This window comes from Candidatus Competibacter denitrificans Run_A_D11 (genome assembly GCF_001051235.1).
In the GTDB taxonomy this organism is placed as follows: Bacteria; Pseudomonadota; Gammaproteobacteria; order Competibacterales; family Competibacteraceae; genus Competibacter_A; species Competibacter_A denitrificans.
In genome coordinates this window covers 57,672-102,143 of sequence record NZ_CBTJ020000002.1, presented here as the reverse complement: position 1 = coordinate 102,143, position 44,472 = coordinate 57,672, and the positions used below count along the sequence as shown (strand labels likewise).

44 protein-coding genes and 1 pseudogene (1 of these 45 cut by a window edge) are annotated in these 44,472 nt (G+C 57.5%); 20 read left to right on the top strand and 25 right to left on the bottom strand.

All coding sequences use genetic code 11. The annotated features are described in order from the left end of the window. Positions 1 to 97: 97 nt before the first annotated feature. Entirely contained in the window at positions 98 to 1,270 is a 1,173-nt protein-coding gene (locus BN873_RS01525; protein WP_048670202.1) for a trans-sulfuration enzyme family protein, read from the top strand. Positions 1,271 to 1,303: 33 nt separating this feature from the next. On the opposite strand, the gene BN873_RS01520 is transcribed toward BN873_RS01525, so the two are convergent. Further along, positions 1,304 to 1,540 (bottom strand): sulfurtransferase TusA family protein, encoded by a 237-nt coding sequence (locus BN873_RS01520; RefSeq protein WP_048670201.1) that lies wholly within the window; start codon positions 1,538 to 1,540, stop codon positions 1,304 to 1,306. A 126-nt stretch (positions 1,541 to 1,666) separates the two neighbouring features. Here BN873_RS01520 and BN873_RS01515 point away from each other — a divergent pair, with 126 nt between their 5' ends. From BN873_RS01515 to BN873_RS01505, 3 genes are all read left to right on the top strand, one after another. Then, a complete protein-coding gene (locus BN873_RS01515; RefSeq protein WP_048670200.1) occupies positions 1,667 to 3,142 on the top strand; it encodes a beta-barrel assembly-enhancing protease in 1,476 nt (491 codons plus the stop codon). 99 nt (positions 3,143 to 3,241) lie between these two features. After that, entirely contained in the window at positions 3,242 to 3,835 is a 594-nt protein-coding gene (locus BN873_RS01510) for a poly(R)-hydroxyalkanoic acid synthase subunit PhaE (protein WP_048670199.1), read from the top strand. Continuing rightward, on the top strand, positions 3,832 to 4,887 hold the full coding sequence (locus BN873_RS01505; RefSeq protein ID WP_048670198.1) for a class III poly(R)-hydroxyalkanoic acid synthase subunit PhaC: 1,056 nt from the start codon (positions 3,832 to 3,834) through the stop codon (positions 4,885 to 4,887). Before BN873_RS01510 ends, BN873_RS01505 begins: the two co-directional genes overlap by 4 nt. A 48-nt stretch (positions 4,888 to 4,935) precedes the next feature. Here the strand turns inward: BN873_RS01505 and phaR are convergent, their stop codons facing one another. The 5 genes from phaR to BN873_RS01480 all read right to left on the bottom strand — a co-directional run bounded on the left by phaR (position 4,936) and on the right by BN873_RS01480 (position 9,886). Beyond that, complete coding sequence (phaR, locus tag BN873_RS01500; RefSeq protein WP_048670197.1) at positions 4,936 to 5,499, bottom strand: polyhydroxyalkanoate synthesis repressor PhaR; 564 nt, start codon at positions 5,497 to 5,499, stop codon at positions 4,936 to 4,938. A gap of 67 nt (positions 5,500 to 5,566) precedes the next feature. Next, the gene (phbB, locus tag BN873_RS01495; RefSeq protein WP_048670196.1) at positions 5,567 to 6,313 is read right to left on the bottom strand and encodes an acetoacetyl-CoA reductase; all 747 of its coding nucleotides are present in this window, start codon (positions 6,311 to 6,313) and stop codon (positions 5,567 to 5,569) included. Positions 6,314 to 6,347: 34 nt separating this feature from the next. Then, positions 6,348 to 7,529: an acetyl-CoA C-acetyltransferase gene (locus BN873_RS01490; RefSeq protein WP_048670217.1), complete on the bottom strand. Its 1,182-nt coding sequence runs from the start codon at positions 7,527 to 7,529 to the stop codon at positions 6,348 to 6,350. Between the two features lie 254 nt (positions 7,530 to 7,783). Next, a complete protein-coding gene (locus BN873_RS01485; protein ID WP_139031621.1) occupies positions 7,784 to 8,788 on the bottom strand; it encodes an esterase-like activity of phytase family protein in 1,005 nt (334 codons plus the stop codon). A 42-nt stretch (positions 8,789 to 8,830) separates the two neighbouring features. Beyond that, on the bottom strand, positions 8,831 to 9,886 hold the full coding sequence (locus BN873_RS01480; RefSeq protein ID WP_048670194.1) for an AI-2E family transporter: 1,056 nt from the start codon (positions 9,884 to 9,886) through the stop codon (positions 8,831 to 8,833). Between the two features lie 249 nt (positions 9,887 to 10,135). Here BN873_RS01480 and BN873_RS01475 point away from each other — a divergent pair, with 249 nt between their 5' ends. Next, a complete protein-coding gene (locus BN873_RS01475; RefSeq protein WP_048670193.1) occupies positions 10,136 to 11,347 on the top strand; it encodes an EAL and HDOD domain-containing protein in 1,212 nt (403 codons plus the stop codon). 14 nt (positions 11,348 to 11,361) lie between these two features. Here BN873_RS01475 and BN873_RS01470 read toward each other — a convergent pair whose 3' ends face one another. Further along, the gene (locus BN873_RS01470) at positions 11,362 to 11,946 is read right to left on the bottom strand and encodes a CDP-alcohol phosphatidyltransferase family protein (protein WP_048670192.1); all 585 of its coding nucleotides are present in this window, start codon (positions 11,944 to 11,946) and stop codon (positions 11,362 to 11,364) included. Between the two features lie 152 nt (positions 11,947 to 12,098). On the opposite strand from BN873_RS01470, the gene BN873_RS01465 reads away from it, so the two are divergent. Continuing rightward, complete coding sequence (locus BN873_RS01465) at positions 12,099 to 12,635, top strand: zinc ribbon-containing protein (RefSeq protein ID WP_048670191.1); 537 nt, start codon at positions 12,099 to 12,101, stop codon at positions 12,633 to 12,635. Between the two features lie 229 nt (positions 12,636 to 12,864). Here the strand turns inward: BN873_RS01465 and BN873_RS01460 are convergent, their stop codons facing one another. From BN873_RS01460 to miaB, 6 genes are all read right to left on the bottom strand, one after another. Beyond that, a complete protein-coding gene (locus tag BN873_RS01460) occupies positions 12,865 to 13,554 on the bottom strand; it encodes a transglycosylase SLT domain-containing protein (RefSeq protein WP_242434343.1) in 690 nt (229 codons plus the stop codon). Beyond that, a complete protein-coding gene (gene lnt, locus BN873_RS01455) occupies positions 13,551 to 15,092 on the bottom strand; it encodes an apolipoprotein N-acyltransferase (protein ID WP_139031620.1) in 1,542 nt (513 codons plus the stop codon). Before lnt ends, BN873_RS01460 begins: the two co-directional genes overlap by 4 nt. Before the next feature lie 103 nt (positions 15,093 to 15,195). Further along, entirely contained in the window at positions 15,196 to 16,074 is an 879-nt protein-coding gene (locus BN873_RS01450) for an HlyC/CorC family transporter (RefSeq protein ID WP_048670189.1), read from the bottom strand. Beyond that, positions 16,071 to 16,538, bottom strand: coding sequence for an rRNA maturation RNase YbeY (gene ybeY / locus BN873_RS01445; RefSeq protein ID WP_048670188.1), 468 nt, complete (start codon positions 16,536 to 16,538; stop codon positions 16,071 to 16,073). The genes BN873_RS01450 and ybeY overlap by 4 nt, the downstream gene beginning before the upstream one ends. Further along, complete coding sequence (locus BN873_RS01440) at positions 16,535 to 17,542, bottom strand: PhoH family protein (protein ID WP_048670187.1); 1,008 nt, start codon at positions 17,540 to 17,542, stop codon at positions 16,535 to 16,537. The genes ybeY and BN873_RS01440 overlap by 4 nt, the downstream gene beginning before the upstream one ends. Beyond that, entirely contained in the window at positions 17,542 to 18,888 is a 1,347-nt protein-coding gene (gene miaB, locus BN873_RS01435; protein WP_048670186.1) for a tRNA (N6-isopentenyl adenosine(37)-C2)-methylthiotransferase MiaB, read from the bottom strand. The genes BN873_RS01440 and miaB overlap by 1 nt, the downstream gene beginning before the upstream one ends. A 261-nt stretch (positions 18,889 to 19,149) precedes the next feature. On the opposite strand from miaB, the gene BN873_RS01430 reads away from it, so the two are divergent. The 3 genes from BN873_RS01430 to sohB all read left to right on the top strand — a co-directional run bounded on the left by BN873_RS01430 (position 19,150) and on the right by sohB (position 20,941). After that, positions 19,150 to 19,365, top strand: a complete 216-nt coding sequence (locus BN873_RS01430; protein WP_048670185.1) for an AbrB/MazE/SpoVT family DNA-binding domain-containing protein — start codon at positions 19,150 to 19,152, stop codon at positions 19,363 to 19,365. Beyond that, on the top strand, positions 19,362 to 19,787 hold the full coding sequence (locus BN873_RS01425; RefSeq protein WP_048670184.1) for a type II toxin-antitoxin system VapC family toxin: 426 nt from the start codon (positions 19,362 to 19,364) through the stop codon (positions 19,785 to 19,787). The genes BN873_RS01430 and BN873_RS01425 overlap by 4 nt, the downstream gene beginning before the upstream one ends. A gap of 170 nt (positions 19,788 to 19,957) precedes the next feature. Next, a complete protein-coding gene (sohB, locus tag BN873_RS01420) occupies positions 19,958 to 20,941 on the top strand; it encodes a protease SohB (RefSeq protein ID WP_048670183.1) in 984 nt (327 codons plus the stop codon). A gap of 38 nt (positions 20,942 to 20,979) precedes the next feature. On the opposite strand, the gene ssb is transcribed toward sohB, so the two are convergent. Next, on the bottom strand, positions 20,980 to 21,480 hold the full coding sequence (gene ssb / locus BN873_RS01415) for a single-stranded DNA-binding protein (RefSeq protein ID WP_048670182.1): 501 nt from the start codon (positions 21,478 to 21,480) through the stop codon (positions 20,980 to 20,982). Between the two features lie 101 nt (positions 21,481 to 21,581). After that, the gene (locus tag BN873_RS01410; protein ID WP_082161026.1) at positions 21,582 to 22,964 is read right to left on the bottom strand and encodes an MFS transporter; all 1,383 of its coding nucleotides are present in this window, start codon (positions 22,962 to 22,964) and stop codon (positions 21,582 to 21,584) included. 115 nt (positions 22,965 to 23,079) lie between these two features. Here BN873_RS01410 and BN873_RS01405 point away from each other — a divergent pair, with 115 nt between their 5' ends. The 6 genes from BN873_RS01405 (at position 23,080) to BN873_RS01380 (ending at position 30,962) form a co-directional block, all read left to right on the top strand. Further along, a complete protein-coding gene (locus tag BN873_RS01405) occupies positions 23,080 to 24,186 on the top strand; it encodes a microcin C ABC transporter permease YejB (protein ID WP_048670181.1) in 1,107 nt (368 codons plus the stop codon). 3 nt (positions 24,187 to 24,189) lie between these two features. Continuing rightward, positions 24,190 to 25,233, top strand: coding sequence for an ABC transporter permease (locus BN873_RS01400; RefSeq protein WP_048670180.1), 1,044 nt, complete (start codon positions 24,190 to 24,192; stop codon positions 25,231 to 25,233). A 157-nt stretch (positions 25,234 to 25,390) separates the two neighbouring features. Then, positions 25,391 to 26,425 carry a Fe(3+) ABC transporter substrate-binding protein gene (locus tag BN873_RS01395; RefSeq protein WP_053085199.1) on the top strand — a complete coding sequence of 345 codons (1,035 nt, stop codon included), beginning with the start codon at positions 25,391 to 25,393 and terminating at the stop codon, positions 26,423 to 26,425. 101 nt (positions 26,426 to 26,526) lie between these two features. After that, positions 26,527 to 28,182, top strand: coding sequence for an ABC transporter permease (locus BN873_RS01390; protein ID WP_048670213.1), 1,656 nt, complete (start codon positions 26,527 to 26,529; stop codon positions 28,180 to 28,182). Then, on the top strand, positions 28,166 to 29,233 hold the full coding sequence (locus BN873_RS01385) for an ABC transporter ATP-binding protein (RefSeq protein ID WP_048670179.1): 1,068 nt from the start codon (positions 28,166 to 28,168) through the stop codon (positions 29,231 to 29,233). Before BN873_RS01390 ends, BN873_RS01385 begins: the two co-directional genes overlap by 17 nt. Positions 29,234 to 29,306: 73 nt before the next feature. Beyond that, complete coding sequence (locus BN873_RS01380) at positions 29,307 to 30,962, top strand: AMP-binding protein (protein WP_048670178.1); 1,656 nt, start codon at positions 29,307 to 29,309, stop codon at positions 30,960 to 30,962. Between the two features lie 14 nt (positions 30,963 to 30,976). On the opposite strand, the gene BN873_RS01375 is transcribed toward BN873_RS01380, so the two are convergent. Then, positions 30,977 to 31,333 (bottom strand): polyhydroxyalkanoic acid system family protein, encoded by a 357-nt coding sequence (locus tag BN873_RS01375; RefSeq protein ID WP_071243952.1) that lies wholly within the window; start codon positions 31,331 to 31,333, stop codon positions 30,977 to 30,979. A 171-nt stretch (positions 31,334 to 31,504) separates the two neighbouring features. Between BN873_RS01375 and BN873_RS20270 the strand changes: the two genes are divergently transcribed. Continuing rightward, positions 31,505 to 31,645, top strand: a complete 141-nt coding sequence (locus tag BN873_RS20270) for a hypothetical protein (protein ID WP_171820394.1) — start codon at positions 31,505 to 31,507, stop codon at positions 31,643 to 31,645. Between the two features lie 2 nt (positions 31,646 to 31,647). Further along, complete coding sequence (locus BN873_RS01370) at positions 31,648 to 33,735, top strand: ATP-binding protein (protein WP_048670177.1); 2,088 nt, start codon at positions 31,648 to 31,650, stop codon at positions 33,733 to 33,735. Positions 33,736 to 33,741: 6 nt separating this feature from the next. Here the strand turns inward: BN873_RS01370 and BN873_RS19825 are convergent, their stop codons facing one another. The 6 genes and pseudogenes from BN873_RS19825 to BN873_RS01345 form a co-directional block, all read right to left on the bottom strand. Continuing rightward, a complete protein-coding gene (locus tag BN873_RS19825; RefSeq protein WP_197613641.1) occupies positions 33,742 to 33,915 on the bottom strand; it encodes a hypothetical protein in 174 nt (57 codons plus the stop codon). Next, the gene (locus tag BN873_RS01365) at positions 33,912 to 34,967 is read right to left on the bottom strand and encodes a PDDEXK nuclease domain-containing protein (protein ID WP_048670176.1); all 1,056 of its coding nucleotides are present in this window, start codon (positions 34,965 to 34,967) and stop codon (positions 33,912 to 33,914) included. Before BN873_RS01365 ends, BN873_RS19825 begins: the two co-directional genes overlap by 4 nt. Continuing rightward, positions 34,964 to 35,374, bottom strand: a complete 411-nt coding sequence (locus BN873_RS01360; protein WP_048670175.1) for a type II toxin-antitoxin system VapC family toxin — start codon at positions 35,372 to 35,374, stop codon at positions 34,964 to 34,966. The genes BN873_RS01365 and BN873_RS01360 overlap by 4 nt, the downstream gene beginning before the upstream one ends. Further along, complete coding sequence (locus BN873_RS01355; RefSeq protein WP_048670174.1) at positions 35,374 to 35,634, bottom strand: type II toxin-antitoxin system VapB family antitoxin; 261 nt, start codon at positions 35,632 to 35,634, stop codon at positions 35,374 to 35,376. The genes BN873_RS01360 and BN873_RS01355 overlap by 1 nt, the downstream gene beginning before the upstream one ends. 111 nt (positions 35,635 to 35,745) lie before the next feature. After that, positions 35,746 to 36,054 (bottom strand): annotated as a pseudogene (locus BN873_RS01350) (type IIL restriction-modification enzyme MmeI); the annotation flags it as partial. A gap of 77 nt (positions 36,055 to 36,131) precedes the next feature. Continuing rightward, on the bottom strand, positions 36,132 to 36,746 hold the full coding sequence (locus BN873_RS01345; protein WP_048670171.1) for a hypothetical protein: 615 nt from the start codon (positions 36,744 to 36,746) through the stop codon (positions 36,132 to 36,134). Between the two features lie 250 nt (positions 36,747 to 36,996). Between BN873_RS01345 and BN873_RS19980 the strand changes: the two genes are divergently transcribed. Then, positions 36,997 to 37,152, top strand: coding sequence for a hypothetical protein (locus BN873_RS19980; protein ID WP_171820393.1), 156 nt, complete (start codon positions 36,997 to 36,999; stop codon positions 37,150 to 37,152). Positions 37,153 to 37,218: 66 nt separating this feature from the next. Here BN873_RS19980 and acnB read toward each other — a convergent pair whose 3' ends face one another. Further along, on the bottom strand, positions 37,219 to 39,804 hold the full coding sequence (acnB, locus tag BN873_RS01340; protein ID WP_048670211.1) for a bifunctional aconitate hydratase 2/2-methylisocitrate dehydratase: 2,586 nt from the start codon (positions 39,802 to 39,804) through the stop codon (positions 37,219 to 37,221). Positions 39,805 to 40,052: 248 nt separating this feature from the next. Between acnB and BN873_RS01335 the strand changes: the two genes are divergently transcribed. Then, complete coding sequence (locus tag BN873_RS01335; RefSeq protein WP_048670169.1) at positions 40,053 to 41,684, top strand: 4-hydroxyphenylacetate 3-hydroxylase family protein; 1,632 nt, start codon at positions 40,053 to 40,055, stop codon at positions 41,682 to 41,684. Between the two features lie 76 nt (positions 41,685 to 41,760). On the opposite strand, the gene BN873_RS01330 is transcribed toward BN873_RS01335, so the two are convergent. Beyond that, the gene (locus BN873_RS01330) at positions 41,761 to 43,158 is read right to left on the bottom strand and encodes a DegQ family serine endoprotease (protein ID WP_048670167.1); all 1,398 of its coding nucleotides are present in this window, start codon (positions 43,156 to 43,158) and stop codon (positions 41,761 to 41,763) included. 192 nt (positions 43,159 to 43,350) lie between these two features. Here BN873_RS01330 and BN873_RS01325 point away from each other — a divergent pair, with 192 nt between their 5' ends. Continuing rightward, a complete protein-coding gene (locus tag BN873_RS01325; RefSeq protein ID WP_048670165.1) occupies positions 43,351 to 43,932 on the top strand; it encodes a thioredoxin family protein in 582 nt (193 codons plus the stop codon). Positions 43,933 to 44,063: 131 nt separating this feature from the next. On the opposite strand, the gene BN873_RS01320 is transcribed toward BN873_RS01325, so the two are convergent. Beyond that, positions 44,064 to 44,472 carry the end of a translocation/assembly module TamB domain-containing protein gene (locus BN873_RS01320; protein ID WP_139031618.1) on the bottom strand. Its footprint extends 3,743 nt past the window's final position, so 409 of the gene's 4,152 nt are visible here — the last part of the coding sequence; the start codon falls outside the window, past its right edge — the gene reads right to left on this strand; the stop codon is at positions 44,064 to 44,066.

Genomic DNA, 44,472 nt, shown 5'->3' with positions numbered 1-44,472 from the left:
TGCGAGGACGCCGGCGTACTCACGTCGCGTTAACGATCCGCTGTGCCGCATACGCTCTATACTCCCATGACAACAATAGATGCTTTCGGAGTAGACGATGATCACAGATCCACGCCACGCGCTTGATACCCGTGCTATTCACGGCACGACGCTGCAAGATCCGCACGGTAGCCCTCATCTGCCGATCTATAACACCACGACCTTTGCCTTTCCCTCGACTGCTGCCCTGCTTGATGTGGTGGATGGCCGTAAACCGGGGAGCCTTTATACCCGCTATGGCCTGAATCCCAGTCTGTTCGCATTGGAAGAGACGCTGGCTGGCTTGGAAAGCGCGGAATTGGCCTGGGCGTTCGGTTCGGGGATGGCAGCCGAGGCCGCTCTGTTTTTGGCTCACGGCCGCGAAGGGATCGTTTGTATTGGTGATGCCTACGGCGGCACGCTGGAATTGTTGTCGAGCCAGTTACCTTTGCTGGGTATTCCAACCTACTTTTTGCTCGGCGCTGAATTGGAGCGCCTGGATGCTTTGTTGGCTGGTGGCGCCAAGTTGGTGTTTTTTGAAACACCGACTAACCCGCTTTTGGAAGTGTTCGATATTCGGGCCATTGCCCAATTGGTCCATGCCCGTGGTGCTTGGCTAGCGGTCGATAACACCTTCGCCTCACCCGTTAACCAGCGACCGCTGGAATTAGGCGCCGACTTTGTGATTCATAGCGCAACCAAGTATTTAGGTGGCCACAGCGATCTGACCGCCGGTGTGTTGGCGGGCGCCAAGGACTTAGTGCTGCCGGTCTGGAACTGGCGCAAGAACCTGGGTTCGACCATCGCTCCCGAAACTGCCGCGCTACTTTCCCGGAGCCTGCGGACCTTAGCGGTGCGGGTTCGCCAGCAGAATGCGAGCGCGCAAGTCATCGCAGAGGCCATGGCTCGCCACCCGAAGATCGCTCGCGTCTATTATCCTGGACTGCTCGATTTTCCCGGTCACGCCTTGGCGCAAGCGCAGATGGATGGATTTGGCGGGATGCTCACTATTGAGATCGCCGGTACCGGTGAGGATGCCACCCAGGTCGCGGATCGGCTCCGGCTGTTTGCACTGGCGCCGAGCCTTGGTGGCGCAGAAAGCTTGGTGACGCAACCCTGTACCACCACCCATCACGGGCTGACCGCCGAGGAACGAGCGAGGCGGGGTATCGCTGATTCGCTGCTGCGCTTATCGATTGGCCTGGAAGATCCGGCCGACCTGATCGCCGATCTGGAACAAGCGCTGGTTTGAGCGCAGCGCGCCTTCAGAACGAGTGATCGACGCTCAAGATGCGCGCTTGCGCAGGAGAAAATAAAAACGCCCGTTTTCTTCGCGCGACTCCAGTAGCGCATGGCCCATTTGCTGGCTGAAAACCGTGAAATCGCGGACCGATTCGGGATCGGTGGCGATGACCCGCAACAACTGACCACCGACAAGCCCAGCGAGGGCTTTCTTGGCTTTAAGGATCGGCAGGGGGCAATTGAGTCCTGACGTGTCGAGTTCGGTCGTGACGGCGATCATAGCGGGGATAGGGGAAGCCGGTCAGTCATTGCATTGAAGCACGCTTGACTGGGCGGCGCAAATTTCGGAACCTCGCCCGCTTGGCAGGTTCCAAGCCCATGTCATCCATCAGGTTACGGTTATCCTATGTTCCAGCGTTTCCTTGCTCTCGCCTTGAGTTTTGCCCTCGCGGTAACCCCGCTCAGCGCGCCTGTCGCTCAATCCATCCTGCTGCCGGATATCGGCGATCCTTCCCAGGTCTATGTGGGCAATAACGAGGAGCAGCGCCTGGGTTTGGAGACCATGCGCAAGTTGCGGGAACGCGATCTGGTGATCGACGATGTGCAACTGAATGCCTATCTGGCTTCCATCGGTCAAAGCATCGTGACCTACGCCGATCAAAACGGCACACCCTATACCTTTTTTCTGGTTCGCAGCGGCAGTATCAACGCCTTTGCGCTGCCCCATAATTTTATCGGCATCAACGCCGGGCTTTTGCTGGCCACGGAGCGAGAAGACGAGTTAGCCGGTGTGCTGGCTCATGAAATTGCCCATGTGTCGCAGCGGCATATTGTGCGCGCTATCGCCGATATGCGGCGCATGGCGCTCCCCTTGGCGGCGGCGATGCTGGCTTCGGCCGCACTGGCGGCTGCCAGCAAGCAAGGCGGTCAGGCGGCGCTGGTCAGCACCATGGCGGCCAGCGCCCAGCATCAGATCAGTTTTACCCGCACGAACGAACAAGAAGCCGACCGGGTGGGTATGCGCTTGTTGGCCAAGGCCGGTTTTGATCCGCGTGGGATGAGCGATTTTTTCGCCAAGCTGGAGCGCCTATCCGGGAGTTCGGAAAACCGGCTACCGGAGATGCTGTTAACTCATCCACGGCCGGAAAGCCGGATCGCTGATACGCGGGACCGACTCGAAATACCGTCCGGCAAGAAGCCTGCGGTGCGTAGCCGGAAAGCTTACGAACTCGCCAAGGCGCGGGCGCGTGTGCTGGCCACCGATGACGCGCAAACCTTGATCCGGGAATTTGAAACGACCCTGGCCAAAGGTAATCCGGCGGATGAAACCGCCACGCGCTATGGCTATGCCTTAGCCTTGCGGCAAGCAGGCCGTTATGACGAGGCCCAGCAGCAAATCGAACGCCTGCGTAAAAGTGATCCCGACCGGCTAGCCTTTCGCCTGGAAACAGCCGAGATTGCCTTGGCCAAGGGTGAGCCAGAGCGGGGCTGGCGACAGTTTGAGGAGGCTCGCGCGCTTTATCCCGATGATTTCGTTTTGGCGATGCATTACGGCCGTGCCCTGGCGGCTCAAGGCGATCCCAGACAAGGATTGCGCCTGTTACGGCCGCATCTCAGCCGCCATCCCAACGAGCCTCAACTGTACGCTACTTACGCACAAGCGGCGCAACGGGCCGGCGACCTAACTGCGACCCACGCCACCATGGCGGAGTATCATTATCTGAACGGCGAGTTGTTACCGGCCATCGAACAGTTAGAACTTGGGTTGCGAGGGAGTGGCCTCGCTCCGAATGAAGAGGCTGGGCTACGGGCTAAGCTCAAGCAGTTCCGCGCCGAAGCACTCGCCCAGGATTTGCCGGTGCCCAAACCGGTGACGCCTTAATGGCCTAATCGTCGGCTGCGGGCAGCGAGCAAGTGCTACCTGAGCCGTCTATACTGGTTTTAACGCTCATATCCACTATCGACCGGAATCCTTGTTGCCATGGCCGATCAAACCCAGACCGTTGACTCCCCGAAGCCACTTGATACTCAATTTATCATTGATCAGGCGCGCGGCTACTTGGCCTTTGGCGAGCAAATCGCTGCTATGGGCCAACAACTCCAGGGCAGTGCCGCAACGGGCGCTGATTGGGGCACTATGCTGCGGGAGAATTTCGCGCAATTTAAAACGGCTATCCTTCAATCTGCCGATGACCCTAACGTCAATCCTGAACTGGCCCGGCTGTGGAATCAGACCCTTGATTTGTGGCAACAGACGGCGACTTCCTTGGGCTTCGTTGCGCCCGCCGATGGGGGAGGCGACGCTTGGCAGGCCTATCGGGGTGTGCAGAATCAGTATTTCGACATGCTGCGCAATGCCGCCAAGGGCGCATTAGATTTGATGGAAAAACAGCTCAGCGAACGCGCGGCGACGGGCCAGATGATCGGGAGCTTGCGAGAACTTTACAACCTGTGGGTCGATTGTAACGAAAAAACCTATGGGCAAATGCTGCGCGGCTCCGCCTATGCCGAACTCAGCGGTCGCCTGTTTAACTCCCTGTTGGCTTGTTCCCCGAAAAGAGAGAATACCCCATGATCGGCCTAACCCCGGAACAGATCAGCGAAGAGCTGAAAGGCTATAGCGCTCGCTTGACGGAGGGAATGCAAACCCTGCGGCGCGTCGGGGAGATTGAAGCCGGCGTCTCGCCGCGTGATCCGGTGTATCGAGAAGATAAGCTCGTCTTATACCGCTACCAGCCGCAGGTTGCTAAACCGCACCCCATTCCGCTGTTGATCGTTTACGCCCTGGTCAATCGGCCCTATATGATGGATATTCAGGAAGATCGGTCGATGATCCGGGGCCTGTTGGCGGCCGGTATTGATGTCTATTTGATCGACTGGGGTTATCCAGATGCCGGGGATCGCAATTTGACGCTGGCAGATTACATACACCGGTATATCAGTCACTGCGTCGATTTTCTGCGGGAGCGCAACCAGCAAGACACGATCAATTTGCTGGGCGTATGCCAGGGCGGGGCATTGAGTCTGTGTTTTACTTCGCTTTATCCAGAAAAAATCCGCAACCTGGTGACGATGGTTACGCCGATTGATTTTCACACGCCGGATAATCTGCTGACGCATCTGATCCGGTATGTCAATGTCGATTTGCTGGTTGATAGTTTTGGTAATGTGCCGGGCAGCTTCTTGAATTTCGCATTCTTATCCCTGAGTCCTTTCCGCTTGGCTGGCCAAAAATACGTCGATCTGGTTGATATCCTTGATGACGCGACAGCCTTGAAAAATTTTCTCAGAATGGAAAAATGGATTTTCGACAGTCCCGATCAAGCGGGTGCGGCGTTCCGCCAATTTGCTAAGGATTTTTTCCAGCAGAATAAGTTGATCAGAGGCGAAGTGGTCATCGGTGAACGCCGCGTGGATTTAGCGGCTATCGTCATGCCGGTGTTGAATGTTTATGCCACCCAAGATCATTTGGTGCCACCTGCGGCTTCTAAAGTCTTGAAAGATCTCTGTCGGAGTCGAGATTATTCGGAGCTTTCCTTTCGGGGTGGCCATATCGGGATTTACGTCAGCGCACGCGCCCAACGTGAAATTCCCCCAGCCATTGCTGCTTGGCTGATATCACGTTAACCGGTTTTTTCCATGCGGTTGGAACCGAAGAGGGCTAGAGGCAGTGCCTCATGAACCTTTGGTTTTTTTGCCGGATCGCTCTTTACCGGGTTTTGTTGGCTCGGTGCCAGGCTCAGCGTTCTGGGATGAGGTGGCTGAAGGGGAGAGTATTGGGATTTCACCGGTCCCTGGTGGAACATACTGTTGCAGCCGGTCGTTGACGCTTTTCCACAACGAGAGGTTGTGCTCCACCAACTCGGTCATCATCGATAGTGGGTTTTTACCGATGAGGGTCCGCATCTGTTCCCGGAACAGATGTTGTTGATCGACAAAGGCTTGCAAGCTTTTTTCCAGATAATTACCCATCATTCCTTGCAGCGTATCACCGTAGAAACGGATGATGTGCGCAAGAACCTCCGTAGTAAAAATCGGGTTGCCTTGCTCTTCTTGTTCGCTGATGATTTGCAGCAAAATCCCCCGGGTAATATCAGTGTTGGTTCTGGCGTCGATCACATTAAAAACGGCACGATCCAACACCAGTTGCTTGACGTTTTCAAGCGTGATGTAGCTGCTCACCGCTGTATCGTACAGGCGGCGATTGGGATATTTCTTGATAATGCGGGGTTCGCTCATGACAGACCGAGTGCAAAAAAACGGCGACGCCGCCGGTTAGGCGACGTCGCGGCGCAAAGTTTAGTAATTAACTGTGGTAGTAAAGACCGCCGTTGACTGTGATGTCTTCACCGGTGATGTAACCGGCATCATCAGCGCTTAGAAACACAACGGTACGGGCAATTTCGGAAGGCTCACCCAGACGCCCGGCCGGGATACCGGCAATGACTTTCTCCAACACGTCCGGCTTGATGGCCCGCACCATTTCGGTACCCATGTAACCCGGGGAAATGGAGTTGACCGTCACACCCTTCTTGACGCATTCCTGCGCCAGCGCTTTGTTGAATCCATAGATACCGGATTTGGTGGCGGAGTAGTTCGTCTGGCCAGCCTGACCACGCAAGCCATTGACTGACGAGATATTGACGATACGACCCCAACCCCGCGACGTCATCCCTTCATAAACTTGCTTACACATGTTAAAGACGCTGTACAGGTTGGTCTTGATGACCTGATCCCATTGCTCTGGGGTCATCCGATGGAACATAGCGTCACGGGTAATACCGGCATTGTTGACCAAGATCTCGATGGCACCGACTTCTGCTTCGATTTTCTTACAGACTTCGGCGCAAGATTCAAAGTTGGAGACATCGGCTAAGTAGACCGGTACGTCAATACCTTCCGCTTTGCGGTCGGCTTTCCACTTGTCAACGGCTTCTGGTTTCAGGCCCGTGTAATCGATTGCAACGGGGCGCCGACCGGCGGCAGCCAAAGCCTGGATCATCGCTGTGCCCAACCCACCAATAGCGCCGGTAACGACTGCAATTCGAGACATTAAAATTCCTCCTCAATGATCGTTTAGATATCAACTAACTGCGTTCGACAGCCAAGGCGACGCCCTGGCCGCCGCCGATGCACAGGGTCGCAAGACCCTTTTTGGCGTCACGGCGCACCATTTCGTGCAGCAAGGAAACCAGGATGCGGCAGCCAGAAGCGCCGATCGGATGGCCCAGTGCTATGGCGCCGCCGTTGACATTCACTTTGCTGGCGTCCCAGCCCATTTCGCGGTTAACGGAGATCGCCTGTGCGGCGAACGCTTCGTTGGATTCCACGAGATCCAGTTGGTCGGCGCTCCAGCCGGCTTTTCGTAAACAGGCGCGGGAAGCGGGGATCGGACCGGTACCCATGATCTTCGGATCGACGCCGGCCTTGGCATAGGCGACGATGCGTGCCAGTGGCTCCAGGCCATAATCCCGCGCCGCGCTGGCCGTCATGACCAACACGGCGGCAGCGCCGTCATTGATGCCGGACGCATTGCCAGCGGTGATCGTACCATCCTGCTTGAACGCCGGTCGCAACTTGCCCAACGCAGCGGCCGTCGTGCCAGCGCGGGGAAATTCGTCGGTGTCGAACACCAGCGGATCGCCTTTGCGCTGCGGAATCTTGATCGGGACGATTTCGTTCTTGAACCGGCCGGCGTTAATGGCGGCCACGGCTTTTTCCTGGGAAGCTGCTGCGAAAGCATCCTGCTCTTCACGAGAAATAGTCCATTGGGCGGCAATGTTCTCGGCGGTGATGCCCATGTGGTAGTGATTGATGGCGCAATGCAGCCCTTCACTGAGCATGGAGTCTACCAACCGGGCATCACCCATGGTGGTGCCGCGCCGCGAATGAATCAGCAGGTGCGGCGACAGGCTCATGTTTTCCTGACCACCGGCAATGACGATTCGGTTATCACCGTCACGGATGGACTGATAGGCGAGATGAACCGCTTTAAGCCCGCTGCCACAGACTTTGTTGATGTTTAGGCAGGGAACCTCAATGGGCAAACCGGCATTCAGTGCAGCCGTGCGCGCGGGATTCTGGCCCGTACCGGCGGTGAGCACTTGGCCCAGGATCACTTCATCAATGTGTTCCGGCTTAACCCCGGTTTGGCCTAGTAACGCTTCAATGACCTTGGCGCCTAGAGTATTTGCTGGGATGGTTGACAGAGAACCCATGAAATTGCCGATGGCGGTTCGGGCGGCGGCGGCAATGACGACTTCTTCCATCGGGTAACCTCCGGATAGCTTATTATTTTGATACCGCAGTGTTTCGCGGACAAACGGCTTAATGGCAATTGTTGGGTAGCGATTGCGATGGGCAAAAAGCAACCGCGCAAAAATCCTTACGATGCTGTCAAGCTCTAACCCGGAAAACGGCGGCAAGACTGGGTTTTTTAAGTGCAGCATATTGAATGCTGCCTGTATCCTTGTCAACCGCTTTGGGTTTTGCAGCAGTTTATAGTGCTTGATCGGGTGCTCAGTCAGGGTGTCTGATTCAGCAATTCGAAATAGACCAGCAGGGTTGTTTGCACAAGGCTGCAATTATCATCGCTGACCATAAAGAAGCGAGCACCTCGATAGCGGGTCAGCCCTTCAAAATTATCCAAGTGCCATCCTTGATCGCTTTTGAAAATGGCCACGTCGCTGACCGACAGGGGTACGGTTTTTTGTGGGTTCGGCAACACAGTGCGCCGCAGGCTAATGGAGAAGGGTTGCAGAGGCGATACAAACGCGCGCTCCAGCGTCAGCAATTCCCCATTTGGTAATGCGTCCATGGCGACCAGGGCACTGCCGGGTGCCTGGCCCAGCGGATACAGCCAAAAGCGGCCATCGGTGGCGAAGATGCGGATCAATTTCTTCGGTGGATCATTGCGCAAAGGTACTTCGGAACCCGTTATGATTCCCCAGCGCTGATCGATGGTTACCGCTTCCAAAGACTCGTTACCGTTACGGTAGTTGTAAGGGTTTCGCAACGTGTCCGGCAGCGGTATTTCGCCCCGCCATTGGCCAGTAGGGCTGTAACGGACGATGCGCGGTTTCATCTCGAAGGAGATGAGCAACTCGGTATCATCCATGATGTGATTGGCACCGTTACGGATCGCCAAACCTTCAGAGTCGCTGAACAGATAGCGCACCGGCTTGCCTGCGGTATCACGCAGGGCATATCCCGCTATCGAGCGTGCGCCGACCAGATACCCTTGCTCATCGAACGTTGGCTGCAAATGAAATAACGTGCCTTGATCGGAAAGGGCGTACAACAAGCCCGCATCTTCATCCCAAGCCAGTCCGGATAAGCCACAAAGTGGCAAGTCATCGATATCAGCGCGGTTGAACCGCAAGGCGCCCAGTAGCCGAACGCCCTGATGGCGATCACCGGGGCCAATCGAGGAATGCAAAGTGAACGGGGTCGCCTCAAAGGCTCGTGAACCGCACGCACTGAGCGGTAATCCGCAAAGCAGTAAGAGACACCAGATCAAACGGAGCATGTAGATTCGATGGCGGTTACCGTCACGAAAGGTCACGCGGTTTTAGCGCTGGTAGAAAGTACTTTGCAGGTACTCATCATGAGCGTGACGCAAGATGACCGCAATCACTGCCGCTGCTGGCAAGGCGAGCAGGATGCCGAAGAAGCCGAATAAATGCCCACCCGCTAGCACCGCAAACAGAACGACCACCGGATGCAGGCCGATGCGGTCGCCGACCAATTTGGGTGTCAGAAAGAAATCGCTGATCAATTGGCCAACACCAAAGACGATCAAAACGGGAATGATATTGAGAAAACTCTGCGATTGTAAAACCGCTGCGGTGCTCGCTACAGCGATGCCGACGATCAAACCCAAGTAGGGCACGAAGCTAACCAGCCCAGCCAACAGACCGATCAGCAACGAGAATTCCAAGCCGATGGCAGCCAACCCCATCGAATAAATAACCCCGAGCGCGCTCATCACGATGAGCTGTCCGCGCAGAAAGGCGCCGATCACCTCATCGGATTCCCGTGCCAATGCCGCGACCGTCGGCTCGATTTGTCGCGGTAGCAACCCGTGGATTTTGGCGACCAGAATGTCCCAATCGCGCAGCAAATAAAATGTCACAACCGGCACCAGGACCAGGTTGGCCAGCCAACTGAACAGGGCGGCGGATGATGCCCGGAACGATTGCAGCAGTCCACCCGCCAAGTCCCCCAGTTCCTGCGCGTAGGCCATGATTTGGGTACGCAAGCGGCTCAAGTCGAACATCGCCGGGTCAATGCCCAGCGTGTGTTGCAACCAAGGCAGGGTGTGCAATTGAAACCAGTCGATGTAACCGGGCAGGCGCTGCATCAGCCCCTTGAACTGGTGCGCTGATAGCGGAATCAGCAACAATAACAGCAGCAGTAAACCCAACAGCAAGGCGCCGAATACCAATGCCACCGCCCAGGATCGGGACATGCCACGCGCTGTCAGCCGGTCGATCAGCGGATCTCCCAAATAGGCTAACAGTGCCGCAAATAGAAACGGTGTCAGTACAGGCGCCAGCAGGTAAAGCGTACCCAGAAAGAGCGCACCGACAATGAGCCAGAAGCGCGTTCGGGACTTGCGAAGCATGAGCTGTCCTCAAGGTTGGACGTGGGCAGTTTTCGGGTGAAACTTGGTAAGCGCTGCGTAAATTGGGTGAGCGCATAGTACACTATTCAAGCTAACTGAACGGTGCGGACCTTGCCATTATGAGGCGCTCGCAAGCCTGATCGCGCTCGCTGCGCAGGCTTCAGCCGGGTGATTCCGCTGGCGATCTTGGTCGTGAGCGACTTTCCGTTACAATTCACACAATCAGCGCCGTTCCGATGAGGTACGTTCATGACGGAAATCTATTTTGCCCGCCAGCCGATCTACAATCGTGACTTAGAAATAGCGGGCTACGAGCTGTTTTATCGACAGGCGGCCGATGCCGACTCCGCCGATTTTCTCGACGCCGAAATTGCGACTTCGCAAGTTGTTCTTAACACCGTCGGTGAATTGGGTCTCGAACAGGTCGTTGGGTCGCATAAAGCGTTCATCAATGTCGCACGCGATTTTGTGGTCAGCGGTTATCTGGAAATGTTTGCCTCGCCACAACTGGTTTTCGAAGTGGCCGGTAGCTTGGTGGTGGATCAGCAACTACTGGAAGTGTTGCAACAGTTGCACGAGCGGGGCTACCGTTTCGTGCTTGATGATTATCGTGACGATGAGGCGAATCAGGCGCTGTTGACCATCGTCGATTACGTCAAAATCGATATGCTGGTCACTCCGCAAGACGAGGTACAACGCATGGTGGAGCTGTTGCGCCAACGCTCAATTGTTTTGATGGCAGAGCGCATTGAGACGCAGGAAGTTCAGGAGTTTTGCCAAGCGCTGGGGTTTGATTATTTCCAGGGCTATCACTTCTCTCAGCCCAAGGTGCTCAAGTTTCATGGCGTGCGCGCCAATCAGCTCTCGGTCTTGCAATTGGTCAGCAAGCTCTATCAGCCCGATATCGATCTGGAAGCTATTGAGGCGTTGATCCGGCAGGATGTGTCGTTGAGCTACAAATTGCTCCGTTACATCAATTCGGCCTATTTCAATTTGCCCCACCGCATCGACTCAATCCAGCGGGCCATCGTGCTGTTGGGTACCCGCAATGTCCGGGCTTGGGCGACCTTGGTCTCACTGGCCAACATCGATAATCACCGCAGCGATTTAATCACCATTGCGTTGGAACGGGCCAAGATGTGCGAGTTGCTGGCAGCCGCCATGGGTATCAAGCAAAAGGAAAGCGGGTATACGGTCGGATTGCTCTCGGTACTGGATGCCATGACCCAGGCGCCGATGGCCAATGTTTTGGCGACACTGCCTCTGGATGAAGACATCAATGAGGCGTTATTGCGCCACGAGGGGCCGCTGGGGCGCATTTTGGCCTGCACTCTGGCTTATGAGCGTTGCGATTGGGAAGGGCTGGATACGCTGGGATTGGAGATGAATCAAATCAACGATGCGTATATGACCGCTTTGGCGGAAGCTTACCGGATCTCCTGCGAACTCTTGAAAAGCTGAAGGCGGACTCAAGATCACTCAGTGGGTGGGGAAAGACCTTGCGCGGTGTGCCACGCCGACCGGCCCCAGCGCCATACATAGGCCAGCCCGCTCCAGATGGTGGTTATTGCCGTCAGGTAGAGCAACCCTGTTGGTAGCCAGTCGGGCAGAGGCATCAGCCCGCGATGGGCGATGACGACAAAGACAAGGACCAGTTGCAGCAGCGTGTTTAATTTGCTGATCAATAAGGGATGGGGCCGGATTCGTTCAATCATCAGGTGATAGCTGACCGCGCCGGCGACGATCATCGCATCGCGCAAGATCACCAGCACCACCAGCCAAAGCGGCAGAACCTCAAGCCAGCCCAGCACGAGGATCGCACCGACCAGTAATAGCTTGTCGGCGATGGGGTCGAGGATACCCCCTAAATCACTGGTCCAGCCGTAACGCTTGGCCAGAAAGCCATCAAGTGCGTCGGAAAAGCCCGCTATCGTAAAGAGCAACAGCGCTGCCCCGTAGCGGCCTTGTAGCAGCAGCCACAGAAAAGGCGGCACGAGCAGAATCCGCAGGCTCGTGATCAGGTTAGGTATATCCCGGATTTGAAAGGGCCACGGTACCACGGAGCGCTGCTCTTGTCGGGTTGTGGGGAGCGCCGAGCATCTCGGCGAATTGTCCAATACCGCTTAAGAATACCTAATTTTTGCGTGAGCGGGGCAACCGTCTCCCACCATCGCCGTTAGAATAGCCACTGTAAACCCGAGGAGCACACGATATGACCGAACCCACGTATGGCAATCGGTTCGCCCGGCAGTACGGCAAGATGATGGAGCGGGTCAAGCTTCATCTGGACGAATTGGAAAAGGCTGAGAAGGCCGCTTTTCCGCGCTTGAGCGCCAGTATCGAGCACGCGGCGGAAAAAGCGGTGATCTTAGGAGATCTGACCCGTGAGGAAGCCCGGCTGATCGGCGGTTATCTCAAGCGCGATATGGAGGATGCCAGCCAGTATGTGGTGGCTACGGGTCGTGATTTGCGCGCGTGGATGCGCTTCGACCTGGAGTTGATTGAAGATCGGTTGTTGGAGTTTTTCGAACACGGTGTCGATCAATCCCGCTTGGAACTATCGGCTTTCGAGCAACCTCTGACGGAGGCTGTCCTAGAGGCGGCCTATCGTAGCGGTGAAGTAACTGGGCCAGGTACTTTGCGGTGTGAGAATTGCGGTGAGCAGGTGGTTTTTTACGCGCCCACGCTGATCAGTCCATGCCCGATCTGCCAGGGGACTTCGTTTATGCGCCTGGCCGAAGACCTCTGATGTGTGGCTAGGTAAAAACCCTGATTAGGTTGGAAATCGTCCCGATTTACCCCGCCGCCGGATTGGCGTTTACTAAGTCCCGCTTGAGCTGGTTTCTACAGCGAAGCGTGTTTTAAGCTCAATATCCTGTACTTTACCGCCAGCCGGATTCGCTGGCGGTTTTTTTATGCCTGCTCGCTTTGGACTTCTGAGATATGAACCAGGTAAAATTGGTTTTATATCCAGCAGGTTATAGGATGGTAACGGCTTGCGGGTAACAGCGGGTTAACTGGCTGCGATAGCGTTCGGCCTGCTGGCGCACTCGGTGCGCGCGCTCCATCAGCCATGTTTTACTGCGATAGCTGCCTTTGGCAAAGCCATCTTGGCCTTCGTGATAGGCGAGATACTGGTTATAAGCGTCGTGGCGTGCAATCCGGTTCTGGCGCGCGGTTTGATCGATATACCAGCCCATAAAATCGACCGCATCAGCGAATTCGTCGCGGTCGGCGCCCCGATTGCCGGTCGCTATCCGATAGCGTTCCCAAGTCCCGTCCAAGGCCTGGCTGTAGCCACTGGCGGAAGACGGGCGCGGGCCGGGGATAAACCCTAAATACCACCGCCGTGAAGGTTTGGCATCGGCCCGGAACGCTGATTCCTGGTGCATGATGGCCAACAGGACCGGTAGGGGCACGTTCCAGCGACGGCTGGCGGCGTTGCTGTGGGTGAACCAGTCGCGGTATTCGGCAAAGATCGCGCAGGCGTTGTTCACGTTACGCGGTGGCTCGGTCACACAGGACACTGTAGCCAGCAAGACGCCTGCTATGAAGGTTACCCGAAACCAGTTAAAGGGCGAGGCGCTGCGTGAGCGTAACCGCCAGGTCGCAGGGTTGTTGCGCCACGCTCGCCAGAGTGGCGTCAGAGGTACGGAGTTTTCAGTCATGGCCCAATTTTGGCTGGGCGCCTTGCCAGCAGCAACCCCATCACCAGAGCCAGGGTGATTAAGATCAACACCGGCGCATCACCGAATTGTGCATAAGGCGTTTGACCGCTGTGTGGGCGTATCTCCCCCCGCACGACAACGGCCTCAAATTGGGGGCCACGCGCCTTGATCCGGCCACGGTCGTCGATCAGCGCTGAAACGCCGGTATTGGTAGCGCGAGCCATCTCACGGCCTACTTCCAAGGCACGCATCTGGGCAATCTGCAAATGCTGATGGGGGGCGGTGGAATCCTTGAACCAGGCATCGTTGCTGACGTTAATCAGCCAAGTGGCTTCAGGGAGCGCCAGACGGATTTCGCTGCCGAATACCGCCTCAAAACAGATCGAAACGCCCACGGGTTGGCCTCCGGCGCGCAACAAGGGTTGTACGCGGTCGCCGGGGAGAAAATCGGCCATCGGAATGGTCACCCAGTCACGGAAGAACTGAAAAAACCAGCGCAATGGCAAGTATTCGCCAAACGGCAACAGGCGACGTTTGTGGTAGAAATGAGTGGTCTGCCCGACGCTGACCACGCTGTTGTGAAAGATCAGCTTTTCCCATGACCCGGTTGGAATTCCTGTCACGTAATCGACGTGATCCTGGCGGGCTTTTTCGCCCAGCGCGTCTAAAAAGGGAACGACGTCATCGTAAAACGTAGGGATAGCGGTTTCCGGCCAAACGATCACATCGGCACGGCCATGTTCCGAAAGGCTCAGGCTGACATAACGCTCCAGCGTGTCATCCAGTTGGCCAGGCTGCCACTTAATCTCTTGCCCAATATTGCCCTGGACGATGGCAACCCGCAGGGCAGGGCCGGTGGGTTCGGTCCAGCGGATAATCCCCAGCCCCCAGGCAGCCACCCAAAAGGCTACCAGTAACCCCGCCCAACCCAGGCGCGCTCGCCAGTTAGCACTGTTCAGTACCGTCCATAGCAGACCAGTGCTGAGAAGAACCGCCCAGTTGATACCGAACACGCCGACATAAGGTGCAAGCTGCCCCAGAGGCGAATCGATCTGGCTGTAACCCAGCGCTAACCACGGAAAGCCGGTGAATAACCAGCTTCTAACCCATTCCAGCAGGCTCCACAGGGCGGGGAGTACCAGGAGCCAGCGCGCTGGGCCTGGTGGCGGCCCCCAGCGATTGAGCAGCCAGCCGGCGACGGTTGGATACAATGCCATCGTGATGATGACCAGTGAGGTGGCTAGCGCCGCAAACGGGGCCGGTGCGTTACCGTAATCGTGCAGGCTGATGTAGATCCAATAGATCCCGAATCCGAACATCCCCATGCCGAATAGCCCACCCCGCAGCGCGGCGCGGCCAGGGGTTGCGCCATCCCAGACCCACAAAAGGATGATAGGTAGCAAAATCGCCAGGGGCCAGTAGCCGAATGGCGCGAACGCCAGCGGCATGGCCACGCCGGCGAGCAACGCCGACAGATTGCCGATCAGTGGGGAAGGGTGGGGTATCGTGGGCATGGTGGCCAGGGGGATGATAGGCAAATCCGGCGGGCGCGGGATAGGTTGGCGTCGGATCGCTTCGGCTCTGGTTTCGTCCGCAGATCACGCCCTCTCCACGGATAGGAGAGCGCAGACAGCACCAAAATCAGCTTGCCAAAGTCGAGATGGAGACTGGCGTTTCCTTGCCGTCTCGTGGGGTCATTTCCAGTGTATGAACCCGCCGGTTATCGGCGCGTAATATGCGGAAATGGAACGGTCCTAAATCGACTATTTCGCCGCTTTTGGGCAATCGACCCAACTCCATGACCAGCAATCCACCAATGGTGTCGGCTTTATCGTCACTGAGTTCAGCTTGAAAATAGTGGTTGAAATCCTCGACCGGGGTTAACGCCTTGACGATAAATACATCGCCTTGCCGGCGAATGAAGGTGTTTTCCCCATCGGTGGTATCGTGCTCATCGTCGATCTCCCCAACGATTTCCTCCAGCACATCTTCGATGGTGATGACCCCGGCCACCCCACCGTATTCATCGACCACGATGGCCATGTGAAAGCGACTGCTGCGAAACTCGTTGAGCAAAATGTTGAGTCGCTTGCTTTCGGGAATGAATTTGACCGGGCGTAGCAGAGTGCGCAGGTCGAAATCTTCGCGGCGGTCGAAGGCGTGAATCAACAGATCCTTGACGATCAGAATCCCGATAACGTTGTCCTTACTCTCATCGATCACCGGAAACCGGGAGTGGCCGGATTCAACGATTTCAGCAATCAGGCGCTCGAAGCTCCAATCACTTTCCAACACCACCATCTGCGCCCTGGGGATCATCACGTCACGCACCTGGGTTTCCGAAACCCGCATGACGCCTTCCATCATCTTCAGGGCTTCCGGGTCCAGCAAGGCCCGCTGTTGGGCATCCCGCAGCAAGTCGATCAGATCAGCGCGATCCTTGGGTTCGCCCGTCAGGGTGAGGCCCAGGCGCTCCAGCCATGACGGTTTATGGCTTGATTCGGATCGTTCTTCGCTCATGGGTTTTGTAATTCTCCATAGGGATCGGGATAGCCCAATCCCTCCAGAATGCGGACTTCAAGGGATTCCATTGCCTCGGCCTGCTCTTCGTCATGATCATAGCCCAGCAGGTGCAAAACGCCATGTGCGACCAGATGCGCCCAGTGAGCGGCGACGGCTTTCCCTTGATTAATTGCCTCGTGGAGCACTACCGGCGCACAAATCACGATATCGCCCAGCAGCGGGGTTACGATCTCCGGGGGTGGCTCAAAGGGAAAGGAGAGGACATTGGTCGGGCCTTGCTTGTGGCGATAGCTTTCATTGAGCGCGGTAATTTCCGCTTCATTTACGATGCGGATGGTCAGCTCAGCGTCTTTTTGGTAATCGGCGCCGACCAGCGCCGCTTCGGCCCAGCGGTGCAAATCCGCCTCAGCAGGCAGACCGGGCATGTCCAGAGCGATTTGCAGATCCAAATCCAGAGTCATGTGGGGTGATCCTGTTCGTAGCGGGCATAGGCGGTGACGATGCGTTGCACCAGCGGATGGCGCACCACATCGCGGGCATTAAAGAGCGTGATGCTGATACCTTCCACATCCTTGAGGATTTGCAGTACTTGACGCAAACCGGATGGGACGTTGCGCGGCAGATCGACTTGCGTGATGTCGCCCGTCACGACCGCCGTGGAGCCGAAGCCGATCCGGGTCAGGAACATTTTCATCTGTTCGACGGTGGTGTTTTGCGCTTCATCCAAGATGATGAAGGAATCATTGAGCGTTCTACCGCGCATAAACGCCAGCGGGGCGACTTCAATGATGTTGCGCTCAATCAGCTTGGCGACGCGCTCGAAGCCCAGCATTTCGTATAAGGCATCGTAGAGCGGGCGCAGGTAGGGGTCGATTTTCTGGGCCATGTCGCCGGGCAGAAACCCCAGTCGCTCACCGGCTTCCACCGCCGGGCGTACCAGCACCAGCCGCCGGGCCGCATTGGCTTCCAGCGCATCAACCGCACACGCCACCGCCAGATAAGTCTTGCCGGTGCCTGCGGGGCCGACCCCGAAATTCAGGTCATGGTGTTGGATGTTCCATAAATAATGCTGCTGATTGGGGCCACGCCCGCGAATCAGGCCACGCCGGGTGCGGATGACGATTTCATCGGTGGTTGTGTCGATCTCATCGGCCAGTGCATCGGCTCCGGCTTCCTGTAAATACAGGTGAACCTGAGCCGGGGTCAGGAGTTCTTCTGTGGTAGCACGATAGAGCGCTTCCAGCACCGCCACGGCGACCGTAACCGCCTGGGTTTCGCCGACCACCCGAAACTGATGGCCGCGATTGTTGATTTCCACCCCCAGCCGCCGTTCGATCTGGCGCAAATGTTCATCAAGCTGACCACACAGCCGGGCCAGCCGTTCGTTATCGGCAGGTTCAAGCAGCAGGTCCTGAAAGGAGGGGGGCGTATTTGAAACAGCAGGGACTTCTGGGGATCGGCTCATCAACAGGCTTGTTTCAGCGTGACGACCGCAAGCCGCCCGCGCAGAGAGTTGGGTAAGGCTTCGGTGATGGTCACATCGGCGAACTGACCGATGAGGCTTTTCGGGCCGTCGAAATTGACTACACGGTTATTTTCGGTACGGCCGGCGAGCTGGCGGCTGTCCTTGCGCGAGAGCTTGTCCACCAGCACCCGTTGCACGGTGCCGACCATCTGCTGGCTGATGGCGTGGCCATTCTGCTCGATCCGCGCCTGCAACCGGGCCAACCGCTCCTTTTTGACCGCCAGCGGGGTGGGATCGGGCAGATTAGCGGCGGGCGTGCCGGGTCGGGCGCTGTAGATGAAGCTGAAACTGTGATCGAAACCGATCTCGTCGATCAGGCGCATCGTGGCCTCGAAATCCGGCTCGGTCTCGCCGGGAAAGCCGACGATGAAATCTGAGGACAGGCTGAGATCGGGGCGAATGCTGCGCAGTTTGCGAATCTTCGCCTTGTATTCCAGCGCCGTATGGCCGCGCTTCATCAGTGTCAGAATCCGGTCGGAGCCGCTTTGTACCGGCAAATGCAGATAACTGACCAGTTGCGGCACGCGGGCGTAAACCTCAACCAACCGGTCGGAAAATTCCACCGGATGCGAGGTGGTGTAGCGGATGCGCTCAATGCCGGGCACGGCGGCGACGTGTTCAATCAGCAGCGCCAGATCGGCGATATCGCCATCCTCAGTCGGGCCGCGATAGGCGTTGACGTTCTGGCCAAGCAGGTTGATTTCGCGCACGCCCTGTTTGGCCAGTGCGCCGACTTCGGCCAGCACATCTGCAAACGGGCGGCTGACTTCCTCGCCACGGGTATAGGGCACTACGCAGAAGGTGCAGTATTTGCTGCACCCTTCCATGATCGAGACAAAGGCGGTAGGGCCTTCGGCGCGGGGTTCCGGCAGCCGGTCGAATTTTTCGATTTCCGGGAAGGAGACATCCACCACCGGCCGCCGCTCGGCCCAGACCGCCGTCAGCATCTCCGGCAGGCGGTGCAGGGTTTGCGGGCCAAAGATCAGATCAACCTGGGGGGCGCGTTCACGCAGCGCCTCGCCTTCCTGACTGGCCACACAGCCGCCGACGCCGATGACCAGATCGGGCCGCTGCGCTTTCAGCAGCTTCCAGACGCCCAGTTGGGAAAATACCTTCTCCTGGGCTTTTTCCCGGATCGAGCAGGTGTTGAGCAGCAGCACGTCGGCCTGTGCCGGATCGTCGGTGCGTTCCACCCCGTGGGCCGCCTGCAACACGTCCGCCATTTTCGCGGAGTCGTATTCGTTCATCTGGCAGCCGTGGGTCTTGATATACAGTTTGCGGATCATAAAGCATTATTAAACAATAACAGGGCGAAAACTATAGCATTGCTGGCAGGGGGGCGCTAGGCGGTGGTTATACCGATGGTTTGGGTAGCCGAAGGAAACTGATTTTTCTGACTCCCATGCTCTAGCGTGGGAGCAAGTTCAGACGCTCCAGCGTCGTCAGTTCCCTGAGTTGAGGCGGGCCGCTGGAGCGGCTCAACGGCATTCCCACGCGGTGAACTCTACATTTACTATTTTACGGCGTCATAACGATGGAACTTCAACATGAGAATCAATGAATGCGGACAAATCACAATCCCCCAGGAATTCCGCGAGCGGTACGGGCTGATACCCAACGCCGAAGTGCAGTTCGTACCAGACGAAAACGGCCTCCGATTGGTTGTCAGCCCTGCATCCAGAGCAGCAGCCATTCATGCCCTGTATGGACGCAAGCATTTTGATCGCAGCACCGACGAACTTCTGGCTCTCCTGCGGGAATGAAAACCTATCTGGTCGATACCAATGTGCTGCTGGACGTTATCGGCGCGGATGCCCATTTCGGTTGCCTTTCCAGAGATTGCCTGATCCGCTGTGGAAATGAGGGAATTCTGGTCATCAACCCTGTGATTTATGCCGAGGTCAGTGCGGTTGTGGAAAGCCTTGAGGAATTAGATACGTTGCTGTCGGGAACTTTGTTTCGGCACGATCCGTTGCCGTGGCCAGCGGCTTTCCTGGCGGGGCGGGCTTTTCGTCAATATCGCGCACGCGGTGGCAGCCGAACGCGGGTGCTAGCCGGTTTTCTCATCGGTGCTCATGCAGCTACTGAAAACATGATCCTGATTACGCGCGACCGAGGGTATGCAACTTACTTTCAAGTAGCCATTGAAGACCCAACAGAAAACAAGAACGGATCTGAAGTCTGACGTAATTCGATTGGGCCACCACGAAACCTCTACAGTTTTTATCTGGCTCCCACGCTGGAACGTGGGAGCCAGATGATGTGGAGCATGGAAGCCAGTTGCAGCCGTGCATCGGCCTGGAACGGCTGGTATGGTAAAAAGCAGCTTTCTGATCTTCTAAAGAGCGGGGCGTGATGGAATTCTTAAGCGAATACGGGCTGTTTTTGGCCAAGACAGCGACGTTAGTGATTGCGATACTGGTCGTTGTCGGTGGTATCGTTATGCTGCTGCGGCGCGGTGATGGTCCCGCAGAAAGCCGGGGGCGGCTGGAAGTCCGCCATCTCAATGAAACCTACGACACTATGGCGTTGACCCTCAAGGGCGCCACCTTGTCGAAGAAAGCCTTCAAGCAGTATCAGAAAGCCGAGAAAACCCGCGAGAAGCAGCGCGAAAAGACCGAGCGCCGCCGCGTATTCGTGTTGAATTTCCACGGTGATATCCGGGCTGCGGCGGTGACCTCGCTGCGTGAAGAAGTCACTGCACTATTGACTACTGCCCAGCCAGAGGATGAAGTGGTGCTGCGCTTGGAAAGCGCCGGGGGTCTGGTTCACGGTTACGGATTGGCAGCGGCCCAGTTACTGCGGATTCGGGATCGGCAGATCAAACTCACCGTTGCGGTGGACAAAGTAGCGGCTAGCGGTGGTTACATGATGGCGTGTGTGGCGGATCACATTCTGGCCGCGCCCTTCGCCATCGTCGGTTCTATCGGCGTGGTCGCGCAGTTGCCCAACTTCAACCGGCTGCTCAAAAAGCACGATATCGATTTCGAGCAGTTCACCGCCGGGGAATTCAAGCGCACGGTCACTCTCTTTGGCGAGAATAACGAGCAGGGCCGACGCAAGTTTCAGGAGGAAATTGAGGATACCCACGAGTTGTTCAAGGTATTCGTCAGCACCCACCGTCCAACGGTCGATTTAGAACGGGCGGCGACCGGTGAGCACTGGTTTGGCACTCGCGCGCTGGAAACCCGATTAGTGGATGAATTGCGCACCAGCGACGATTATCTGCTGGCGGCCAGCAACGATGCCGATGTCTACGAAATTACCTACACCGGGAAAAAGCCCTGGCTGGCGCGATTGCTGGCGCATACCAGCGAATCGCTGAGCCGCTTCTTGTAAAACGTCCTCCTCCAGGCGCCGATGAGCCTGGCGTCGGTTCAAAACGGGATATCGTCCTCGAAATCGTTATCGGTTCTTGGCCCGGATGCGGCCGGTGGGTAAGCGGAGGGAGGCGGATTTTGGCTTTGAGGAGCGCGGGCGGGCGGCATGGCGGATTCCATCTCGCCTCCTTCCGGCGCGAACGGTACGCTACCGCCGGAGCCACCGCGTCCGCCCAACATTTTCATGTCGCTGGCGATGATTTCGGTGGTGTAGCGGTCCTGGCCGTTCTTGTCTTGCCATTTGCGAGTTTGCAAGCGCCCTTCGACGAACACCGATGAACCCTTACGCAGATATTGACCGGCGATTTCCGCCAGTGGGCTGTAGAAAGTCACATTGTGCCATTCGGTGCGTTCCTGCTTCTCGCCGGTATTCTTGTCTTTCCAGGTCTCATGGGTGGCGAGGGTAACATTGGCGACTGCCCGACCACTGGGCATATAACGAACTTCCGGGTCCTTGCCCAGATTGCCGATCAGAATGACTTTATTAACACTGGCCATGACGCTTTACTCTATGCTCCGCAAGGGCGTTGCTGCGATGGTAAGGTCCGCCATCATGCCATAGATTGGCGGGGATACGTAGACCGGCTGCTTGCTGATCGCTAACTGGCGGCGACCAGATGTTGCAAGGCCGGTTCATCCAGGATGTTCCGATCCACCTTAAGATAAGCCACCCCCTCGGTGGCGACCACCACCGCTTCTGCGACGCCCCGCACTTTATTCAATTGCTGAGCCAGCAACTGCGCCTGAGCGTCATCCAGATCACCAACCTTAAGGGTATAACTGCTGAGATAGCGGGGATTCGCCATTGTCCAAGCCACAACCAGCCAGGCCAACGCAGCCAGGGTCGTGAAGGCGAAAACTCCCTTCAGGCCGAGCAAACCGCGCAGCCAACCCCCCAGCGCCCCACCGGCGAATGCACCTAGAAACTGGCTGCTGGAATAAATGCCCATGGCGGTGCCCTTGGCGTCGGCGGGTGCCATCTTTGCGATCAGGGATGGCAGCGTGGCTTCCAGGAGATTGAAGGCCGAGAAAAACACCAGTAGAAGCGCCGCCATTTCTAACACTGTGGCGTGCAAGTTCAGCAGACCGAATTCGGCCAGCGCCAGCGCCAGCACCGCTCCGAGAAACACGGTTTTCAATCGGCGATATTTTTCGGCCAGGATCACGAACGGTGCCATGATGGCCATCGACAGCAACAACACCGGCAGATAGACCTCCCAATGCTGAGCGCTGGCAAGACCCGCGTCGCGCAATGCCAGCGGGATTGCGACGAAGGTCGCCGTCAACAATAAGTGCAGGATAAAAATACCGAAATTGAGTCGCAGTAGTTGCCCGTCGAACAACACCCGGCCAAATTGTGCGGCGACCGGTTCGGCATCATGATGGATACGAGCAGCCGGCGGCTCAGGCACCAGCAAGCGCACCACGCCCATGCTGAGGACAGCAAAGAGAGCGGTCAACCAGAAAATACCCGGTACGCCGATCCAGCCGTTCAGGGCAGGTCCCAGGATCATCGAAACCGCGAACGACAGGCCGATAGTGACGCCGATTACCGCCATCACCTTGGTCCGGTGCTCTTCGCGGGTCAGATCGGCGGCCAATGCCATCACCGCCGCCGACACCGCACCGCCCCCCTGGAGCGCACGACCGAGAATCACTCCCCAGATCGAATCGGCCAGGGCCGCGACCACGCTGCCTAGAGCAAAAACCAGCAAGCCAATGTAGATGATGCGCTTGCGGCCGTGACGGTCGGACAGAAAGCCGAACGGAATCTGAAACAGCGCCTGACTGAAGCCGTAAATGCCGATGGCCAAACCGGCCAGCGCCGGGGTATTGCCGCGCAGGTGTTCGGCGTACAGCGCGAACACCGGCAGGATCATGAACAAGCCCAGCATCCGCAGCGAAAAGACGCCTGCCAGCCAGAAAGCTGCGTGGCGTTCGTCGGCCGTCATCCGTTCGGGTGTCAAACTCACCGCCTTCATCCAGTCCCAAGCTCCCGTTTCGTCTGTATGGATTCAAAGCCGCTCATACTACTACCCTTGCTCCTGACACGCATGATCCGGTAGTTTTATTAAACCTCACACCTAATCGCTATTTATGTACGCCTACATCTTGCGCCGCCTGGCGCTCATTCCGCTGACCCTGTTTGGCATCATCGCCATCAACTTCGCCATCGTCCAGATTGCACCCGGCGGGCCGGTGGAGCAATTGCTGGCTCAACTCAAGGATACTGCTGTTTCCGCGACATCGCGGGTCGGCGGCGGCGAGGGTGTGGAAGCCGGACGCAGCAGCGCAGGGTCTGGGAACGCCAGCGGCAATGGTGCGTATCGCGGCGCGCAAGGTCTCGATCCGGCTTTCATCGCCGAGCTGAATCGCCAATTCGGCTTCGATCAACCCGCCTATGTGCGCTTTGGCCGGATGATCCGCGATTATCTCAGCTTCGACCTCGGTAAAAGTTATTTCCGTGACCGGGCGGTGTTGGATTTGGTGCTGGATAAATTGCCGGTGTCGATCTCGCTCGGCGTGTGGAGCACCTTGTTGATTTATCTGATTTCTATTCCGCTCGGCATTGCCAAGGCGGTGCGCGATGGCTCGCGTTTCGATGTCTTGAGCAGCGCGGCGATCATCATCGGCTACGCGATTCCCGCGTTCCTATTCGCCATTCTGCTGGTCATTGTCTTCGCTGGTGGCCGTTATCTGGACTGGTTTCCCTTGCGCGGGCTGGTCTCGGATAACTGGGCGGATTTGAGTTGGCCGGCGCGCATCGTGGATTATTTTTGGCATCTCACTTTGCCGGTGACCGCCATGGTAATTGGCGGTTTCGCCTCGCTGACCATGCTGACCAAAAACTCGTTTCTTGATGAAATCAATAAGCAATATGTGATGACCGCCCGTGCCAAGGGCTTGAACGAGCGGCAGGTGCTCTACGGTCATGTGTTCCGCAACGCGATGTTGTTGGTCATCGCTGGCTTTCCGGCGACCCTGGTGGGGATGTTGTTTACCGGTTCCTTGTTGATCGAAGTCATTTTCTCGCTGGACGGGCTTGGGTTACTGGGCTTTGAGGCGGTGATCAAGCGCGATTATCCGGTGATGTTCGGCACTCTGTACGTCTTTAGCTTGATCGGCTTGCTGCTGAATCTGGTCAGCGATCTGACCTATCGCTGGGTCGATCCGCGCATTGATTTTTCGGCGCGGGAGGGCTGAGCGATGCTAAAGCGATTGGGCATTCACGTCACACCATTGACTCATCGCCGCTTCGCCCAGTTTCGCGCCAACCGCCGGGGCTGGTGGTCTCTGTGGCTGTTTTTATTGCTGTTCGGGTTGAGCTTGAGTGCGGAATTTATCGCCAACGACCGGCCGTTGTTGGTGAAGTATCAAGGCGGATTTTATATGCCGGTGTTCAAGGAATACGCAGAAACCGATTTTGGTGGCCTCTTCCCCAGCGCCGCCAATTATCGTGATCCTTTCCTGGCAGATTTAATCCAGAAGAATGGCTGGATGCTGTGGCCACCGATTCGTTTCAGCCATGCCACCGTGAATTACAACCTGCCGGTTCCCGCACCCGCGCCGCCGTCGGCCGAAAACTGGTTCGGTACGGATGATCAGGGCCGGGATGTACTGGCGCGCTTGATTTACGGCTTGCGGATTTCGGTGCTGTTTGGCTTGTTGCTGACGCTGACCTCTTCAGTCATCGGGGTAGCGGCGGGTGCGGTGCAAGGTTATTTCGGCGGTCGGGTGGATTTGCTGTTGCAACGCTTTCTCGAAATTTGGGGTGGCTTGCCGCAACTGTTCGTGCTGATCATCGTCTCCAGCGTCGTAACGCCAGGGTTTTGGACACTGCTTCTGGTCTTGATGTTGTTCAGTTGGACTTCTCTGGTCGGGGTGGTGCGGGCGGAGTTTCTGCGTGCCCGTAATTTCGATTACGTCCGGGCTGCTCGCGCCTTGGGCATGACCGATGGCCGGATCATGTTCAAGCATGTCTTGCCAAATGCGATGGTGGCGACGCTGACCTTCATGCCGTTCATCCTCTCCGGCTCTATCGTTGCCCTGACCGCGTTGGATTTTCTTGGGCTAGGGTTGCCGCCGGGATCGGCTTCCTTGGGGGATCTGTTGCGGCAGGGCAAGGACAATCTGCAAGCGCCGTGGCTGGGTATTGCCGGGTTTGTGGTGGTGGCGCTGATGCTGAGCTTGCTGGTGTTTGTCGGTGAAGCGGTGCGAGATGCGTTTGATCCGAGGAAGAACTTGCTGTAAGCAAGCCGCCCAGATCAGAACCCTGAATCACGTTGGGTGTTTTTCTAAACCAATATTCTGAGTATTTTTATCAGTTAAATTATTTTTGGAACACTGCTTTACAGGTCAAATGAGAATGAATATCATTTGAGTGAATTGTAAAGCCCTGGAGCATTCGATGTCTGCCCGATTCAAGCGCACTGTTTTGTTACCGCTGTTTTGCCTGCTCTCTGGAGCGATTGCTACACTTGCGCTGGCAGCCGATGAAGTGAATATCTACTCAGCGCGCAAGGAAGACCTGATCAAGCCGCTGCTGGATGATTTCAGCAAGCAGACCGGCATCACGGTCAACCTGGTGACGGATAAGGAAGAAACGCTGCTGCAACGGCTGCAAAGCGAAGGCGCCAACACACCCGCCGATCTGATGCTCACCACCGACGCTGGGCGTCTGGCCGCCGCGAAAAAGGCCGGGGTGTTGCAAGCGCTCAAATCAGAAACGCTGGCAGCAAAAATTCCCGCTGCCTACCGCGATCCTGAAGGCTACTGGTATGGGCTGTCGGTACGTGCCCGACCGATTATCTACGCCAAAGATCGGGTCCAACCCGCGGATCTGTCCACCTACGACGCCTTGGCCGATGCGAAGTGGAAGGGCAAAGTCTGCGTCCGTTCTTCGGACAGCATCTACAATCAATCGCTGGTCGCTGGGATGATCAGCCATCACGGCGAGGCCAAAACCGAGGCGTGGGTCAAGGGACTGGTCGCCAATTTTGCCCGCCCACCCAAAGGCGGTGACCGCGATCAGATCAAGGCCGTCGCTGCCGGTGAATGCGATGTGGCCTTGGCCAATACCTACTACCTCGGCGGCATGAGCAATTCCAGCGATGATGCGGAAAAGCAAGCCGCCGCCAAGGTCGCTGTGTTCTGGCCCGACGCCAAAACCACCGGTGTTCACGTCAATGTCAGCGGAGCCGGGATCACCGCCCACGCCCGCAATCGTGATCATGCCATCAAGCTGCTGGAATTTATGGCAGGCGATGCCGCCCAACGCTGGTATGCTGAAACCAACAATGAATACCCCGTCAATCCGGCCATTCCGCCCAGCGCCACTCTCAAAGCCTGGGGCGAGTTCAAGGCCGACACCCTCAACGTGGCCAAATTGGGCGAACTGAACGCCGCCGCCGTGCAATTGATGGATCGGGCGGGTTGGAAGTGAGCCGATAGAATGCCGCCAATGTGACCGTTTCCCTCGAAGCCGGGGCGTCCGCGTCCCGCTGCACCACATCCCCTGTCGCTGGACGCAACCGCTGCCAGCGGTTGTGGATACTGTGGCTTCGCCTCGACCGCTGGGTTTTGCTGGTGGTCGGGGTTTCTTTGTTGCTGGCACTGCCCGTCCTGACGGTATTCCTGACCGCATTGCAACCGGTCGGCCCGGTCTGGCGGCATTTGGCCGATACCGTGCTGGCGGATTATGTGCGCAATTCGCTGGTGTTGATGCTGGGTGTTGGCGTGGGCACCTTGTTGATCGGCGTGCCTGCCGCCTGGTTGACCAGCATCCACGATTTTCCCGGTCGGCGGTTGTTCGAGTGGGCCTTGCTGCTGCCGATGGCGATTCCCGCCTATATCATCGCCTACACCTACACCGGCTTGCTGGATTTCGCCGGGCCGGTACAAACCGCCTTACGTGAGAGCTTCGGCTGGAACCGCCAGGATTATTGGTTTCCCGAAATCCGCTCCCTACCCGGTGCGGTCATCATGCTGGCGCTGGTGCTGTATCCCTACGTCTATCTGCTGGCGCGGGCCGCTTTTCTCGAACAGTCAGTCGCCGTGCTGGAAGTCAGCCGCTCGTTGGGGGCGGGGCCGTGGCGGCGCTTCTATGCTGTCTCATTGCCGATGGCGCGACCGGCGCTGATCGCCGGGGTGTCGCTGGTGCAAATGGAGGCGTTGGCGGATTACGGCACCGTCCAGTATTTTGGGGTGAGCACCTTTACCACCGGCCTCTTTCGGGTCTGGTATGGGATGAACGACAGCACCGCCGCCGCCCAACTGGCGGGATTGTTGATGCTGTTCGTGTTTGCGCTACTGGCGTTCGAGCGGTTGTCGCGGCGGCTGGCGCGATTTCACCACACCGGCAATCGACCAGTGCGGCTCGCTCGACTGGCCCTGCGAGGTGGTGGGCGGTGGTGGGCGACGGTAGCCTGTCTGCTGCCGTTATTATTCGGCTTTCTGCTGCCAGCGGGGCAGTTGGCGGTCTGGGCCTTCCGTACCGCACCACACATGGTGGACGGACGATTTTGGTCCTTGCTCACCCATAGTTTATCGCTGGCGCTCGGTGCGGCCTTGTTGATTCTGACGCTGGCGTTGTTGTTGGGATACGGCCACCGCTTGCGGCCGCAAACGCTGGTGCGGGGAGCCGTGCGAACGGCCGGACTTGGTTACGCCGTCCCCGGCGCGGTGGTCGCTATCGGAGTCATGCTGCCGCTGGCCGCTATCGACCGCAGTGTGGATGGTTGGGCACGGCAATGGCTGGGATGGTCCACCGGCTTGTTGCTGAGCGGAACGGTGACGGCGCTGTTATTCGCCTATTGCACGCGGTTTTTGCCGGTGGCCCTGCACAGCGTGGAAGCCGGGCTGAGTCGCATTCGGCCGAGCATGGATGATGCGGCTCGCGCACTCGGTTCGACGCCGAGGGAAGTGTTATGGCGGGTCCATATCCCGATGCTGCGTGGCAGTTTGCTGGCCGCTGTGTTACTGGTGTTTGTCGATGTACTCAAGGAATTGCCAGCGACTTTGATTCTACGACCGTTTAACTTCAACACGCTGGCGGTGCGGACTTACGAACTGGCCTCTGATGAGCGATTGGCGGATTCGGCGGGTTTCGCGCTGGCGGTGGTGCTGGCTGGCATCGGGCCGGTGATTCTGCTCAGTCGCGCCATCGGCCGTGCGAGACCTGATCATGACGCCGTTCCTTGAAGTGACCGACATTGATATTGCCTATCCGCCGAAGCGGGTGGTCGAGGGCGTCTCATTCAAAATGGCTGAGGCGGCTATCGGTTGCCTGCTCGGTCCCAGTGGCTGCGGCAAAACCACGCTGTTGCGTGCTATCGCCGGGTTCGAGCCGGTGCAGCGGGGTTTGATCTGGCTGGAAGGCGTCGAACTGAGCCGACCCCATTGGACGTTACCACCTGAACAGCGCCGCATCGGCATGATGTTTCAGGATTTGGCGCTGTTTCCGCATTTGACGGTTGCTGACAACGTGGCCTTTGGCTTGCGGAGCTGGAAAGCGGCAGAGCGGTGGGCACGGGTACACGAGCTATTGAATGTCGTCGGTTTGGATGAGTATGCCCAACGTTATCCGCATCAGATTTCCGGGGGCCAGCAACAGCGGGTGGCCCTGGCTCGCGCTCTCGCGCCGAGGCCGCGATTATTGCTGCTGGATGAACCGTTCTCCAGCCTGGATGTGGCCTTACGCGAGGATTTGGCGCATGAGATTCGGGCGATCCTGTTGCGGGAAGGCATCGGCGGCCTGCTGGTCAGTCACGATCAGTTCGAAGCCTTCGCCTTTGCCGATCAGATCGGGGTGCTGAATCAGGGCCGGCTGTTGCAGTGGGATAGCGCCTACAACCTCTATCATCGACCAGCCGATCATTTTGTCGCTGATTTTATCGGCCAGGGCGTGTTCTTGCCGGGCCGGATGGGCGAGGGCAGCCGGGTTTGCACCGAATTGGGTGATATTGATGGCATACCACCGGCCGGTTGTGCGCCGGGCGATCCGGTCGAGGTGCTGGTGCGGCCGGATGATGTGACCCACGATGATAGCAGTCCGTTGATGGCCGAAGTGGTGGAGCGCGCGTTTCGCGGTGCGGAGTTTCTCTACACTCTGAAGCTCGATAGCGGCGCGCGTTTGCTCTGTCTGGCTGCTAGCCACCACAATCACCAAGCGGGGCAGCGGATCGGCATTCGGCTGGAAATCGATCATCTGGTGGTCTTCCAGCGGGCGTTAGGGGCCATGAATGAGGCGTAGCTAGCCAGCGCCGACGCTTCGGGAGAAAATTGGCCAACCGCAGCCGTTTTTAGAACCTATTTCGGAGCACCCCGTGGAAAAGGTGTGGCTAAAGTGCTATCCGCCCGATGTTCCGGCGGACATCAATCCCGATCAATACCGCTCGCTCGTTGAGATCTTCGAGCGGAGCTGCTGTCAGTTCGGTCGCCGTCAGGCATTCGCCTGCATGGGTCGTAGCCTCACCTATAACGAGTTGGAGCAGAAAAGCCGAACCTTCGCCGCCTATTTGCAGCAGGATCTGCAATTAGCCAAAGGTGAGCGGGTGGCGCTCTTGCTGCCGAACTTGCTGCAATATCCGGTGGCGCTCTTTGGCGTGTTGCGCGCTGGGCTGGTGGCAGTCAATATTGATCCGTTAAGCGTGCCATCGGAGCTGAAGCAGCAGTTGCACGATTCCGGCGCGAAAGTGATTGTCATTCTGGCCAACTTCGCCCATGTCCTAGCCGGCATCATCGGCGAGACGGCGGTTGAAACCGCCATCGTCACCGAGATTGGCGATCTGCTTTCCTACTGGAAGGCTAAAGTCATCAATTTGGCGATCAAGCACATCAAAAAGACCGTGCCTGCTTATGTTTTGCCTAACGCGGTCGCTTTTCAGACCCTCCTTACGGCAGCGGGCGAGCGCTCGCTTTCTGCTGACAAGGTGAGCGGTGAGGATCTAGCCTTATTGCACTACACGAGGGGCATCACCGGCGTACCCAAGGGGGTGATGCTCAGTCACCGTAATCTGGTGGCGAATGTCGAACAATGCCTTGCCTTCCTGGGACCGGAGCTTGGTAAGAGCAAGGAAGAAATCATGGTTACGGCCTTGCCATTGCATCAGCTTTTCTGCCTGACGGTGAATTGCTTTGCTGGTGTGCGACGCGGTGGGTTGAATGTGCTGCTGGCGAATCCACGCGATATTCCGGTTCTTATCGCGGAAATGCGCCACACGCGATTGACCGCCATCACCGGGGACGACGGTTTGTTTGCAGCGTTGACCAACCATCCAAAGGTGAGCCAGATTGATTTTTCTGGGCTTAAAGTGGCGGTCGGCAGTGGCGTCGTGGGCGCAGCAGTGGCGGCGCGTTGGCAAGCGATCACCGGGGTGCCGATCTTGGCAAGCTATGGCCTGACCGAAGCCGGGCCGCTGGTTTGTCTTGATCCGCTGGAGGTTGGCGAGGCGGGCGGTCGCGTTGGCTTGCCGTTACCATCTACGGCCATTGAGTTACGCAGCGCGACGGGTATTGCAGTGGAACCGGGTGAGCGTGGTGAGCTGTGTGTGCATGGCCCCCAGGTGATGCGGGGCTATTGGCAACGGCCTGAAGAAACGGCTTGCGTGCTGCGCGATGGCTGGTTATTGACTGGCGATGTCGCCACAATTGATGAGAACGGCTTCGTGCGGATCGTCGGTCGGCAGCGGGATCGGATTTGCGTCTCCGGTCACGAGATCTTTCCCGATGATATTGAACGGGTACTACAGGATTGTGAGGGGGTATTAGAAGTGGCGTGTGTCGGGGTACCGGATGACAAAACCGGTCAGGCCATCAAAATCGCCGTCGTGCGCAAACCCGGCGCGGAATTGACCGGTGAAATGGTGCTGGCGCATTGCTATCGGCGACTGACCGCTCAGCAGATGCCACGGCACATCGAATTCCGTGACAGTTTGCCCAAGTCTCGCGCAGGCGAGGTATTACGCCGGGCGCTGTGTTGAGCGTGCGGCTGCGCTCAGAGGTGGCTTTCGGGGGATGAAGTTGTAGCCGAGTGCGGCGCATTCGGCAGGGGCAGCGCCGCATCAGGAGCGGCTAAGAGGGGAAAGATTTCATCCAGATGGCGGTGGATTTCCTGTTCCAGTCGCTGTTTGAAGGGGGTCAGCAGCCAACCCAGGCGCACGTTGACTCGGATCGAGCCGGGCACCAACTCGATTTGGCCATCAATGCCGCTGCGTTGAAAATGCAGCGAATCGCCTTCCCAGCGATAGCTGATTTCGTGCCGGTTGGCGAGGTGCTCGGCAAAGGTTTCGGCGGCTTGCCGGGCTTGTTGCGGGGTTAGCGGGTGAGAGCGCTCAATGGCGATGTCGAACATGGTGGTTTTTCTGAGGCAGTCATCAATCTTTCACAATTAGACAGCATCTGATCTGTGGAGTCCAGAATCGGCCTGGCGCTAGTGTAATCTTAAATTTACGGCCCGCTTGCACTGACTTGGGCTTGGCCGCCAATTAAAATAAACCGAGACGTGGCGTTAGGAGAGCAGACCATGCAGTGGGTACTGAGGGAGAGTAGGGTCTTTGCCATTGCCGCTATTTTCTTGCGGGTCGGGGGCTGGCTGCGCCAGCCGCTGTCGGATGATGCAAGGGAATTTCTTCGGCAATCCAATGACCTGCCGGTTACTGGATAACTGTGAATATCCAGTTACGGATTGAGCGCTTATTCACTTGGCTGGCCGGAGGGTTAGCCACGGTCGTCGTACTATGTCCTCCCGCTGCTTATTTCTTCTGGTCCTACCAGCAGCTAAGCGGTGCGTTGGAAAACGAGGTTGCGGTCACCGCCACGGCCATCACTGACTTTATCAATCTTAACCCCGCTCTGTGGCGCTTACAGCCCGAACGACTGGAAGAAGTACTCCACAAGCGAGTCAAGCAAGACTACACCGCCGTCCTTGTCGATGAGGCGGGCCAGCGCATGGCCCAGGTGGCGCCTGATTTACGCCAACCGCTGGTGACGCGCCGACATCCTGTTTACGAGTTGGCGGTCAAGGCGGGTGCGCTGGACATGGCGGTCTCGCTACAGGGGTTGCTGGTGGAAACTGCCCTGGTTGGTTTGAGCGGGCTTGTCCTTGGCTTGATCGTGTTTTTTTCGCTGCGGACTCTGCCGATCCGTACCTTACGGCTCTTAACCCAGGCGTTGATGAATAGCGAGAATGCGTATCGGCAGCTAGTCGAGCTATCGCCAGATGGGATTTACATTCACCAAGACGAGAAGATCGTCTACATCAATGCAGCGGGTGTTCGCTTGTTTGGTGGCCACGCGCCGGCCGATCTGCTGGGAACCTCCTGCTGGGACCGCTTGCATCCTGACTCTTATACCTTGGTTCGTCAACGGTTGCAGGAGATTCAAGTAACCAAAATGGCAGTTGCTCTGGTTGAAGAGACCTATGTCCGCTTGGATGGCAGCGTGTTTCCGGTGGATGTGGCCGCCGCGCCGTTTATCTATCAAGGTAAGCCGGCGTTGCAGGTGGTCTTTCACGATCTCACCGAGCGCAAGCGGGTTGAGGGTGCGCTGGCACACGCCCGCGATGCCGCCGAGGCCGCTAATTTCGCCAAGTCACGGTTTTTGGCCAATATGAGCCACGAGATTCGTACCCCGATGAACGGCGTGTTGGGGATGGCGCAACTGTTGACCCGGCAGGCAAATCTCACCGAGCAACAGCGCCACTACCTGGAGATGTTACAAGATTCTGGGAAAACGCTGTTGCGGATCATCGACGAGATTCTCGATTTTTCCAAGATTGAGGCCGGTAAGCTTGTTTTGGCAGAGGTCGAGTTCGATTTGCGCCAACAGGTGGGTGATGCGCTGCGAATGCTGGTTCCGCAAGCTCAGCGCAAGGGTTTGGTGCTGTTCTGGCAAATAGCGGCCGATGTACCGGGCCGGTTTTGCGGCGATCCCGACCGGTTGCGGCAGATTCTCTGCAATTTGGTCGATAATGCCGTCAAATTTACCCGCCATGGCGAAGTTCAGGTGAGGGTGTCGCTTGCCGAGAGCGATAAAGTAATCAGTCGGCGTGGCGACGGCGTTTGGTTGTATTTCCGGGTGCGAGACAGCGGGATCGGTATTCCCGATACGGCCCATGCCTATCTTTTCCAACCCTTTATGCAAGCCGATGATTCCACCACCCGCTCGTATGGCGGTACGGGCCTTGGCCTTGTCATCGCCAAACAAATTGTCGAACTGATGGGTGGTGAGATTGGTTACGAGCCTGCGCCGGGGGGAGGCACAATCTTTTGGTTTACCGTGCGGCTGGCCCCTACGGCTAAGGCATCTAGTCCGGCGGCCGTTCAGCTTGGCAAGCTCGAAACCTTGGCCGGTCATGTGCTGCTCGTTGAAGATAACGCCATCAATGCCCTGGTAGCGCAGGCCATGCTTCAATCCTTTGGGCTAGAGGTCAGCATGGCTGCCAATGGTAAAGAAGCGTTGGAATTCTGGGAAAACGGTCGATTTGATGCCGTGTTGATGGATTGTCAGATGCCGGAGATGGATGGTTTTGAAGCGACCCGCCAAATTCGGGAGCGCGAGGCGGCTCCCAGCCAGAACACGATCAGCCCAACCCCCATTATCGCGTTAACCGCCAATGCGTTTCCAGAAGACCGGGCGCGATGCCTGGCGGTCGGGATGGACGATTTTGTGGCGAAGCCATTTTCGCGGGATGATCTCTATCAAATCCTCCGAAGTTGGCTTGTGAAAACCCGCCACGTCAGTGGTTCTCAATAGAACCGTTTAAGCGAGCGCCCGACTTTTGCCGGAGGCTGGCGGGGATTTAATGAGCAGGTATTGTTCGCCGCGCCGCTCGTAGGCGCGTTCTTGCATCGGGCGCATACCGAGCGCATTAGCGGTAGTTGAACGGCCGCTCTGCGCGTAAGCCACTGAAACGGAAGGCACGCTTTTCGTCATGATGAATTGTTGTCCGTGGAGTTGCCCGTCAGTTCGCGCTCGATCTGTTCGATGCTGGGCAGGCTGGTCTGCAACTCTGGCGGTAAAGAGGCCAGCAGTTGATATTCAGCCACGCCGATGGGCTGGGTGTTGTCGCGCAGGGCGTATTCGGCCACCACCTTGTTTTTGCTTTTGCATAACAGTAAACCGATGGTGGGGCCATCCTGGGGGTGTTTGATCTGAGCATCAACCGCCGTGAGGTAAAATTTCAACTGACCCAGATGTTCGGGTTTGAATTTGCCGCCCTTGAGTTCGATCACCACGTAGCAGCGCAGCTTGAGGTGGTAGAACAGCAGGTCAATGAAGAACTCGTCACCGCCCACGTCGAGGAGCACTTGCCGCCCGACGAAGGCAAAACCCGCGCCTAGCTCTAGCAGAAATTCGGTGACATGTTTCACCAAGGCGTTTTCAATCTCGCGCTCCTGGGCTTTGTCGGTCAGGCCGAGAAAATCGAAGCGGTAGGGGTCTTTCAGCGACTCACGGGCCAGGTCGGATTGTGGTTTGGGCAAGCTGGCGGTGAAGTTGGTGACGGCCTTGCCGGTTCGTTCCAGCAGGCGGGTTTCGATCTGCATCACCAGAATATTGCGCGACCAGTTGTGCTCGATGGCTTTTGATAAATACCAATTACGTTCGTCGCGGGTTTTGAGCTTGTCTATCAGCGTGCAGAGATGAAACCAAGGTGATTGTGCAGCAGCCTGCTGCACAAATTCCGCATCCGGCCACGCTTCGGCAAAGGCCCGCATGTACTTGAGGTTGCGGGGTGAAAATCCTTTCATATCGGGGAAAGCGGCCCGCAAATCATTTGCCAGCCGTTCAATGACTTTGGCACCCCAGCCTTGTTCGGCTTGCCGCGCCAGAATGTCGCGGCCTATCTGCCAGTACAGCAGCACCAGTTCCCGATTGACCGCCAGCGTGGCCCGCTGCTGGGCGGTGTGGATGCGTTCTTTGAGATCGGCCAGCCAATCGGCGTAGCCGTCGGGTGGCGACATCAGGCCAGCGGGTAAATCGTTCATCGGCTCCCCGCGATTTCAAGGTCGGTCTGGCTGAATTCGCGGTCCGTCGCCAGAATCGGTACGCGGTAGTATTTGGCGCAGGCATAGTGCAGGCAATCGCCCAGGTTCAGGCCATGCCGCCCTGAACGATAACGGTGCGCGGCGGCCAGGGCGAGTTGGGTCGTATCGGCGGCAGGTGGCAGATCGCGCACTTCGATGTCTCGTTCATCGAGAAACTCACGAATCAGCGGCGCGGTGACTTCGATAGACAGGTTGAACTTGTCCGGCCGCGCCAGCGCCAGCGCGACCTCAAGCACAGCGACGGGTGAGGTGAGTCTGGTTTCAGCGGCAGCCAGCACCTCGGCTATCCGGCTGGCTTCGCGTTCATCGGACAACAGGGCGATAAGGGCGGAGGCATCGACGAACATCAGCCCTCCCGTTCCAGGTTATCGCCCCACATCGCGTCGAACACCTGTTTGGGCAGCGGTTTCCGCGCTTCCTCGCTTAGGGAAACGCCATATCTTTCTCTGATCCGTGCCGCCGTTTCCAGTGGTGTTTCCGCGGTACGCCGCCGGGTGATGGCTTCCTTCATGGCGATGATGATGGCGTCGGTGATGCCGACGCCCGCCATCACCGCGAACTTGCGGGTCAGTGCATCGGCTTCGGGGTTGTTGACGTTGATGGGCATGGCTGGCTCTATGTAGATAAAATAATGTAGATTTCTACATCATTACGCTTTGGCCTGCAAGACGGGTCAAAGCGCACCTGATGCCTTTGCGGGGAAAAGGCGGCCGTGGCGTCATCCCCGCTGCTTTTTTGGCTTGGCTGCCGCTGTCATCTTGGTATACAGATCAAACAGTTTCTCCAGCCGTTCGGTGTCGTTGCGGAAGCGGCGACCGATGTAGATGCGTTCTACCACTTCATCGTTACGCTCGTGCGCCTCGCGTAAATCGGCGGGCATGTGGTCGGGATCGTACAGGTCGGCAATCGTCGCCGGAAAATGCACTTCGCGGGTCAGCAGGATGTCTTCAGCGCAGCGAGTCAGGTCGGCTTGGTTTTTCTCGGTGAGCGGGGGAACGGGAAAGGTGTTCCAGCCGAGGGAGATGCTGGTCTGGATTGACGAAAGCGGCTTTGCTGACAACATGCCCCGTTGGCATGGCTATGCTCCCCTATCGGGCAACGCTGTTAGTACGGCGGGATCGCCACACCGGGGAAGCGGTACTTGAAAAATGGGTCGATATTCGACCGGTAATGCGGATGCTTCAAGATGACCTTGCGCAACCGTTCTTCATCTGCGGCCTCAATGAGGAAACCGCCGACATTGGCGCTGGCGATGTCAAACGCGACCTTTATGATGTTATCGGCTGCGAAATCGCCGGTCACCGGTGCTTCGGGAAAGCGGCGGTAGTGGAAGTAGACGGCCTGCGCGACGTAGGCTGCCGCCTCCGCGTCCTCTTGTGCCAGAATCAACCGCTGAATGTCCTGCATCGCGTGGGTTGCCTCGTGGATCACATTGGATACGGCGATATAGTCGGCCTGATTCAGCGAGGCTTTCACCTGCAACGTTGCCTTCTTGTCGGGGTGCGCCGTGCAAGGATAGTATTCGGCCGCAGTTACCGTACCGAAGGGCATCTCGGTGACCTGGATTGCTCCCATCGAAATATACGACGCGACCTCCTGGAATTTCGTTTGCGAGACCAGTTGCGTACCGAAACGGAAGTTACAGTACGCTGTATCGCCACCGGTGAGGATATAGCAGACCTGCTTGGCGAGAGGCGAGAGTTTTGCTGGATTTGGCATCTCACATTTTCTCCATACCCAAACTATACGCTGATTGCTGTTGATCGCAGTGCTTATCGGTGGATTCTTTCCTAATATGGTAAGTGGGTAATCTAAAGGTATCCAGTATTCGGATTAAATATTTTCAAATACTTAGCCCAACTTTCCCCATTGATAAGAAATTCCCTTGATGTTGGGAGATAGCAACCATGACGATTTCTTTCCGACTAAAGAGAGCAAGCACCTGGGGACACTACCGCCTGATATAGGCATGTTTGCGTCGTTGTTGAGCGAACGGGTCTGGCGGCAGGTACAAGTGCTGCTGGTGATGGAGGTGTTGCAGGCGATGGGATTGAGCGGGAAGTGGCGGTTCAGCACCTATCATTGGGTCTTGAGTCAGGCGCGTTGGTCTGGGCTGGCACAGTAAACAGTCCAAAAACGCCAATCCCCGCAAATTTACGGGGATTGGTGAGACGGACAAAGCTAGAGGTGATTAGGCCGCAACCTTCACCTGATCCGCCACTGCCCGATATTCCGGCACCTGATCGAAGTTCAGATAACGGTAAATCTCCGCGCCCTTGCTGCCGATCTCGCCCATGTACGTCATGTACTCGCTAAAGGTCGGAATCTTGCCGAGCAGCGCACAGACCGCCGCCAGCTCCGCCGAACTCAGGTACACATTGGCGCCCTTGCCCAGGCGGTTGGGGAAGTTGCGGGTGGAGGTGGACACCACGGTAGCATTGTCGGCGACCCGCGCCTGATTGCCCATGCACAGCGAGCAACCCGGCATTTCCATCCGCGCCCCAGCGCTGCCGTAGATGGCATAGTAACCTTCCTCGCTCAACTGGCGGGCGTCCATCCGGGTCGGCGGGGAAATCCACAACCGGGTCGGGATGTTGGATTGCCCGTTCAGCACCTTGCCGGCGGCGCGGTAGTGGCCGATGTTGGTCATGCAGGAGCCGATGAACACCTCGTCAATCTTCGCGCCCGCCACATCCGCCAGCGTCTTGACATCATCGGGATCGTTTGGGCAAGCCAGCAGCGGTTCCTTGATCGCGCTCATGTCGATTTCGATGATGTCGGCGTACTCGGCATCGGCGTCTGGCTCCATCAGGGTCGGGTTGGCCAGCCAGGCTTCCATCCCCTTGATGCGCCGTTCCAGGGTCTTCGGGTCTTGATAGCCGTTGGCGATCATCCACTTCAGCAGCGTGATATTGCTGTTGAGATATTCAATGATCGGCTCCTTGTTCAAGCGCACGGTGCAACCGGCGGCGGAGCGCTCGGCGGAGGCGTCGGACAGCTCGAAGGCTTGTTCCACCTTCAAATCCGGCAGGCCCTCGATTTCCAGAATCCGGCCGTTAAAGACATTCTTCTTGCCTTCCTTCGCCACCGTCAGCGTACCGGCTTTGAGCGCGGCGTAAGGAATGGCGTTGACCAGATCGCGCAGGGTGATGCCGGGCTGCATCTGGCCCTTGAAGCGCACCAGCACCGATTCCGGCATATCCAGCGGCATCGAGCCGGTGGCGGCGGCGAAGGCGACCAGCCCGGAACCGGCCGGGAAGCTGATGCCGATGGGGAAACGAGTGTGCGAATCGCCGCCGGTGCCGACGGTATCCGGCAGCAGCATCCGGTTCAGCCAGCTATGGATGATGCCATCACCGGGCCGCAGCGCCACCCCGGCGCGGCTGGAAATGAAATCCGGCAGGGTGTGGTGGGTTTGCACGTCCACCGGTTTGGGATAAGCGGCGGTATGGCAGAACGACTGCATCACCAGATCGGCAGAGAAACCGAGACAAGCCAGGTCTTTCAGCTCGTCGCGGGTCATCGGGCCGGTGGTGTCCTGCGAGCCGACCGTGGTCATCTTCGGCTCGCAGTAGGTGCCGGGACGAATGCCCGCCACGCCACAGGCTTTGCCGACCATCTTCTGCGCCAGGGTGAAACCCTTGCCGGAATCTTTAGGAGCCACTGGCCGGCGGAAAATCGGGCTGGGGCCGAGTCCTTGCACTTCCCGCGCCCAGTCGGTCAGGCCGCGGCCGATGATGAGATTAATGCGGCCACCGGCCTGCACTTCGTCCAGCAGCACGTCGGACTTATATTCAAAGGTCGAGATGACTTCGCCGTTTTTCTCGATCTTGCCGGCATGGGGATAGATGTCGATGACATCACCCATGTTCATTTTGGTCACGTCGCAATCGGTGATCGGCAGCGCGCCCGCATCTTCCATCGTATTGAAGAAAATCGGCGCGATTTTGCCGCCCAGACAGTAACCGCCATAACGCTTGTTCGGCACGTAGGGAATGTCGTCGCCGGTCCACCACAGCACTGAGTTGGTGGCCGATTTACGGCTGGAACCGGTGCCCACCACATCGCCGACATAGGCAACCGGATGGCCTTTCTTCTTGAGGGATTCAATCAGCTTCAGCGGGCCGATTTTGCCGGATTCATCGGGCTGAATGCCGGGCCGTTCCATCTTCAGCATCGCCAGGCCGTGCAGCGGAATGTCGGGGCGGCTCCAGGCATCGGGGGCGGGCGAAAGATCATCGGTATTGGTTTCGCCGGTGACCTTGAACACGGTGACGGTGACTTTTTCTGGCAGTTTGGGCCGACCGGTAAACCATTCCGCCTCCGCCCAGGAGGTCATGATCTGTTTAGCGTGGGCGTTGCCTTTGTCGGCTTTTTCCTTGACACCGTGCTTGTAGTCGAACATCAACAGGGTTTGCGACAGCGCCTTGGTGGCGGCGGGCGCGCACTCGGCGTCATCCAGCAGATCAATCAAGGGCTGAATGTTGTAACCGCCGACCATGGTGCCCAGCAATTCGGTGGCTCGCACGCGGGAAATCAGCGGACATGAGGTCTCGCCCTTGGCGACGGCGGCCAGAAAAGCGGCTTTGACATAAGCAGCCTGATCGACACCCGCCGGCACGCGCTGGGTCAGCAAATCCAACAAGAAATTTTCCTCGCCTTTAGGCGGGTTTTTCAGCAGTTCGACCAGATCAGCGGTTTGTTGCGGAGTGAGCGGTAGGGCAGGAATGCCCAGGGCGGCACGTTCGGCGGCTTGTTGGCGATAGGTTTCAAGCATGAAAAAGGCCCTTTTAGATAGGGCGATCCCGAAGAGCGGGAACGCTGACAAGTGGTGATGGGTGATCGATGGTTTCCGGTCGAAATGCCGGCGCATTAATTTGCGCTTTCCCTATTGAAGGAAAGGAAATTCAATTATACCGGGAACGGCAAGAAGCGGGGTAGTTAGGGATACGCGGCCGGTCGCATTGAACTATCCGCTACGCGAGCTAAACCAATTTAACGAATCCACATTGATTGGAAAACAAGATGGTTATACCCAGAGCGAACCCTGCGACCGGGTGCTTGATGAGCGGCCAGGATTTTCGGGACTCTCTTCGCAAGTACCAGCCCACCGTCTATGTCGATGGCCAACGCATCGAATCCGTCGCGGATGCGCCCGCGTTCCAGCCGGGCATCAACGCGCTGGCAGTGAGTTACGATTTCGCCCGTGATGCCGCTAAAGTGCCCTTGATGACCGCTGTGCAATCGGTTAGCGGCAAGACCGTCAACCGGATGCTGCATATCAACGAGTCTGCTGGCGATTTACTCAATAAATTGGAAGCCGTCCGACTGCTGTGCCAGGAAACCGGCTGCGCGCAGCGTTACCTGGCCCATGATGGCCTCAATGGGATTGGCCAAGCGGTTGCCCAGTTGGATGACGCCAACGGTACGACGGAGTGCCGTGCCCGCTTTGCCGCCTACTTGCAGCAGGTACAGGACCAAGATTTGAGTTTGGGGATTGCCATGACCGATGCGAAGGGCGACCGTAGTCGCCGCCCACATCAGCAGAGCAACCCAGATGTCTATCTGCACATCGTCGAGCGTAACGGCCGAGGCATCGTGATTGCCGGCGCCAAGGCCATCGTGACGGCTGCTCCCTATGTCCATGAGTTTCTGGTGATGCCGTCGCGGAATATGACCGAGGCCGATGCCGATTTCGCTGTCTGCTGCGCAGTACCGGTCGATGCGTCCGGCATCACTATCATTGCCCGGCCGGCCGGCCGGCCGGGCGAGAAGCCTGAACATGGTGCGCCGCTGTTTTCCCGCCGCTACGGTCAGTCCACGGCCGTGGTGATTTTTGATCGGGTGCTGGTGCCTTGGGAGCGGGTCTTTCTTGCCGGTGAGTGGGAGCATTCCGGGGCGGTGACTTATCACTATGCGACGCATCACCGGCATAGCTGCATCGGTGCGCGTGCCGGTTTTGGTGATTTGTTGATCGGTGCAGGCGCGCTGATGTGTGAAGCCAACGGCCTTGATCCCAACCGCAAGGCCAGTTTGCGCGAGCCGATGGTCGAGTTGATCAAAATCACCGAGGGATTCTATGCCTGCGGCGTGGCGGCCAGCGTCTATGGCCAGCAAGATCCCTATGCGAAAAGCTTCATGCCGGAACCGGTCTTTGCCAATATCGGTAAGCTATTGCTATCAACCCAGATTTACGAGATGCACCGCTTAGCCCACGAAGTATCGGGCGGGTTGATCGTCGCGCTGCCGGGGCCGGACGAGGATCACAATCCGGCGACGGCGGCGACGCTTGCTGAGGTGCTGCGGGCCAACCCGACGGTTCCCTACGACAAGCGGATCGAGGTCGCCCGCTTCCTGGAGGATTTGACCGCTTCTTACCAAGGGGGATGGTATTCGCTGATCAGTCTGCACGGCGGCGGTTCGCCAGCGGCATTGAAGCAGGAAATCTGGCGGCATTACCCCCTGGGCGATAAGGTCGCTCTGGTCGAGCGTTTGCTGGAACGCGGCGTGCTGGCCGACTCCAATCGGCCGATCCTGCGTAATCGCCAACCGGGCCGGTGTTGTGATGCTGGTTGTCGTCAACCGGGACAGCCGCTCATGGTGCCGCTGCCGACTGCGCCGTCAGCAGGGGATGGGGTGGAAAATCCCGGCCAGTAGGATTTTTCTGTTGGAACTCATGGCCCTCCCCGGCGTAAAGGCCGCCGGGGAGGGCATCAAGGGGAGGGCGGCCGTTTTATTTCTTGGCTTCCTCGGGAATCGTCAATGCGAGGAAGATCGCCCCATTATCCCGCCGCACCAGAACCGGTATCGGCCGACCGGCCGGCAAATTCTCAATCAGATCAGCGAATTGGCCAACCTCATTCACATCGATATTATTGATACGGGCGATGATATCTCCGGGCCGAATACCGGCTCTGGCTGCTGGCCCTTCGTCAACATCCTTAACCAGCAAACCGCTCGCACCCTGTTTACGTTTTTCTGCGGGCAATTCGGCAACAGCCAAACCCAATCGATTGCTGGTCGGCGATTCTACAGTCGCCTGTTGCAATTTGACCTCATCCGGTAATTGCGTGATCTGGACGTTAAGCGCTTGTTCCTTGCCGTCACGAATGACCGTCAGCGGAATGGTCGTGCCGGGCCGGGTGCGGGCGACCATCAAGGGTAAATCAGTGGAGTGCTGCACCGGTTGACCATTGAAGGCCACGATGATATCGCCCACCTTGATACCAGCCCCTTGCGCCGGCCCCTCTGCCATCACTTGTCCGATCAGGGCACCGCGCGGTTTGTCGAGGCCGAAAGATTGGGCTAATTCCGGTGTCATTTCTTGAATCAAAACGCCCAGCCAGCCGCGTGTCACCTTACCGCCCGATTTGAGTTGCTCAACCACCTCCATCGCCACGTCGATGGGAATGGCGAAGGATACCCCCTGATAACCACCAGAACGACTGTAGATTTGCGAATTGACGCCGATCACCTCGCCATCAAGATTGAACAGCGGTCCGCCGGAATTGCCGGGGTTGACGGCAGCGTCGGTCTGAATGAAAGGGACATAATTGTCGCTGGGTAGATTACGGCCTAGGGCGCTGATGATGCCCTGGGTGGCGGTGCGCTCAAAGCCGAAGGGCGAACCGATGGCCAATACCCATTGACCGACCTTGATCTTGTGGGCATCGCCGAGTTTGACGGTAGGTAAATTGCCGTCGGATTTAATCTTCAGTACCGCAATATCGCTGCGCTTATCTTTGCCGATCAACTGTGCCGTCAGCTCGGTGCGGTCGGGTAAACCGACGACGATGCTGTCTGTCTGATCAACCACATGGGCGTTGGTGACGACGTAACCATCGGCCGAAACGATGAAGCCGGAACCGACCGACGAGCGTGGTTGAGCCGGGGAGTCGGGCATTTCGTCGAAGAAGCGTTTAAAGTAATCGAAGAACGGGCTGTTCTCAGGAATATTCGGATGGCCCAGTCTGGGGCGTTCCTTGAGATCGGATTTAGTTTGAATGCTAACCACCGCTGGGCTGTAGCGCTCGACCAGGGTGACAAAATCGGGATACTCGGCTGCCGGTGCGGTCGCACTCCATAGCAGCCCAATCAAAGCGCTCAGCCAGAACGGCTGTTTTGCATACATAGCATTGTCTCCCATAAGGTAAATTAAGCGTCAACAGGTGCGAGGATCAAACCCATTCGGCTAGCGGGGATTGACCGCTAGAGATTGGCTTGGTTCGACGATGGCGGGTAACGCCGTCGGAACACGGGCTGAACCGCATAGTAGCGCGCACCACCAGGTTCCCCGATATTGCTAACGTTGTGAGGTGAAATCATGGCACAAACGCCGTCCACGATGCTGCCGCTGGCTACACTAGCCCCCAATTTTAATCTACCAGAGCCAGCGACAGGTAAAACCGTGGCCCTGGCTGATTTTCAAGACAGTCCGGCCTTGCTGGTGATGTTCATTTCCAACCATTGCCCGTTTGTCAAACATATTCGGGCGGACTTGGCGCGATTTGCCGCCGATTATCGCGCCAAGGGGTTGGCCAGCGTCGCGATAGGTGCCAACGATGCCGCCAATTATCCAGATGACAGTCCAGCCCGGATTGCCGAGGAGGCCAAAGCGCTCGGCTTTTCCTTCCCCTACCTGTACGACGAAAGTCAAGCCGTAGCCAAAGCCTATCGGGCGGCCTGCACACCGGATTTTTTCCTGTTCGATGCCAACCGCAAGCTGGTCTATCGCGGCCAGTTCGACGACAGTCGGCCGGGTAATGCCATCCCGGTGACGGGCGCGGATTTACGCGCGGCGGTGGATGCCTTGTTGGCGGGTCAGCCGGTTGCACCGGAGCAAAAACCGAGTATCGGCTGTAATATCAAATGGAAGGCGGGCAATGAGCCGGATTATTACAAGTAGCCGCTGAGGTCAGGGTCGATCTCGGCAAAGTGGAAGCTGCCAAGCATTTGGCCCTGTCGCAAATGGCGAAACTGAATGCCGCGCCACCGCACCGCGCGGTAATCCGTCCTGACGGCTGGCTAATGGCCCTCTCAACGTTCGATGGTGTAGATGAAATCGCCGCCCGTCCCGCTGGAGTTGGTGGCGGATTCCAGCATCAGATGTTCGGTGAAGCGGTATTTTAGGAAGAAGGTGTTAAGGGCGTTCAGCAAGCCGATTCCGTAGCCAACATAAAGCCTTGGCGTCAGGTACTTGCCGAGCATGAAGGACGTGCCGCCCTGGCTGGTGCTGCCGAGTTCGGCGGAATCCAGCCCGAACGCATCGGTCAGGCTCTTGCTAAGGCCGCCGCTTTGCCCGGAGCCGAGCGCGCTCGCCGCTTTGAACAGCATCGCCGTTTCGGTGCCGGAACCGCCCGGCGCCCGACCCAAGACCAGGTAGGCGAGAACATCTGGATCTGACATGTTCGGGGAGGAGAAGAAGGTCAGCTTCGGCCTTTTCAAG

Bases quoted from the DNA above. Each gene is read 5' to 3' on its own strand.
- BN873_RS01525 (WP_048670202.1), top strand. From the start codon at position 98: ATGATCACAGATCCACGCCACGCGCTTGATACCCGTGCTATTCACGGC.
- BN873_RS01520 (WP_048670201.1), bottom strand. From the start codon at position 1,540: ATGATCGCCGTCACGACCGAACTCGACACGTCAGGACTCAATTGCCCC.
- BN873_RS01515 (WP_048670200.1), top strand. From the start codon at position 1,667: ATGTTCCAGCGTTTCCTTGCTCTCGCCTTGAGTTTTGCCCTCGCGGTA.
- BN873_RS01510 (WP_048670199.1), top strand. From the start codon at position 3,242: ATGGCCGATCAAACCCAGACCGTTGACTCCCCGAAGCCACTTGATACT.
- BN873_RS01505 (WP_048670198.1), top strand. From the start codon at position 3,832: ATGATCGGCCTAACCCCGGAACAGATCAGCGAAGAGCTGAAAGGCTAT.
- phaR (WP_048670197.1), bottom strand. From the start codon at position 5,499: ATGAGCGAACCCCGCATTATCAAGAAATATCCCAATCGCCGCCTGTAC.
- phbB (WP_048670196.1), bottom strand. From the start codon at position 6,313: ATGTCTCGAATTGCAGTCGTTACCGGCGCTATTGGTGGGTTGGGCACA.
- BN873_RS01490 (WP_048670217.1), bottom strand. From the start codon at position 7,529: ATGGAAGAAGTCGTCATTGCCGCCGCCGCCCGAACCGCCATCGGCAAT.
- BN873_RS01485 (WP_139031621.1), bottom strand. From the start codon at position 8,788: ATGCTCCGTTTGATCTGGTGTCTCTTACTGCTTTGCGGATTACCGCTC.
- BN873_RS01480 (WP_048670194.1), bottom strand. From the start codon at position 9,886: ATGCTTCGCAAGTCCCGAACGCGCTTCTGGCTCATTGTCGGTGCGCTC.
- BN873_RS01475 (WP_048670193.1), top strand. From the start codon at position 10,136: ATGACGGAAATCTATTTTGCCCGCCAGCCGATCTACAATCGTGACTTA.
- BN873_RS01465 (WP_048670191.1), top strand. From the start codon at position 12,099: ATGACCGAACCCACGTATGGCAATCGGTTCGCCCGGCAGTACGGCAAG.
- BN873_RS01460 (WP_242434343.1), bottom strand. From the start codon at position 13,554: ATGACTGAAAACTCCGTACCTCTGACGCCACTCTGGCGAGCGTGGCGC.
- BN873_RS01450 (WP_048670189.1), bottom strand. From the start codon at position 16,074: ATGAGCGAAGAACGATCCGAATCAAGCCATAAACCGTCATGGCTGGAG.
- ybeY (WP_048670188.1), bottom strand. From the start codon at position 16,538: ATGACTCTGGATTTGGATCTGCAAATCGCTCTGGACATGCCCGGTCTG.
- BN873_RS01440 (WP_048670187.1), bottom strand. From the start codon at position 17,542: ATGAGCCGATCCCCAGAAGTCCCTGCTGTTTCAAATACGCCCCCCTCC.
- miaB (WP_048670186.1), bottom strand. From the start codon at position 18,888: ATGATCCGCAAACTGTATATCAAGACCCACGGCTGCCAGATGAACGAA.
- BN873_RS01430 (WP_048670185.1), top strand. From the start codon at position 19,150: ATGAGAATCAATGAATGCGGACAAATCACAATCCCCCAGGAATTCCGC.
- BN873_RS01425 (WP_048670184.1), top strand. From the start codon at position 19,362: ATGAAAACCTATCTGGTCGATACCAATGTGCTGCTGGACGTTATCGGC.
- sohB (WP_048670183.1), top strand. From the start codon at position 19,958: ATGGAATTCTTAAGCGAATACGGGCTGTTTTTGGCCAAGACAGCGACG.
- ssb (WP_048670182.1), bottom strand. From the start codon at position 21,480: ATGGCCAGTGTTAATAAAGTCATTCTGATCGGCAATCTGGGCAAGGAC.
- BN873_RS01410 (WP_082161026.1), bottom strand. From the start codon at position 22,964: ATGAAGGCGGTGAGTTTGACACCCGAACGGATGACGGCCGACGAACGC.
- BN873_RS01405 (WP_048670181.1), top strand. From the start codon at position 23,080: ATGTACGCCTACATCTTGCGCCGCCTGGCGCTCATTCCGCTGACCCTG.
- BN873_RS01400 (WP_048670180.1), top strand. From the start codon at position 24,190: ATGCTAAAGCGATTGGGCATTCACGTCACACCATTGACTCATCGCCGC.
- BN873_RS01395 (WP_053085199.1), top strand. From the start codon at position 25,391: ATGTCTGCCCGATTCAAGCGCACTGTTTTGTTACCGCTGTTTTGCCTG.
- BN873_RS01385 (WP_048670179.1), top strand. From the start codon at position 28,166: ATGACGCCGTTCCTTGAAGTGACCGACATTGATATTGCCTATCCGCCG.
- BN873_RS01375 (WP_071243952.1), bottom strand. From the start codon at position 31,333: ATGTTCGACATCGCCATTGAGCGCTCTCACCCGCTAACCCCGCAACAA.
- BN873_RS20270 (WP_171820394.1), top strand. From the start codon at position 31,505: ATGCAGTGGGTACTGAGGGAGAGTAGGGTCTTTGCCATTGCCGCTATT.
- BN873_RS19825 (WP_197613641.1), bottom strand. From the start codon at position 33,915: ATGACGAAAAGCGTGCCTTCCGTTTCAGTGGCTTACGCGCAGAGCGGC.
- BN873_RS01365 (WP_048670176.1), bottom strand. From the start codon at position 34,967: ATGAACGATTTACCCGCTGGCCTGATGTCGCCACCCGACGGCTACGCC.
- BN873_RS01360 (WP_048670175.1), bottom strand. From the start codon at position 35,374: ATGTTCGTCGATGCCTCCGCCCTTATCGCCCTGTTGTCCGATGAACGC.
- BN873_RS01355 (WP_048670174.1), bottom strand. From the start codon at position 35,634: ATGCCCATCAACGTCAACAACCCCGAAGCCGATGCACTGACCCGCAAG.
- BN873_RS01345 (WP_048670171.1), bottom strand. From the start codon at position 36,746: ATGCCAAATCCAGCAAAACTCTCGCCTCTCGCCAAGCAGGTCTGCTAT.
- BN873_RS19980 (WP_171820393.1), top strand. From the start codon at position 36,997: ATGTTTGCGTCGTTGTTGAGCGAACGGGTCTGGCGGCAGGTACAAGTG.
- acnB (WP_048670211.1), bottom strand. From the start codon at position 39,804: ATGCTTGAAACCTATCGCCAACAAGCCGCCGAACGTGCCGCCCTGGGC.
- BN873_RS01335 (WP_048670169.1), top strand. From the start codon at position 40,053: ATGGTTATACCCAGAGCGAACCCTGCGACCGGGTGCTTGATGAGCGGC.
- BN873_RS01330 (WP_048670167.1), bottom strand. From the start codon at position 43,158: ATGTATGCAAAACAGCCGTTCTGGCTGAGCGCTTTGATTGGGCTGCTA.
- BN873_RS01325 (WP_048670165.1), top strand. From the start codon at position 43,351: ATGGCACAAACGCCGTCCACGATGCTGCCGCTGGCTACACTAGCCCCC.